The sequence below is a fragment of the Alteromonas sp. G4i13 genome, from assembly GCF_054960505.1.
Map to the genome: position 1 here is coordinate 1 of NZ_JBHNYX010000036.1, position 46,849 is coordinate 46,849.

The window sequence follows — 46,849 nt, forward strand, 5'->3', positions numbered from 1 at the left end:
TTTTTATTGGGTTAGTCTCACTTTAAAGAATTCGGCAAGAGTTTTACTGATCACAGGGTGCTGTGTATCTTGATTGAACAGGCAAATATTTACCTTGCCTAATTTGGGCAGGTGCGGGTGGTTTAGCGCTACTAGGTTTGCCGGTAAGCTAGATTTTGCTAGAGCTGTCACGCCTAAACCTTGCTGAATGGCGGCAACCAATCCACCTAAATCTGCATTGGTATAGCTGATTTTCCATGCAAAGGTTTGTTGCTTTAATTGCTCAATAACGCGGCTTCGATACATACAACCGTCGGGAGCAAGCACCAAAGGAATATTGTTGCCAACCAACGGATGAGCCGTGTCGCCAACCCAAACCACGTCATCTTCTAACACTACTTCGCCTTCTGTCTGCTCGCCCGGATTCACCAACGCCAAAATCAAATCGAAATGATCGCGCTGCGACGGGTGAAGCAAATCACGGCTTAAGGCTGATGTTACTTCAAGTGATACATCGGGATAGCGCTTTGAAAATTCGCCAATTAGACCCGGCAATAATGTAGAAGCAAATTCATTGGGAATGCCAAGACGCAAGCGACCGCTAAGCGGGGCAGGGGTCAAGCTGCGAAAGATGTTATCGTTAAGCTCTAGTAGTTCTTTCGCTTTTGGATACAGCCAATTACCGTCGGCGCTAGGTACATGCCGTTGCCCAACTTTAGTAAATAGCTTGCGGTCTAACTGCGACTCTAGCTTTTTAATTTGTAGGCTTATTGCCGGTTGAGAACGGCCCAAAAAGTCGCCCGCTTTAGCGTAGCCACCAAGCTCAATAACGCTAACGAAGGTGCGTAAGGTATCAAGGGAAAGCTGCTTCATGGTTAATTACACATTCTAATGAATTTGCCTGCTTTCATTATATTTTTAAATGTAAGCGGGTGAAAGGCGTAATTTTATATGTTCGTGCGTTCAATCGAACCTAGTTAGTGTTGCTTTGCTCGATAAGCGCCGTCTACCGATTGCTGCATGGTGCGAAGTGCAAGGGTGTTGGGGTGCGCAAGTGGCGTTGAGTTATTAGAAAAGCGCTTCATTCCCGCAAAAATGCAGTACCACGAAGGTCGCAAATAAACCAATTTGTTATCTACTTCATTAAGCGCATGTTCAAAGCTGGCGCCTTTGTCCCATGCATTCAGCAAATAAGAAAGGGTATCCGGCACCTTTAAGTCTTCGCGACAGGCAACCCAGTAGGCGGAATCGTCGCGCGTATTTAAATAGTAATGAGCAGCTATGTAGTCCCGAATACCATCGAACATTCGGTTTATCTCAGAATTATAGCGTTCCACTCTTCGCGGATTGGTACTTTGCCAGCAATCGATAAAGTGATGCAGTGCGTACTGCACTAGCATAAGTGCGGTGGCTTCCAATGGTTCAATAAAGCCCTGAGACAACCCTATGCATAAACAATTACCTTTCCAGTGTTCTTCTAGTCTGCCTACGGTCATTTTCAAATGCCGGGCTTGCTGATGGGATTGGTCTGGTTCTAATGCAAGTCTAAGTTCTTCTTCTGCTTGGGTTGCAGTGCAAAATTGTGAACTGTACACATAGCCGTTGCCGGTGCGACTAGTTAGAGGAATGTGCCACTGCCAGCCGTGACTAAGCGCAATAGAGCGAGTTTGTAATGCAGTTTCTGGTGATGCTGTCGCGTCACTGGCAATGGCTACGGCAGCATCGTTAAACAAGGTGTCGGCATAGCTTATAAACTTTCGCGACAGGGCTTGTTTGCCAAGAAGCCCACGAAACCCCGAGCAATCAATAAAAAAGTCTGCACTTAATGTATTTCCGTCATCCAGTTTTAGCGAGTTAATAGTGTGCTCATGACTTTCAACATTTGCCACAGTGCCTATTTGATGAGACACCCCTTTGTTTAGCGCGTATTCTTTTAAGAAGTCACCCAAAAGCCCTGCATCAAAATGATAGGCGTAATCAATATTTGCAGAACTACAAATGGCGTCGGGCGTAATGCTTTTTTCTACCATGTGCGCTGCAGTAAAGTAGTGCGACGGGTTAATGTCGTGCGAAGCGCCTTTTCTGTATTCATTTACCGCATTGAAGTACATATCTGCGGTGGGAATATCTAAAGAAGAGAAGAACGGGTGAAAATAGCTGTCAGATTCGGTGAACAGGGGGCGCGTTGTTTTTGATTCAGCTGTTGCTGTCCAACGCTCAAAGCTAATGCCCATCTTATACGTGGCGCTGCATTTCAGCATCCACTCACTTTCATTTATTCCGAGGAACTCAAAAAAGTGGCGCAGATAAGGCGTTGAACCTTCGCCTACGCCAACGGTGCTGATAACCGCTGACTCAAGAAGTGTTATTTTAGGGGCGCAGGCAGGTACATTACTGTTATTGGCCATCAACTCGGCGGTTCTTGCTAAGTAGCACGCCGTCATCCAGCCTGCTGTTCCGCCACCCACAATCACGATTTCTTGAGGTAATTTGTTCATTACTGTTTCTCGGTTGACGCGCGCACTACCAGTTTAGGGATGAAAGTATGGTTAAGATTGTCGTGGGCGGCTTTGGCTTTTTTAGCTCGTAAATACTGAATTAACGACGCCGCAGCATGCTGCGCTATCTCATTAGTTGGCTGAGATGCCGTAGTTAACGGCGGAAAAGTCTGTCGGGAAAAGGGGCTGTTCTCGAACCCGGCAATTGCGAGTTCTTGAGGAACATCTACCCCCTTCATTCTTGCACCAAACAACGTACCCGCTGCAATCTCATCGTTACACGCAAACACAGCGGTAGGGGGCGGCGACATGGCAAGCAGCGTTTCAGAACTTTTTACCCCAGTTTCAAATGAGTAGGTGCCTTTAATAATTAACGACTCGTCAATTGCAATACCCGCTTTTTCTAACGCCGCTTTATAGCCGTTCAAACGCTCAATGGTGGATTTGTGAATTTCTTCACCGGCAATAAAAGCAATGTTTTTGTGACCCTGGTAGATAAGGTGCTCAGTAATATCGTATGCCGCTTTGAAGTCGTTCACCAACACGTAAGGGAGGGGCGATGGAAAGAGGCCGTCCCCAGATAAAATACGCACATAACTTATTTGGTTTTGATCAAGTTCCGATAATACCTCGGGCATTTCTGATAGCGGAGGCGAAAGGATAAGGCCAGCCAATTGAGCAGTGTCTACCATGTCCACTAGTTCTTTGGCTATGTTTTTAGAGCTTGCATCGCACGGGTGAATTAACAATTCGAAATTGTTTTTGCGACACACATCCAATATGCCTTTTTGCATATCGATTATGTAGTAAGCGTTGGGGTTGTCGTATACGTAACCCAGTACCGATGCTCCTTTACTTGCTAAGTCTCGTGCTGCCTTATTCGGCGTGTATTTTAAGGCCTTTATCGCCTCTTCAACACGTTGCAAGGTGTCGGGTTTTACCGTGCCTTCCTTGTTAATTACGCGCGAAACGGTCTTTATCGAAACACCCGCCATTTCGGCAACACTTTTGATGGTAGCAGCCAAATTCGATCTCACTTTAAAAATTGGTTTAATTTTCAACAATTAAGAAGCTTGTATTACTTTTTTGTTAAAAAATTAATTGCAGCCTTACATTGTGTCATGTAAGTTAACATTCAATGACAGCGTTGTCATCAAAAAGCTGTACCCCACAACAACGCCTGTCATTTTATTATTTCAATAAATGACAGCGTTGTCATTTTTGGCTGAGAGAAGGTAAATACAATGTTCAAAAACCAACAACATAAACTAACAAGAAGTGTTCGCCTCGCCATAGCTATGGGCGCATTAACAAGTATTTCAGCACCTATTGCGGTAGCACAGGAAGCAGGTGAAACTGAAATCATCGAAGTCACAGGGATCCGCGGAAGCCAAAAGGCCAACATCAATGCCAAGCGTTTTTCTAACGCTATTGTTGACGCTATCACTGCTGAAGACATTGGTAAGTTCCCCGATAAAAACGTGGCAGAAACACTTGCCCGTGTTCCGGGTATTACCATCGACCGCGATTTTGGTGAAGGACAAGGCGTAACTATACGCGGCGTTCAGCCAGACCAAAACTTGACTCTAGTGAACGGTCAAGCCGTGGGAACCGGTCAGTGGTTTGTGTTATCAGACGCAACCCGTAACTTTAACTTCGAAATTTTAGCGTCGGAAATGATTGCGGGTTTAGAAGTGTACAAGTCGTCTCAGGCAGACATTGATGAAGGCGCATTGGGCGGAACGGTAATTCTGAAAACACGTAAACCGTTCGACCTTGACGCTAATTCTGGGCAAATCTCGGTAGAAGGCCAGTATGGTGATATCGCCGATTCACTCGACCCAACGCTATCTGGTTTGTACAGCTGGAAAAACGATGACGAAACCTTTGGTATTCTTTTCTCAGGCTCTTATCAAGAAAGAACGGTAGAGCGTGAAACTAACGAAGACTTCGGCTGGTTCGGCCCTAGCATTCCTCGTATCGACCCACTTATTGAAGCACCTGTTGGCGCTTCACAAAAAGGCGCTATTCCATGGGGAATGGGCTCAGCGTTGTTTAAGCAAGACCGTGAGCGCGTTGGTTTTGATGTAACTGCCCAATGGGCACCTACCGACGACTTCGACGTGTCTGTCCACTATCTATCGTCAACGCTTAAAGCTGACAACGTAAACTCTAACTTGATTGGTATTCCGTTTCGCGGTGTGGCGTACACAGGTACAGACACCAGCCCGGGTACGGTGAGCAGCGACAACGTAGTAGAGTCGCTTAGCATGATGGGTGTAGATAACCGCCCTGAGTGGGCGCGCTTTATGGCGTATGACAACATCTTCCGCGATGGTTCTGAAATGTCTACCGAGATTGTAGATATTGAGGGGCACTACCAAATGGGTGATGGCAAGTTGCACTTCCAGTTAGGTACAACTACCGGTGAAGGCGAAAACCGAGATTTCTTTACTGAATTTTGGGCTAGCGCAAACGACCCGCGTGCAGCCATCGATTTTTACAACCCAGGTGGCGACAACCCGTATATCGATTTTACAACGGCAAGCCCATGGCTAGCTAACCCAACGGATGAAATGTGGTTGGGAGGAATATTCGACCAGCTAAATGCAACGGAAGATAAAGAAAACTATATCCAGTTTGATTACGAGCATTCAGTAGACTGGGGTGCAGTAACCGAAATCAAAACGGGTATAAAGCGTCGCGATCGCAGCTTTGCTCAATCTCGCTACAGAACTGACTTGGCCAATTTAGCACCAGTGGGTGAAGGTAGCCTTGGCCCAGCGTCATCGTTTTGGAATGGCGACATGATTAACGTGTCTCACGACAACACCAACGGCGTAGCTGCCAGCTATTTCTTCCCTGACAAAGACAGCATGTACAACGCACTATATAGCGTAGCCGAATGTGCTGATGACACTACTATACTTTGCCGCCGTACCGATGAATTCTTAGATGAATCTTCATTTGAGATAGAAGAAGATATTACTGCACTTTACGCCATGGCGAAATTTAGTGGCGATGGTTTCAGAGGTAATGTGGGTATGCGTTACGTTGAGACCGATTCAACATCGAACGGTTACGACCTAACAACAGGCGAAGCGGTAGCGTTTGACGGTGGTTACAACGAATGGCTGCCAAGCATCAACTTGTCGTACGACTTATATGAAGATGTGTTGCTACGTGTGGCGGCAGCACGCGTGCTTACACGTCCAGCACCGTTTCAGTTAGCACCTGCGGTAAACTTAACGCCTGAAACTAGCTCTGGCTCTGCGGGTAACCCGCAGCTAAACCCGCTAACTGCTAACCAATTTGAAGTGGGTGCAGAATGGTACTTTAGCGAATCGTCGGTAGCCGCAGTAACAGTGTTCAAGAAAGATATTAACGACTTTATCTTTACCAAAACCGTATCTCGTGAAATTGATGGTCAGCAAATCAATCAGCTAAGAACGCCAGAGAATGGTGGTTCAACCTCTATCGACGGTATCGAAATGCAAATTCAGCATGTGTTCGACAACGGTTTCGGTGGCTACGCTAACTACACCTACACGGATGTGGCCGACGCACAAGTAGATGAAGCGGTTGCCGTTACAGACGATGACGGCAACATCATTGGTGCTACCATCGCAACGCGCTCAGTAAGCTTCCCGAACACGTCAAAAGACTCGTTTAACGTAGGTGTGTTCTACGAAACTGATCTTTACAGCGCGCGCTTAAACTACAACTACCGCTCTGAGTACTTTATTGCCCAAGCTGAAATTGGCGATCAGTACCGCGACGAACAGTCACAGCTTGATGCGCAGGTAAGCTGGAACGTGACAGAAACCATTACACTTAAAGCTGAAGCCCTTAACCTTACCGACGAAATCTGGGAGAACTACTATGTTCGAAGCAGTGACGGTAAGCGACTTGGTGGAACGCAAAGTGCCAATGGACGCCGTTTCTTCATTGGCGCTAGCATGAAGTTCTAGTTGCTAGTATGTGAAGATAGTTCGTGTGTTCACTATCTTCACTTAGCATAGGGTAGGGCGTTTGCTTTACCCTTGTTTTACTCTGAAATTGTGATTTAAGGATGTGCGACGTGATCCGCAATTCGACGAATTTTGTCAAAGCGTGCTTGAGCTTATCGTTATTACTAGTGGGTAGCGCTTCGGCAATGGCTGAAACGCCTTCGCTACAGCAAGCCAGCTTGAATGCGCTAGGAGAAAGCCTCGATATACATTACGAAGTATTAAGTAATGTGGACGATAGTTTGTGCCGGGTACATATTCCAAAAGGCGACTGCTTTTCGTCAGAGCTTACGATAGCAACCATGGCAACTCCCATTGAAGCCTCTACGTCGCTTTACTTTAGTCATATTGCGCCTATTCGCGGGTATGACTCAAAAAATGCAATTCGCATTGAGCATATAAACGGTGACCTGCACCGCCTGACGTTCGAAGATAAGGTGAGCGCAAGTGAGCAAGTTAAGGTAACGCTATCTGCGCCTTTTTGGCACGCCTCTCGCTCGGACGCAATGCCGAACTATTACTTAACTTACCCTGCTTTATCACCAGTGGTGGTTGCCTCCACAACTCGTGTGAAAGAGCCGGGAAGTAATTTGCTAATCAATCAACACACTGGCCTATGGAGCAAACAAGCCCAGTACAAACGTACTGAAAACGACAATACACCGCTTATGGACAGCGCGTATTTATACAATAAGGGCGATTCAGCGCTAATTTCAGGTGATGCCCAGAACCGTGTTATTCCCAACGTAAGTCAAAGAGATGATTCGGGTAAATTTGTTGCTGCCGCTGGCATTAATATAGATAAGTCTGACCAAGACATGCTTGCTCCTGCCATTGAGCAAATGGCCTATTTTGGCCTGACTAACCAGAAAACAGGCTTACCGCTTAAGGTTATTATTCGCAGCGCTCACGATGCGAGCGCCCTTGCAAATGAACCCGCAACAATAAACTCGAAAGAAGGCTATGCGCTTAGCATAACAGAGCAAAGCGCTACGATAATTGCCAACGATAACATTGGTGCTAACTACGGTCTGTTAACGCTAATGCAAATATTTGATGCGCAGCAAGGCCGCTTTCCTATCACTGAAATCGCAGACTCGCCACGATTCGAATTTCGCGGAATGCACTTAGATATTGCTCGCCACTTTCCAGGAAAGGCAGCGATTGAATCCGTTGTTCGCCAAATGTTCACCTACAAGCTCAATAAGCTACACCTTCACCTAAGTGATGACGAGGGCTGGAGATTAGCTATCGATGCTTTGCCCGAGCTTACCGAAATTGGTGCGTTTCGATGCCACGATTTGTCTGAAACACAGTGCTTGCTGCCTCAGCTAGGAAGCGGGCCTTTTAAAAGTGCTACAGGTAACGGCTTTCTCACCCAGCAAGACTACATTGATATTTTAACAATGGCGCATGCGCGCGGGATTGAAGTTATTCCGTCGCTTGATATGCCTGGTCATGCCCGCGCAGCAATTGTTGCTATGAATGCGCGCTACAAGCGGCTTATGGCAGAGGGTAACTCAGATGCTGCACATGAATTCTTATTGGTAGATAAAGAAGATAAAACCCAATATGAAAGCGTTCAATTCTATTCAGATAACACCATAAACCCCTGTTTAGATAGCAGCTATCATTTTATCGAAACCGTACTTACTTCTGTGAAATCACTGCATGAAAAGGCCAGCGTTCCGTTGACGCACTTCCATGTTGGCGCCGATGAAACCGCCGGTGCTTGGGTGAAATCCCCTGTATGCGCTGCGAAAGGTCAAAAGGCGGATGAAATACTGCCGGCTTTTGTTACCGAAGTGCAGAAAATTGCGCAAAAGCACAATATAGCAATTGGTGGCTGGAGCGATGGCATGGAAAAAGCCGTAAATACACTGGATAACAGCAGCGCGTATACCAACGTTTGGCATCTTCTTGCTGCGGGTGGAGAGAAAACAGTATCGCATTTCGCCAAGGAAAATATTCCGGTAGTACTTTCGTTTCCAGACGTGCTTTATTTTGACTTTCCTTACCAAAGCAATCCTTATGAGCCTGGCTATTACTGGGGTTCACGGGCAACCGATACCGAAAAAGTATTTTCTTTTATGCCCGAACAGCTGCCGCTTCATGCCGAGTTATGGACCGACCGAATGGGCCACAGTTACAGCAGTACTGCTGAGGCCGACACATCATCAGTAATCGGTATTCAGGGGCAGCTGTGGTCAGAAGTCACCGTAAATCAAGATGCCGTGGAATATATGGTGTTTCCCCGACTATTGGCCTTGGCTGAACGGGCCTGGCACTACGCACCGTGGCAACAAAACGCGAAAGCACTTCATGAAAAAGGCGCTTTAGTAAACCAGCAGGCAAGCGACTGGCGAGCGTTTGAGTTAGCGTTATTTAACCGCCATGCACCCGCGCTAGTGCAGCAGGGAGTGAATGTGCGTGTACCTACGCCAGCAGCGGTAATTAACAATGGTAAGTTACATATAAAGCCAGTGTCTGGTCTTACGATGGAGTACTTAACTTCAGGTAATAAGTGGGAAACCTTTACCGCTCCTGTTGAAGTGAAGGGGATGGTAACTGTTCGCGCTAGAATTGCGGGAACACAGCAAATGAGTCGACAGGTGCAGCTGTAAGCGCCTGTTTTTATTGGTTAAAATGACAGCGTTGTCATATTTTTACCAAGTGCATCTATGCATTTATCTATACTGAGATGTTTAAATGAGCTCTGATTTATTTTTTATTGGCATAGACGGTGGTGGCACCAAGTGCCGAGCACGATTAGAAGACGTTGACGGAAATGTCTTGGGTGAGGGCGTAAGTGGCCCCGCCAATATTATGCGCGATAGCGATTTAGCTAAAGCGTCGATAGTAGATGCGATTAATATCGCTATTTCGAATGCAGGGAACGCCAACACATCTGAGCAAATTTCGCTGTCGCAGTGCGTGGTAGGCGCCGGTCTAGCTGGCGCAAATATTGAGTCTGCGAAGCAACAGTTTGAACAATGGCAGCACCCGTTTCATTCGCTACACGTGTTAAGCGATTTGCACGCCGCATGCGTTGGAGCACACAACGGAAACCCAGGAGCAGCGATAATTATTGGTACAGGTTCATCGGGCACCATGTGGCAAGGTGAATCTTTTCAAGATGTTGGTGGGCACGGTTTTCCTATCGGCGACAAAGCCAGTGGGGCTTGGCTAGGCTTAAAGGCCGTTCAGCACACGCTATTGTGTTTAGATGAGTTGGAAGAAAAGGATGAACTTGCAGCAGAAGTGTGTAACGCCCTGCAATCATCATGTACCCAAGAAATTGTAGCGAAATGTGCGGAATTTAACACCCATCACTATGCCGCCTTGGTAGAACGTATGCTGCCTTTGCTATACACAAAGCAAAACAAGGTTACCGCACTTTTTGAAGAGGGTGCCGTTTACATTGAGCGTATGGCAAAGCGACTTCTTGCAGATCACAACCATTGTTTAGCCATGATAGGTGGGCTTAGCAATGTTTATTCAGCCTATTTTTCAGAATCCATCAAAGCGCGTTTAGTACCCTGCAAAGCTACGCCGCAGCAAGGTGCTATTTATCATGCAAAAGCCGCGTTTAATCACAAAGAAGGTGAGAAATGAGTTTATCTATAATGGCAAAAGAAGCCAGAGAGTTTCCGTCAGTTATTGCGCAGCAGTTAGATAAGAATGATGAAGCGATCAGTCAGTTAGCGGGTAGATTACAGCAACTAAACCCTAACTTAATTTACATTATTGGTCGCGGTTCGTCAGATCATGCCGGCGTGTTTGGAAAGTACCTATTTGAAACCGAAATGGGTATTCCAGTGTGCAGTGCCGCCCTTTCAATAGCAGGCATATTCAAACGCCAATTGAATTTGAAGGGGGCAGTAGCTTTTATCATCTCTCAATCTGGTCGCAGCCCAGACATACTAAAGCAAACCGAGTCGGCCAAAAACGGCGGGGCGTTTACGGTTGCTTTCGTGAATGATGAAACATCGCCATTAGCCGAGCTGGCTGATGCCGTTATTCCTTTATCTGCCGGGGAAGAAAAAGCGGTAGCGGCTACTAAAAGCTTTTTAGCAACGCTGTCGGCGCTTCTTCATTTGTGTGCCCGTTGGAGCGAAAATACCTCGCTATTTAATGCGCTAAAAGCCATGCCTTCGCAGCTAGAGGCAGTGATCAATGCGCCGTCACAGCTAACAAAAGCCCATTTAGAAAATACGCGAAACACCATTGTTTTAGGGCGCGGCTTTGGCTATGCGGTTGGGCGAGAAGTAGCGCTTAAATTAAAAGAAGTATTGGGTATACATGCCGAAGCGTTTAGCAGCGCAGAGTTCATCCATGGCCCAGTGACGTTAGTTGAGAAAAAGCTGAAGCTTATTTCGTTAAACATAGAAGATGAGAGCGCACCTTTTCATCAAAACATGGTGCAAGATGTGAGATCCCGTGGCGGTGAGTGCATAGATCTGCAAGGGGGAGTAACGTCTTCACACCCAAGGCTGGACGCACTTTTACTAATGCAACGCTTCTATCTGGATATAGAGAAAATTGCCGTTGAATTAGGTTTGAACCCAGACACGCCTCCCGGATTAAACAAGGTAACGAAAACCCAATGAAGACCATTATTCTGGCTGAAAAGGTACTGATGAACGGTGCCTGGCAGCATAATCAGGTGCTAAGCATTGAAAAGGGTGTGATAGCTGACATTGCACCTCTTTCTTACTTCAAAAAAGACGCGACGGCGACAATCAACGAGCGCATACGCGGTGCAGTTATTCCAGGCTACATCGACACGCAGGTAAATGGTGGTGGGGGCGCAATGTTTAATCATGCTCCCACGATTGAAAGCATAAACGCGATGGCCGAAGCACACCTGAAATACGGCACCACCACATTGTTCCCAACGCTTATTACCGACGATATAGACACCATTGAGCAAGCGGCAGATGCAGTAAGCGAGGCCATATCACAGGCGCACCCCAGTGTTGAGGGGGTTCATTTCGAAGGGCCGCACCTTTCTGTTGAGAAAAAAGGCGTGCACTTGCCACGCTATATTCGCGCACTTTCAGATCGTGAACTGGCAACCTATACCCGAAGAGATATTGGGCAAGTTCTTATCACCGTTGCGCCTGAAAACGTGCCTTGCGACATCATCCGAGATTTGGTGGGGCAAGGAGTTATTGTCGCATTAGGGCACTCAAACGCACCGTTTGAAACCGTGCAGAATGCATTGGACGCTGGGGCATCAGGCTTTACCCACCTTTATAACGCCATGTCGCCACTGACTTCCAGAGAGCCTGGAATGGTGGGGGCGGCGCTACTTAACAACAGCGTGTGCGGGATAATTGTGGACCATCATCACATTCACCCGAAAGCGGTAGAGCTGGCTTATAAGGTGAAAGGGCCGCATCAATTAATGCTAGTGACTGACGCCATGGCCCACGTGGGCGCAAGCGACGATACCATCGCGTTCTTCGATACTCATATCACGCGCCAAGGTAACAAGTTAACCACGCCCGACGGGACGTTAGCCGGTAGCTGTTTAGATATGCACGGCGCAGTAACGAACAGCATTAACGACATCAATATCGCATTAGAACATGCCAGTACCATGGCAAGCGCAACGCCAGCACGCTTCACCAAAATACATGATAGGGTAGGTGAACTAGAGGTAGGAAAGCGCGCTAACTTTTTAGTGATAAACAACGACAATACTCTGTTAGAAGTGTGGCAGAACGGAAGTAAACGCCTTTGCGCTAACTAACAACATAATAATAAATAAGAGATCTTTGCTATGACAACACAAGCTCAGTCGCAAGTACCCAACGCAACAGGAATGGGGCGCTTTGTACCTATTTTAAGTATCGGTTTACTGTTTTTCATTTTCGGCTTCATTACATGGTTAAACGGGGCATTAATTCCGTTTTTGCAAATGGTGTGCGAGCTAACTGAAATGCAAGCGTTGCTTATCGCCTTCTGTTTTTACATCGCTTACGTAGTCATGGCGCTACCCATGGCAAAGATCCTAGAAAAAACTGGCTACCAGAAGGGCATGAGCCTAGGGCTTAGCATTATCGCCGTGGGATGTTTGTTGTTTGTACCTGCCGCGCTGAGCGCCATGTTCCCCGTGTTTTTGCTGGCACAGTTTGTAGTAGGTAGCGGTTTGACCATACTTCAAACAGCATCAAACCCGTTTATTATTCGCCTGGGTAACGAAGAAAGCGCTGCCGCTCGCATTGCTTTTATGGGCCTGCTTAATAAAGCGGCTGGCGTGCTGGCTCCTATTGTTTTTACCAGCTTAGTGTTAAGTGGTTTGCCTGACGTAAACCAAGAGTCGTTAAACGCCATGCCACAAGATGTAAAAGCCACGCTAATTAACGATATGTCTGTATCACTTATTCAGCCTTACGTTGCAATGGCAATCGCATTGGGCGTACTGGCACTGGTATTTATGCGCCTTGCATTGCCAGCCATTAATGATGAGCAAGCAGAATGCGAAACTGCGGAAGCATCGCTTTCCTCAAATAAAGATAAAAAGATCCTGCATTTCCCACACTTAGTATTGGGCGCAATAAGCTTGTTCTTCTACGTTGGAGTAGAAGTTATCGCTGGCGACACCATTGGGTTGTATGGCTCTTCAATTGGCGTAGAAAACGCGACCACGCTAACGTCATTTACCATGATTGCTATGGTTATCGGGTACGCAGTAGGCCTTATTTGTATTCCTCGATTTATATCTCAGCAAACGGCGCTACTAAGCTCTGCGGTATTGGGCGTAGTTTTTACCACATGCATTCTAATGAGCTCAAACACTGATACTGGGATCTCTGAAGTGCTGTGGGGATGGACGGGTGTGCAATCGCTTCCTTTTTTACCTAACAGCGTGACGTGTATTGCGCTTCTTGGCTTGGCAAATGCCATGGTGTGGCCTGCAATTTGGCCGCTGGCGCTAAATAATTTAGGTAAATACACTGCACAAGGTTCGGCACTGCTTATCATGGGGATTGCAGGTGGTGCTATTTTGCCCATGGTTTACGGCGGAGCTAGTGAGCTAGTTGGTGGTCAAAGTGCCTACGCGATCATGCTACCTTGCTACTGCTTTATTGCTTACTACGCCGTATTGGGCTGTAAAAAACAACGCTGGTAAATGCCAGTGTTTTACCGTGTGGCTCACGGTTCAACTGTTTAAAGAAATGCGCTTTTTAGCGCATTTCTTGTTGTTGGTCTGCGCTGCTGCATTAAAACTGGTGCTGTCGCATTAAAGTCGGTGCTGCCACATTAGAAAAGGCAAGTAGCTGCAGTAGTTTGACGAGTCTTCACCAACTCTTAACTTATACTGAATATTTGTATTTCTGATGTTCAGTGTTTGATACATTTGCTTTTTAAATGTATTGATAAAAATTTCCAATTTGTTGCATAAACGTTAGCTCACTATACTCAATTTCGTTTTCTACCTTTCAAATTAAAAAGAGTAAGTGGAATGTCTAGTACCACCGCCCTACACGCAAAGCACCTAGAAGCCGGTGCGAAAATGGTCGATTTCTTCGGCTGGGATATGCCAATTAACTATGGTTCACAAATTGAAGAGCATCACGCTGTGCGTCAAGACGCCGGTATGTTTGATGTGTCTCACATGACCATTGTTGACGTAAAAGGCGCACAAGCCAAAGCGTATCTTCAGTACCTTTTAGCCAACGACGTGGCAAAACTAAAAGACAAAGGCAAAGCGCTATACAGCGGCATGCTTAACGAAGAAGGCGGTGTTGTAGACGACCTTATCGTTTATCACTTCGACGAGACTAACTATCGCCTAGTGGTTAATTCAGCAACGCGCGAAAAAGACATGAACTGGTTAATGAGCAAAGCAGAAGGCTTTGACGTAACCATCACCGAGCGCCCTGAATTTGCCATGATTGCCGTACAAGGCCCTAACGCAAAAGAAAAAGCAGCCACTTTGTTTAGCGCAGCGCAAAAAGAAGCGGTAGCGGGCATGAAGCCATTCTTCGGTGTACAAGCAGAAGACTTGTTCATCGCCACTACAGGTTACACCGGTGAAGCAGGCTACGAAATTATGGTGCCAGCTGAACAAGCGGAAAGCTTCTGGCAAGCACTACTAGACGCCGGCGTTAAGCCATGCGGCCTAGGTGCGCGTGACACCCTTCGCCTTGAAGCAGGCATGAACCTGTACGGCCAAGATATGGATGAAACCGTATCACCACTAGCCGCCAACATGGGCTGGACAATTACATGGGAACCGGCTGATCGTGACTTCGTAGGGCGTAAAGCACTAGAAGCGCAGCGCGAAGCGGGTACCGACAAGCTAGTAGGCTTGGTAATGACTGAAAAAGGCGTGCTACGTCACGGTCTTAAAGTGAAAACAGAAAGCGGCGAAGGCGTTATCACTTCAGGTACGTTCTCTCCAACTCTAGGTCACTCAATTGCGATGGCACGAGTACCAAGTGATGTTGGTGAAACAGTAGAAGTGGAAATGCGCAAAAAGTGGGTTACAGTAAAAGTGGTTAAGCCCTCCTTTGTTCGCAATGGAAAAAGTGTTTTGTAAGGCCAAAAGCTTCTAGGCCCCGAAAGTTAACAGAGAATAACAGGAACGATTATGAGCAACATCCCAACTGATTTACGCTATGCCGCTACGCACGAATGGGTTCGCCCTGAAGGTGACGGTGTTTTCACTGTAGGTATTTCTGAGCACGCACAAGGCTTACTTGGCGACATGGTTTTCGTTGATTTGCCAGATGTTGGCGACGCAGTAAGCACTGGCGACGACGTATGTGTTGCTGAATCGGTAAAAGCAGCGTCTGACGTTTACGCGCCAATTTCAGGTGAAATTGTAGCAATTAACGAAGACCTAGAAGATTCACCAGAACTAGTTAACTCTGACCCATACGGCGACGGTTGGCTATTCAGAATTAAAGCTGACGATGCGGCAGAAGTAGAAGGTCTACTAGACGCTGAAGGCTACGAAAACAGCATCGACGAAGAGTAATTCGTTACGCAGTTTTAAAAGAACCATAATTTGAAAAGGGGCATGAAGATAATTCAGCCCCTTTTTAACTTAAAGATTTAACGCGCCCTTGCGGCAACCATTACGAGTGCTTAACAACGTTATGTCGAATACTTCCCCTACATTGGCTCAACTAGAGCAAAAAGATACTTTTATCCGCCGTCACATCGGCCCGGGTAAAGGCGAAATTGAAGAAATGCTGTCTGCCATTGGTGCAAGCTCACTAGACGATTTAATCGAGCAAACTGTACCGGCAGGTATTGCGCTACCTGAGCCACTAAAATGTGGTGAAGGGGCGACAGAAGTTGAAGCATTAAGTGAACTTAAAGCCGTTGCACAAAAGAACAAAATTAACCGTTCTTTCATTGGTATGGGTTACTACGATACACACGTACCAAACGTTATTCTTCGCAACGTACTAGAAAACCCGGGCTGGTACACAGCGTACACGCCTTACCAGCCAGAAATTGCCCAAGGTCGTTTGGAAGCTATTCTTAACTTCCAACAAGTGACCATTGACCTAACTGGCCTAGAGCTAGCATCGGCGTCATTACTTGATGAAGGTACAGCGGCGGCTGAAGCCATGGGCCTTGCTAAGCGTGTGTCTAAGAACAAAAAAGCGAATGCGTTCTTTATTGCTAACGACGTTCACCCGCAAACGGTTGACGTGGTTGAAACTCGCGCTGAAATGTTCGGTTTTGAAATCATCAAAGGTGCGGCAGAAGCAGCAGCAGAACACGACGTATTCGGTGCGCTACTTCAATATCCAACCTCTACCGGTGAAGTGAAAGACATCAGCGACATCATTGCTGCAGTTCAAGCGAAAAAAGGTATTGTGGCAGTAGCCGCTGACCTTATGAGCTTGGTAATGCTTAAGTCGCCTGGCGAGCTAGGTGCAGACGTTGCACTTGGTAGTGCACAGCGCTTTGGTGTACCTATGGGCTACGGTGGCCCGCACGCGGCATTCTTTGCTACACGCGACAGCTACAAGCGTTCATTACCTGGCCGTATTATTGGTGTAAGTAAAGACACCCGTGGTCGCCCAGCACTTCGTATGGCGCTACAAACTCGTGAACAACACATTCGCCGCGAAAAAGCGAACTCGAACATTTGTACAGCGCAGGTGCTGCTAGCCAACATGGCAAGCTTCTACGCGGTATACCACGGCCCACAAGGTCTTAAAACTATCGCTGAGCGTATTCACCGCTTCGCCGACATTCTTGCTACTGGTTTAAACCAGAAAGGTGTAGCTCTACAGCACAGCACGTACTTCGACACGCTAACCGTAATGGTAGACAACAAAGAAGACGTACTAGCAAAAGCCTACGCAAAAGGCATGAACCTGCGTGCTGACCTTGAAGGTGCGGTAGGTGTGTCGCTAGACGAAACCACCACACGCGAAGACATTGTTGCGCTATTCGACGTACTGCTTGGTGAAGACCACGGCCTTACTGTTGAAGGTTTAGACGCAGAAGTAACCACGCAAGACGTAAAATCTATTCCTGAAGGTTTAGTACGTACTAGCGACTTCCTAACACACGAAGTGTTTAACAAGTATCACTCTGAAACAGAGATGCTTCGTTACATCAAGAGCCTTGAAAATAAAGACTTGGCGCTTAATCACTCAATGATTTCATTGGGCTCGTGCACCATGAAGCTAAATGCAACGGCTGAAATGATCCCAGTGACATGGGCTGAATTCGGTCAGCTTCACCCGTTTGCGCCACTAGACCAAGCAGCGGGCTATCAAGAAATGATTGCCGAGCTTAGCGAGTGGCTAATTAACGTAACAGGTTACGACGCGCTTTCAATGCAGCCTAACTCAGGTGCGCAAGGTGAATACGCGGGCCTATTGGCTATTCAGCGTTACCATGAAAGCCGTGGCGAAGGTCACAGAAACGTGTGTCTAATTCCAAGCTCTGCCCACGGTACTAACCCTGCGTCTGCGCAAATGGTTAGTCTTAAAGTGGTAGTAGTAGCCTGTGATAGCAAAGGTAACGTAGACCTTAACGACCTTCGCAAAAAAGCGGAAGAAGTGGGCGATAACCTATCGTGCGCCATGATCACGTATCCGTCTACCCACGGTGTATATGAAGAAACCGTGCGCGAGATTTGTGACATTGTTCACCAATACGGCGGTCAGGTTTATATGGACGGCGCGAACATGAACGCGCAGGTGGGCATTACGTCGCCTGGCTTCATTGGTTCAGATGTGTCGCACCTTAACCTACACAAAACCTTCTGTATTCCACACGGTGGCGGTGGCCCAGGTATGGGACCAATTGGTGTTAAGTCGCACCTTGCGCCATTCCTACCAAACCACACGGTTGTTAATGTAGAAACGGCAGGCAAAGACTGTGGTGCGGTATCGGCAGCGCCATGGGGCAGTGCATCAATTCTGCCTATTAGCTACATGTACATCAAAATGATGGGTAGCGCTGGCCTTCGCCGTGCAACCGAAGTCGCTATTCTGAACGCTAACTATGTGGCTAAGAAGCTAGAAGGGCACTTCCCAGTGCTTTACAAAGGCAACAATGGCTGCGTAGCGCACGAATGTATTATTGACCTTCGCCCGCTTAAAGAAGCAAGCGGTGTGACCGAGCTAGACATTGCGAAGCGCCTAAACGACTACGGCTTCCATGCGCCAACCATGAGCTTCCCAGTAGCGGGTACGCTTATGATTGAGCCAACCGAGTCGGAAGCCAAGTACGAATTAGACCGTTTCATCAACGCCATGGTTAGCATTCGCCAAGAAATTGCCAAAGTAGAAAGCGGCGAGTGGGATGCGACTGACAACCCGCTACACAATGCACCGCACACACTAGCTGACATCTGTGACAGCGACTGGAACCGCAGCTACGACCGCATGCTAGCGGCGTACCCAGCCCCAGAAGTGCACAGAAACAAGTTCTGGCCAACGGTTAACCGTATTGATGACGTTTACGGCGACCGAAACCTGATCTGCTCTTGCCCTAGCATTGAGAGCTATGTTGAGGAGTAGGGTGTTGATGACTATCTGCAATTAAAATTGTGAACGCAACAATTAAGTTTGTGAATAGCTAGATATGAAATAGGCGAACCTTCATGGTTCGCCTTTTTTATTTCTCACTAAATACTTCGAGCGTTCTTTAATCACATAGGTCAATTCGACCATGCTCGGCTTTCATCCGCCTCTTGAGGCTGACGAAATACCCTACAGTTGGTTAGTCACGTACTGCCAACTGTCGGGGCTACCCTCTGCAAGGGGGCTTTTAGAGCAGCTTCATATAGCCCATTATCAATTGGCCTCACAATTCCCAGGTTATGTTCCTTTCATCAGTGGACAGTCACATGTATCTGCACATGAGGTCATACATGAGCACACGATATTACCGGTATTTCAGCCTTTTCTACACCCCAAAACCTATTCCAGCGCATTAGCCAACCTTGAAACGGGGCGTGCCAGTAGTTTACATTCTCGAATGTCGCTGGTAGCCAATAGGATAAACAGTGGCACAGTATTAAGAGCTTGCTCGGCGAGTGTGGAAAACGACGCTAAAACGGTCGGGCGTGCGTGCGTGGCATGTGCAACATCAACTGCCTGCTGGGTGCTTGGTTTGCCTAAAGCACAGCGAACCGCTATTGGAGGTGGCTGTGCAGCGCAGAGACTTAATTTTGCCGAGCGAGATAAACCTTCACCACGATGTAGTGTTGGGGAGCGTGGATGTTCAACTTTCAAGCTTAGCGCATGATGTATGGCGTAGCAGCACCTCTTTACTCGCTTATCAACACATAACGAGTCGCTACCATCATCGGTTGGTAGATACTGGTTTTGCGTCACACATTGGTGCTATTCGCCAAGATAAACTGCGCCACGCATTACGTGCATATTGGGCAACGAGCGCTTCGCCTACGGTACAGCAGTTATTGCTAGACAGCAGTTATCCAGAAACCCTATTCAGGGCCAAGCGGGCCCAGTTTTACCCGTTAAAACATCTATTACTTATTGGTTTGTTGTGGCATTCATGGCGTGAGTTTTGTGAATACAAGCCAAGTAAATGTGTAACCCCCAAGCGTGCAAGTGCCAACGTGTTGAGTGAAAGCGAAACAGATGCCGTCATCCTATATTTGCTTCAACAAGGAAAATCATTACGAGCCGTATCCGAGCAATGTAAGCGAAGCGTTATTTACGTGAAAAAGCTCGCCTTACAAAACAATATCCCCGTTAAAACACGCGCTAAGCGAATATTTGGTTCAGATAGAGCCTTGATTGTTGGGATGCTAAAAGACGGTGCTAAAACGCAGCAAATCGCCAATGAGGTTGATTATTCGGTGGGCGCGGTAGAGCAGGTGCTTTCGCAACATCCAAGCCTTGTAAAAAAACGGCATCAGATGCGTTTTGACGCGCAGTGCCATAAACATCAAAATTGTATTTTACAAGTATTGGCTGAGCACCCGGAATACCATCGCGGTGACTTTCAACGTGAGTGCAGAGCAAGCTACAACTGGCTTTTCAAGCATGATAAAGAGTGGCTTTATAACGTGATGCCTGAGGCTATACCGAGAAGTAAAAGGCGGGGTGGTGTTCGAAACTAAGCCTTGGCTTAGTGATACACTCGGAAGCGCGAAGCGGTGTTGTTGGAGAACTGAAAGTTACGCAAGCGTAAACGTATTACCTCGCCTTTGAAAACACTGTTCCTGTTTTTTTGAAGTTGGGGCAGGTAATATTCCATACTAAGGTGTATTACCGTTAAAGTTCAATAGCTTTTTGATTAAGGGAATAAGCATGACCGAAAAGACAACAGAAGAAAAAGAATACGAAGATAGATTGCGTCGGCGGCTCAAAATTTTGCAGGAGCAAATGAAGCGTGGCAAGGTAAAAATTGCTGAAGGCTTAGATATTGCTGCCAGCCTTAAAGCCGTACACGTAGGGCCTGATGGCGAAGTGAATTTAGATACCGTAGATGGGATCGTTAGAACAATGGCATTGGCTGTTACAGAAATGCATGATCGAGAAGAGCTTAAAAAACTAGCTTCCCTGTCAGAAATTCAAAACTCGTATTTCAATTTCTTTGAACAGAATTTCGGCCACTTTTATAAATTAATGATTGAGCGAAAATTGACACCACATGATGCTGGGAAAGCGGCAATGCAAAGTGATGATTCAATTCGCGAGGTTGTCGAACATCTCGACAAACTTATGGAGTTTATTGGCGAGTTCTGGTCTGAACTTGGAGATATTGCACATGCGCACGTCGAGGATCAACACAACAATATTAAAGGAGTTTTTGGAGGAGATCTTTTCCCTGCACATGATGAAAATATTGCATCAAAATGTGGGATATACACTGACACTATAATATTGCCAGACCCGTTTCTTCGCTCCAAACATATTTTTCAACATTCTAAGCCAGCAGACCAAGCTTATTACATAATTAAGCATGCAATGAATATCCTCCAGTACAAGCTGCTAGCGTGTGCGGAGGTGGATGTTCCTATTGTTGTGGTTTTGCCCGACATCACTGCTATAGAAAAGGAAGAGCGAGAGTTCATTCACGAACTTGGCTTATCTGATTCTTTGAAACACTCAGGAAAACTATTTGGTCGAAAATTTGAGTCAATTGAGGAACTTCTGGATTTTGCTAAAGAGCTAGACACGATTGAAAGAGCTGTAAGTGCCATCAATGATAAATCGAGATTTCTATTTGATACAGAGTGGCAAGGCGATCCGACGAGCCAGTTGGAGCGAGCTATAAATTCACCACACTCTGAACTGATGGGAACAAAGAATCCAGGGCTAATACTTGCTAACCAATCTGTAGGGAGAATGTCTGTTAGTAATGAACTACTAATTAAGTCAAGAAGACTGAAAGGTTCACCCCTAATCGATGCTCCAACATCTTGGCAATATCTAGCATGGAAAATGGAGTATGATGCCCAAGATGTGGAATCAGCCACTAATACCAAAGATCTGCATATTACCAGAGGACTGCAAGACCTTGCTGACGGAGACATGCAGTGGTTGGGCCGAGTTCCCCCTAATGCGCTCATTGATGTTAGAAAGCAAGGTGCTATGGATGAAATAAGGAGTATATTAGGCAAAGGTGTGCATGAATTGACTTCGAGCAACCCTAACAACTTTCATCGCACTAGGGACCAGATTTTCGACAACATAAATGAAGCATTTGAAGGTCATAAGGCTAACATTAAGGCCCTTAGGTCAAAGCAATGGAAATTTGCTGGCTCAGATATAGGCTCTTGGCTTGTCACGGGCACTTTGGGAATTACTGCCGCTGCGACTGGAGCTCCTATATGGGCTTTAGCTGCGTTAGGAGCAGACCAAGTTCTTGGGGCTCCAAAGTTAAAGGAGATACCCTCTTCAATTAAAGAGCTAATTAACGAAAACAAGAACATAAATACGTCGCCAGTTGGTATGTTGTTTAACGTAAACAAACGACTTAAGTAATAAATTCAGCTGACTTCGGTAGTTGCGATGTAAAAAACGCCGTTCTTGAGTGTTATAATGACTCATTCGCTTGGTATTAATTTTTATGAATCAAAGGGTTGCCGTCGATGAATTCAGAGTATTGCAAAATACCTTCTGCTAGCTTTATTAATAATGTTATTAGCAAGGAGTTGGCTTTAAATATTAAGATAGAAAACGTCGTAAGCCAAAAAATGGTAGCGTGGAACCCTGAATTTGAAGAAAAATACAGTACATCAGCAGACCTATCATTTCGGGAGGCGCTAGGCAATTTTTATCAAGGTATAGGTGTGTATATGATTTGGGAAGTTGTGGAAAATATAGTTTATGAAAATAACTACAAATTAGAATGTGTTTATGTTGGTAAAGGTCATGTTGAAGATAGAATGCTCGTGCATAAGAAAAAAATGAGCTCAAACCAATGTGATTTTTTTATATCATTTTACGAGTGTGAAAATAGGATTGCTAAGTACCTAGAACAAGTGATTTTAGACTTTTATCCGACTCGGCTTAATAAGGCCGAAAACACAGCAAAGACCAATGTTAATAATGAAAAATTATATGCAATAATCGACTCTGATGAAGCATGGTTCGGAGTTGGTCACGAATCTGCCTGCAAATACGCATCAAAAAATAGTTAATAAATTATCTAAACGGAAAATTTACAGTGGAAGAGCGCTCCTTTAGTACAAAGAAGGCTTTGTAGTAATAACGTGAAAATATTGACCCGATAAATAGTCTTGGTTTTATTCACAAATTTGATTGTTCTTATCCAGTTGGTTGAATATGACAATTGAAGTTAACAACTCTAGTGTATAACCAGAGGCGAGCTTAGGTTCGCCTTTTTATAGCAAAGATATTACTTCTGGAATTCAGCTGTGAGCGGAGGGGCTGTTTCGAAAATGCGGGGTAGGGACTGTAGAAATAGTTGAGAAAGCCCATTTACAGCCCGAGCTGTCCACCGATAAAGAGGACAACCCGGCGCTTGTGCAGTACTTAAACAACAATTATTGTCAAATACGGCAGCTAGACGACAGGTACTACTACAAAAGATAAAGTGAAAAGTAGTATTGGTGCACACGAAGGAGATACTCGTCACCCCAACAAATGACTGGTGACACTTACCAAAAATTAACTGTGATACATGTATGCAGCGTGGCAGTTTATAGCCAAGTGAAAGCAGCGAAAAAAATTGTAATTAACCGACATAGAGGAAGATATTCTATTCAGGCGGCACGCTGATGGGGGCTAGCCTAGTTTTTACTGGTACGGCAGCAAGTGGGGAAAGGTGCGGTTGTTGGTTGACTTGTAGTACCCCACTAATTTAATGTGTTGCATATTGTATATTATTTGTGCATAATGCGCGCCCTGCTTTTAGATAGGACAAGTCCAATGGCTCTCGTTAAAGATATAGTTAAAAGCGCTAAGCTAGATAAAAATTACGGTTCCAAGAGGAGAGGAAATCCTAGGAATTCTGACAACTTCATCGGTTCTGGTGACCGTAGGTCACGTCGCGCGAACAGTTCTGATAGCCAACAAGAAGAAAAAAGAGTACAGTTTAGCTACTACGTTGGTTTGGAATAATACTAGAAGTATTTTAAATGGATTTAAAAAACGCCCAAATGGGGTATTTAAGGCTTCGCTTAAAATCTGCGGGCGACGTAGAACTCGAGCTAGATGAAAACTTCGATGAAATAATAAATAGTTGGAATTCGTCTACTCGTGTATCACCAATTTTTTGGTACACGGAAACTTCAGAGGGCGCGGAATTTCCCGTTCAACTCAAGAAATTTATTCTATTTGCTGGCCCAATTTACCCCCCAAAACTCTTCCAGCACGTACCACTATCTGAAGATACAGATTTCTATCTGACCTATGGCATATATAACTGTATCGTAACTACAAACGATGAGCTACTGCTAGAGCAGATTGAAGGTTTTTTAGCGTCTAACAATGTGGCTTATGAGAGGTGGAAGGCCAATAGCGGTTATTATCCCACATCGAACATAATACAATCGCTAGTTCACGGTGTAGAAACGTCTTCGATAAATGAATTGCTTTCTGGTCTTTATCGACGAAGTGTTGGTGATGAAGTTAGTGTTGAGTTATCGGAATTTACTGCTTTGGCTGCTTCTGCGATTAATAGAGCGAGTATTTATCGTGAGGATATTTTTGCTTCATTGACAAAACTAATAAAAATGGTTGAAGCAGAGGTACTATCAGGTTTGGCTGAAAACTCGGTCGAATCCGTGAACAACTACCTAACCAAGGCAAATGCAGCGCTTTCGCGTTTTGCTTCTCAAACATTCTCGGGAACTTTCCCAATTCCACATACTGAATGTCATTTTTGGTGCCATTCACTTTTAGGGACTGGCTTAGCAAACTATGGCCTTTTCAACTTTGTAAGTGAAATAGACTCAGTGTTAACTGAAAACAGCTTGTCATCGAAACTAATCGCTGCTGCAAAACTGACTGGTAAGAATGCGCCTGATTTAACAAGAAAAGAAAACTCAAAAATCCCATTTTGGGAAGAAACATCTAGCCAACTAACTTTAAAAACTAGCGAATCGTCACATCTGACTACATTACCATACTATTCAGGCCGCGATGGCTTTCTGAGCGAACACAACTTCATTAGTGCGCCCTTAAAAACAATTAATAAGTGTGCAAATGAAAAATGGAGTTTGCTTACACTGACCCATGAACTATGTCATATAGCAATGAAAGGGCCGCTTTCAATGCTTTTACCAATTAAAGACTTCGATATTGATGAGTTTGAATATGGATATGACGATGCATGGGAGTTAATAGAGCAGCAAGGTAAAAATAATGACCTACTGAGCCGTATTCGCGAGGTTTTCTTGAAGTCTATAGTTGGTTACCACCAAAAAACACCAAGTAAATCTATTGGGAAAGGAAAAGAGCGCTATCAATATGCTAGTGTTAACACTATCGAAGAGCTTATAGATATTATTGAATATGAAAGTAAGGACATTGAAGAAATTTTAGTGCATATACTCGATTATTTAATATTCTACGCAGGTGATGAAAAAAGGTACATTAGGGGTATATGGAGTACTTGGGCAGTCGTTCCTGATGCTTTCAATAAAATAGAAGAGTATTTGATTAGAACAGTAAGCGCTTTAATAAGCGCTAAATTAGCAAGTCATAGCAAAAATAGCTTTGAAGATATTAAAGCCATACTCAATAGGGAGTTAGCGTCATTAAAAGACGACGACTTTGGTTATATTGACGAAGCAAAAAAAATAATTGAAGCTCAATGGGAGCAAATAGTCGTAACAGTAACTTCTCTCATCCCTATAATAAAGATCTGTAGATTTATCTTATATGATAGTAAATACAGGGATTTTTATCCAAAAGATGTAATCAATAAATCGGATTATCCTAAATTAGTTCTAGGTCAGAGAAAAATACCTAACTCAATTGATTTTATTAATTTTGCAATGACAAACAACAAAACAGTTGATGTCGAGTCATATTATATATTGACCTGCTTAGCTTTTTGCTTGGAGGCTTAGCGATGTGGACTGGTAATGTCTATTGGGTTCCAAAAAAAAATCAAAAAGAATTTGAGGGCGAAGATTTTCTCAAATCAAAAAAGATAAAAAAAGAGAGTCGCGTATCTTCTTCCTGGCGAATCTACACTTACATATCTTCAGAGCCTCTTCTTTTGCGAGACAAAACTGATAAAGCAGCGCCATATGAGTACATGTTTGCAATATCTATTTCAGAAAATAATAGAATGGTAATTGTTTCACAATATGCAGTCGTGTTGGAAAAATTAAAAGAAATATCTCCATTTTCAAAGGTTTGCAGAGCTGCTAACTCAGTTCACTATAAGGTAGATGACTTTGTAAAGTTTTATAGTGAAAGATATCGTGCCTTCCTGTCTGAACCTGAAAATAAAAGTGACGTTTTAAGTGTAAAGGTGCTAAAAACTGATGCACAAATAAAAGAGATTGGCCATGATCTTGATTCTATTTCATTATCAGGGAAAGACTTAGTTACATCTAAGATTTTCAGAGAGACGATAAACGTATCCTTTTACACTTCGGTTACGTTAGACTTTACCGATAATAAAAGTGTCAATCTGACAATAAGGAATAACGGTAAAATACTTTTGTCAGACATTTCACCATCTAACTTTTATTACATAAACCAAATTCTATCGATACTTATGCAGCATGGCTTTGTAGTTGAGGACCTATTATGAGTTCATTTCTTTCAGCGGATGATTGGGAATTAGAATCTAATCAGATCGACTTTTTGGGTGAGAAGATTGCAGCAGGAAATATTACTATTTTCCTTGGAGCAGGCGCTTCATATGACTTTAAGTTGCCGAATTGGGATGGGTTGATTAATAATATGGCTAAAGAGTGCGCTATAGATTACGATAAGAAAGAGCTGTTGAAGAGTGCAAGTAAGATAAAAAAAGAAATCACTTCCCAAGGTAAAGACTTTATTGATGTACTTCATAGAGCAATATACAAAGAGTATGAAGATGACTTTGGAAAACTGAGGGGCAGTCATACGCTTAATTCTATTTACGCTACAATAGCTTCAGCGAAGAGAGCAAGTGCACAAGTCGTAGTAACTCTCAACTATGATGATGTAATAGAAACTTTCTTGAGGTTTCATGGCCTTATTGTTCAAAGTATTTATCCAGGATGTCTAGTCAAAGAAGACGCTGACGTATATGTCTATCATCCTCATGGATTTGTTCCTTACAATATAAAAAGCGCAGTGTCTAAGCCAGAAGAAATTGTTTTAACTCGCGCTGATTATATTAAAATCTTCGCAAATACAGATAGTGAGTGGGATATTTTGATATTGGAACGATTAATAACTTCAACTCCAATTTTTGTCGGGCTAGGTGAGGATGACCTTAATTTGCTAAGATTGTTTCAACGATTGACTGCACATGATAAGAGAACCAGAAGTTCACCTTACATAGGGATCTCCTTTAAGAAAAACAGAAGTGATGAAACTGAAGATGCTTGGAACGAAAACAATATTTATTGTAAGGAAGTAGAAAACTACGAGGATGCAATTGCAAAATTTCTTTATTCATGTTGCCAAAAAAGCGCTGAAATAAGAAAGATTTAATGGACTATTTTGAATTAGAATATAGAGAGTATAAACGACCTGTACTGCCCACTGTGTCAGTCCTTACTTCAATATTTTTATGTTCAAGTGATGAGTTATTTTTGCGCTTCATATGGAAAAATCGAAGTAGCGATAAATTATATAGTCGCTGCATTTAGTAACGTCCTGTATGGCTCCAAATTGCGGTACAAAAGCATCATTTTTGCACCCGGAAAAGTCTGCTTGTTAGGGTACGCCAAAATCTTATAGTTAATTGCGGGCTCAGTAATGCAGGCAATGACTTTGACATTAATTTTTCTCACGTTTCTCACTTTGGCAGTATAAAATTTACGTTCAAGCCTCAGTACCCGCCCCATGCTGCGTTAATGGTCTGCCCCGCCACTCTTTTGTAATAACGTTCTCGAGGAAGAGTATATGGAGGCAACTATTCAAGTTTAGTGCACTTCTTAAAACGCTGAAAGAACGTTACCGCCTTCGTTTTGGTTTGCTTTTGCATTTGTCGTGTATAGATATTTGTGTGAGTAACTGTGGTGCCCTTGGTAAGGATTGGTAGCCTTGAGTACAGATGCTTTTATGGTTAGTCTACTGGCTTTTAAGAATGGAAACTCATTGAGTCAAGGTCCGCTCTCGTACCCAGCAGCCGTCAGGCTTTGAAAACATTAACTGAAGTGATTGGCACAAAAAATGTTCAGGGCAATGTAACAATTCGGTTTCTATAGGTGTGTGATTCATAGAGATCGTTTCAATATACTATGAGTCTATGAACAAAGAAATTAAACAGCGTTTACAGTGGATTAAGTTTTACGAAGAGACCAATGATGCGGGCCTAGTTTGTCGTCGGTGTGGAATATCTAGGCCCACTCTTCGAGAGTGGTACAAGCGATACAAAGAAAAAGGACTGGTCGGTCTACAGGACGTTTCTAGACGCCCGCACAGCTCCCCGAACACTAAAATTAATAATCGAATTGAAGAGTGGATTCTCAAACTCAGAAAAGATAGAAAACTTGGTGCCAGAAGAATTCAAAATGCGCTTCTTCGCGAGCTTAATTTTCAGCTATCGCTTGCTTCAATTCACAAAGTGCTGACCAAACATGAAGTAAAACCAATAGTTTTTCAGCGGAAGAAAAAAGACTTCATTCGATGCCAAAGGCCGATTCCAGGTGACCGAGTTCAGATGGATACATGCAAAATCGCTCCCGGGATTTATCAATATACTGTTGTTGACGATTGCTCTAGATATCGCGTGTTAGACGTTTTTAAACGCAGAACAGCAGCGAATATTCTAACCTTCATCGATAAGGTAATAGAAGAAATGCCATTCCCGATACAGCGAGTCCAAACTGATCGCGGAACGGAGTTTTTTGCCGAGAAAGTACAGCTCAAATTGATGGAGCATGGCATTAAATTTCGCCCCAATAAGCCAGGCTCACCTCACTTAAACGGCGAAGTTGAAAGGTCACAAAGAACTGACAAAGAAGAGTTTTATTCGACCGTTAATTTGGATTTGGAAGAACTCAAAAATGAAACGTTACCTGAGTGGCAGCATTACTACAATTGGCAACGCGCTTACGGCTCATTCAAAGGTAAAGCTCCAATGGATGTAGTATGTGAACGCCTTGAAAAAACACCGCTTTGGGAGGACGTTCACGCTAACTACGAAACTGAAAATGAGCGCATTCAGCTATCGAATTATCAGCGTGATCTTCAACTGCGAAAAGTGAAATGATGTCTATGAATCACACACTATAGGTCATTCTCTCTTCATACCCCAAATACCACCATCCATCACAAGCATCTTAACCAACCCGCTTTCATCGTCATTCTCAAAACGAACACTACTCCCATTCTTAGCAAAAAATCGACCGCCGCCCTCATGAAAATACTCTTCATTTTCAACATAAGGTAAGGCATTAAGCACAAATCCATGGGCTGTTTTTTCTAGCGCCACATCAACACTCACAGGGTTAGTTACCACGTAGGTTCCAATGTATTTACTTAATTCCTTTTGGCTTATGGGTACTAACTTCCTAACCTCAGCTTCCGAGTAGCCTACGTTTAACGCTTCTTTCAAGCGTATCTCTAGTTCAGTTATTAACTGCCTACCGTTGTTGCCGTTCGTCATAATGGCGTAGCCGTTGCCGGTATCTAGTTCAAGGTATAGCTGCGACATAAACCCAGCATCTGCGCCACCGTGACCAAAGCCTAAAATTTCACCGTTATCATCCATATTGATAAAAAAGCCTATTCCTACATTAGGCGGCTCAGTACTTGGCGTATTGTTGGTTAACATTTCTTGCGCGGTGGCTTGCGATATCCAGTCTGTTTTCTGCCCTAAATACGCGTTACGAACGCCGCTTGCCAATTTCAACATGTCTGATGGCGTACTCCACATGCCTGCTGCTGCTAATGTGGCGTAGGTATGGGCGCCCCCCTTAATTGGCGCACCGTCGCCGTCATACGGCGTAGCCATATTATTTGATAAGTTGGTCGATATGGGTTGTTCGAAACCAGAACGCGTCATGCCTAAAGGTTTAAACAAAAGCCGCTGTGACATAGTTGGCAGGGGCTCGTTAGCTACGTCTTGCAAGGTAAGCTGAGCAAGCGTAGTGCCGCCACCCGAATAACGCATTTGCGTGCCAGGTTGAATATTAACAACAACGGCATCGGTATTGGCGGGAAATGCACCTTCTAGCACCTGCTTCAAGGTCGGTACGGGTTCGCCAGCTGCGTAACCAGGAAAGCCATGTACTGTGGTACCTGCCGTGTGACTCAATAATCTGCGCAATGAAACAACGTCTTGCCCAGTCCATTCGTGTTCAGGCAACTGCCAGCTGGTGAGTAAGGTACTAACATCTGCATCTAAATCTAGCGGGTTATCTTGGCGGTACTTCATCAATACTGCCGCAAATGCGGGTTTTGAAATACTGCCCGCTTGGAACACCGTGTTTTCATCAATAGCCAATTCAGTGGTTAAATCTTTTACGCCGCTTTGCATGGTCCAAGCTATTTGCCCATTTCTCATAAACGCGACAGACACACCGGGCACATCATAATTCGCTTGTCTTTGCTCTAAAGATTGGTAATCAACCTCTTGCCCTTCAATTCGAATGCGTTCAGTTAGCCCAGTTTTTAAAAGGTTGGCTTCTTTTGATTCTGCGGCAGCAGAAGGGGAGGCGGGCAAGGTTTCAGGCTCACAGCCCAATAACGTAGCTAAACAAAACGAAAGTGTTAAAGAGGAGAAGAGCTTGATTGATGTCATTATGTGTATTCCATTACGAGTGAGCGTACCAGAGTACGTTCCTACTATTATTCGGTCAATGCTGACGATTTTCTAGTTCAGGCACTTGATAGCTAGTCGCCTGTACCTTCCGCAATCTTCTTTCGCAAGTTAGCTAGCCGCGTTTTATAAGCACCATTTTCAACATTTTCTTCATAGCTCATTGCTAGCGCTTTCTCTCGCATTTCAAGTGCCATGGCTAAATCGCCGTTAGCTTCATAACCGTCTGCCAGGCTGTCGTAGGCATCAGATTTGTTAGGGAAGCGAGCTATATTTTTCTTAAAAATTGTAATGGCAGAGTCAAACTCTTGGTTGTTTAGCGCCGCATAACCCGCGTGGTTTACGGCTTTATATTCTGGCTTTGCTTCAAAAGCGTATTTTGCAGAAAGGTCTTTATAGTATTGCTCTACCGCAGGAATACCTTCTTGTATTATTGCACCTGTTGGGCGTAACGAATTTAGCTGCTTTTGAAGCGCCAAGCTCATACCTGCAAGCGCAGTCGTATTGTGGCTTTCAGATGTGTCTAGCTCCGTGTCAAAGGTAAGCCCTTTTCGTTCGCTGCTATTTAGTAGTTCAACGTAACGTTCGTATGCGTTTAGCATGTTTCCACCTTCGTTACCCATATTTATGTATAGATATTTGTTAAGGTCGCTATCTGACGCAAAGAACGCTTTTGCCTCTGGAAATATCACTTCTTCGTGCCACCACAAACTTGGGCTGAATGCGAAGTAAGCTTGAAAAAGTTCAGGCCGCTCTTGCAGTGCGTATAAGGTAAAAAGGGCGCTTAATGAATGCCCAGAAACGATCGCGTAGTTATTGGTGCGATAGTTTGCCCCTACGTAAGGCTTTAGTTCTTTTTCTAGAAAGTCTAAAAAGTTGTCGGCACCACCAGATATTCCCCACTGGTTGTAGCTTTCATCATAGGTAGGTGTGAAGTCTCGCGTGCGCTCGGTGTTGGTAATACCGATAACAATCATTTCCTGCGCCATTCCAGACTGATTTAGCAGATCAAGCGTGCCTACGGTATGGGCAAAATTACGCTGTCCATCTAGCAAATATAAAACTGGGTAGGTGGTGTCTTTGTAGCGGGAATAGTTATTAGGTAAGTGAATAAGCAGTTCTCGCGACTCATTCAAAACTTCTGACTTTATTGTTGTATCTACGGCCTCGCCACGTACTTTGGCGTTTACGTGAAAGCTAAGGCTTAGGGTAAATACGGCGCCGATAAAAACGCAGGCAAGCTTTTGATACATTTGGAATTCCCTTTCTCGCTATCAGGTGCGAGTTTCTTTTTATAATTGAATTTACCTAAGCTGTCATAGTCACTCAAACTTGTCAAAAAATCACCAAGTCATTAATTGGCAAGCATTAACTTTTCAATAGATTGCTCGATGATAGTTCGCAAGTTTTGTTTGTCCTGAGCGGGCAAATAGCGCGTATGAGCATTAATAAACTCAGGTGTTAAATAGATGCGTTTAATTGCAGCGTTTATACGCTTTATGTGCTCTGCACCCTGAGGAGTATTGGGCAGATAACGTGGCCTGATACATAGTCAGGGTTATCTGCAATAGAGTAACTGCGTACTTTAATAGGCATGTTCTCTCCAAAACTTCTGTATAAAGTTGCTGGAAAAATGAGTGCAAAATCAGACTTTCCTTTTGAAAACATTTCCATAAAGCGAGAGTAATAAATATCATTTGCTATACGAAGGATTTGCTCTCGATTAACTTGCTTTAGATCGTCGTCTATCCTTTCACCGAATGAGTATTCTTCTGGTAACACAATAAAAGAGTCTGGAAAGGTTTCTAATACGTGAGATATGCTCAGTATTCGGCCTTTTTCATCTAAAAATTCCTTTTCTATTGGTGGCAGTGAAGCCAGTTGGTAAAAACGCTGTGTCTGGAAAAAGCTAAGCGGTAGTGAGTAAAGGTGATTTTTTTCGCGTTCAGGTGCTTTTATTTTATTAAGTACGCAAATGTTTTCGCCATGCTGCATATACGCAAAAGAACGCACAAGTGGAACATGAAGCACGGGATCTGTATACCCTATTTCATCAACTAGCATTTGTACCGTATCGACAGAAGTAGAATAGGGATTGCCTTGCAGATTTACCCTTTCAGTAAGAAATGCATTGTCTGCGTGAAACGCCAAAACATTATTCTGCTCAATGCTGTCACTCGAACTTGCATGAGCAAGTTTCACTAATGTTATTAAAATGAATAGTCCAACCCTGAACAACTTTTTACTCCTTGGCAAAACCTCAACGCTCGTCACTTTGTCTCGTGTTAAACGTACTATTATTTTGTGACTCTATTAGGAAAGGTAACAGCGTTTAATTTACGTAGTTTTTAAGCGCGGCTTCTACGATTTGATCAATTTACCATCTTTTTAATGTGTTTTTATGAATATTAGAAAGGTTTTGACGCGCGACTAACGAGAAATTTAGCCCTGTGTAATTAAATTCTGTAAAGGGAGTAAAAAAGCCGCAATCAGCAACGTGATGCGGCTTTCCGAGCTGGGCTGACTAGGCAGCCTTATAGAGCAATTGCGTAAAAGGGGTTAGCTAGAACGATCCTCACTCATAGCTGCCTGTTCAAATACCTTAACTCTAGACATATGATCACCTCCTCATCTTCGTTGCTAAAACTACTTGGAAAATAACATAGGCGGTATTTTAGTAAAGTGTCGCTGCATTAAAGAAAGTTTAGGAAAAGCGAGCACAACTCAAAAACACGAATAGCGAAACCAAGTCGATAATATAAACCTGTTTAATTAAATCTACGTAACCAATGCTAACTGAAACCCTTTGCGCCGCCCGTTTACGTGCAATTAACGTCTTAACGTGCAACCAGCAGTACGCAAACCCTCGAAAAGGCTAGAACTTAATGCAAACAACAAGCACGCACAAAACCAGCAAGAGTCGGAAAGGCGCACTATTGGTTACGCTCTTTGCCACCTCTTTTTTTACCTTTGCTCAGTCGAACACATCTGAACAAATTGAAATGAAGGGCAGTATGGGCACTACTGTAAAGGGTAATGTTCAGGCGTCCTTCGATAACCCCTGGGCCATGACATTTTTGCCAGACGGGCACAGCTTGGTAACGGAAAAAGCTGGCACTCTATGGCTGCTTGATGAAAACCAACAGAAGCGTTTTGCTGTTAGTAATGTTCCAAGTGTTACTGCGCGCGGGCAAGGCGGTTTAGGTGATGTCATTATTCACCCTGACTTTGTGTCGAATAACACCATTTACATTTCGTACATTGAACGAGATGAAAAAGACGATGCGTTCAGCGGTGCGGTGATAGAGCGGGCCACGCTTACCTTATCTGATAGTGGTGCGAAGTTGACTGATAGAGAGCTAATTTGGCGTCAGTCGCCGAAGGTGACGGGGAATGGGCATTACTCTCACCGCATGGCGTTTTCACCTGATGGCCATCTGTTCATTACCTCGGGTGAGCGCCAGAAATTCACGCCAGCACAAAATATGGCGATGAACTTAGGTAAGGTGCTGCGCTTAAACGACGACGGTAGCGTGCCTGAAGATAATCCGTTTTATGGTCAAGGCAACGTAACAGAACAAATCTGGACGTTAGGTCACCGCAATCCGCTAGGCATTGATTTTGATGAGAAAGGTAATTTATGGGCTCATGAAATGGGGCCGCGCCATGGCGACGAACTTAATATTATTGAACGAGGTCGCAACTATGGTTACCCAGCGGTGTCGCAGGGCGACCATTACTCAGGCGTGAAAATACCTAACCACGAAGACTACCCCATCTTTAAGTCGCCTGAATTGGCATGGGTGCCTGCCATTAGTCCTGCCGGTTTCATCATTTACAAAGGCGATAAGTTTAGCGACTGGAAGGGAAATGGTTTTATAGGCGGTTTGTCTTCAAAAGCGCTGGTTCGAGTTGCATTTAATAAAGACGATGAAGGCAACTGGAAGGTGGAAGAAGCAGAGCGCTACGAATGGGGTAAGCGAGTACGCGAGGTTGAGCAAGACAGTAAGGGCAATATCTATGTGCTTGAAGATAAAGAAGGCGGAAGGCTGATAAAACTCAATTCACTAAACTAGACGCTATGTAAGCAGAATGAGCCTTAAACATAGGCTTTGAGGGCACATAAATGCACATCGATAAGTGACGATAATGTGTGCTCTCAAGCTGCGATAGCTTCATCAGGTATTGTTCTTGAGTGACTCTTTAAAGCCTTTTTCTTTTAAATGACGCTTTTTCTAAGTTGGGCAACATTTTTTACACCCTAAAGGATAAATATGTAGCAAGAACAAGACGGTTTCGCAAATGGTTTTAGGTGTATCTGCGAGTACCTTTACGCCATGAGCAATCAATGGAGGAGTTTAGTATCCACCCGTTGAGCGATGTGATACGTTGCTCTTTAGATGAAAGTATAAGTTAATCTATTCAAACCTCAGGATCCTCATGTCACAGCCCCCAAAAAACATTAACTTTGAACGTTGCGAAGACGAGCCAATACATATTCCCGAAAGTATACAAAGTTATGGTTTTCTTATTGCGTTTAATTACAAGGACTTGAAGATTTCAATTGTCAGTGACAACTGCGAGTCAGTGTTCACTGAGCCGCTCATTGGTAAACACTTTTTAGAAATACTCTCATCAGATACGAATGAACGAGCATTTCTTGAAGAAACGTTTGATAGGGTTACAAAAACCAAGATTAGGCTGCCCATTAAGCTTCACTTAAAAGCCTCGATGTTAGAGGAAGGAGCGGCGATAGATTATTTGGCGGTGGTTTATGATTCTGGTCACAACTATGTTGTTGAGCTAGAGCCCGCTACCGAATTCAGAGATACCTATAGCGCAGAGCAATTTATCAAACTCTATGCTATGTCTATTGCTCCGCGCTTTAAAGAAATGACGTCACTAAGAGAGATGGCTCAAGAAATGGTCTCGACCATTCGGTATCTCACAAATATGGACAGGGTAGTACTTTACAAATTCAATGATGACTACTCAGGGAAAGTTATCGCAGAAGCTAAAGCCGATGATATGGACTCATATCAAGACCTGTATTTTCCTGCGTCAGATATTCCTGCACAGGCTAGAGCGCTTTATAAAACTAACTGGGTAAGACTAACCCCTGATACTGAGTTACCTCCTGCAAGGCTAATTCCATCGACTGAAGCGTCAGGCAGAGAGCCGCTGGATCTCACTCGCTCGCTGCTGCGAACTTTTTCACCTATTCATCTTCAATACATTAGAAACCAAGGTTTGCGGGCTTCATTTTCGATCTCTTTAGTAACGGACGGCGAGCTTTACGGGCTAATTTCTTGCCACCATCGCGAGCCTAGTTATATTCCACAAGATGTTAGGCTTCAGTGCGAAAACCTGAGTCAGCTGTTTAGCTGGCATTTATTGGCGAAAGAAGAGGAAATTGCAAAGCATAAGAAGTATGCAACTGACGAAGCAGTTGATGCCATGCTAGACAGAATAGGTCCAGCAAATCCTATCAGTCGCGTAGTTAAAAGTGGTGAAAAAGCATTTTTGGAAGCGCTTAATAGTTCAGGGTTTGTTTATTATTCTCAGTACGAGACCATTACCCTCGGTTCTACTTTACCGATAGAACTCATCAAGGAAATCTTTTCCAAAGCAAGCAACCAGGGTGGATTCCCATATACCAACGACGCGCTTTATGACGATTACCCAGAAGCACGACAGTACGGTATTGCTGGCATAATGATTATTCCTCTGTTTGAAAAGAAGCAATACTTTACCGCATGGTTCAGGAAGGAAACCCATCGCGTCCAAAAGTGGATTGGCGCTGAAGATGAGAAGTCTGAAGATGCACCAAAAGCTCAGCGACTTAAACCCAGAGCTTCGTTCACTATCCATACCCGCACTATTAAAGGGCGCTCAACGAGTTTTGATAAGGCGGATGTTGATACTGCCAATCGACTGAACAGGATGTTTCTTGTTTATGCACTTGATGTGCAAGAACGCATGCATATCAGTATTCAAGAGCTTGAAAAACAAGATAATTACAGAAATGAATTTCTTGCCACGTTAGCTCACGAATTGCGAAATCCGCTGGGACCTATTATGTCTGGCGCAAGTATTTTAGAAACGGTTGACGATGATAAAACGCGTAAAAGAGTGACGGCTATTATTAATCGCCAAGCGGAATACATGTCAAAACTTATCAACGATTTGATGGATGTATCGCGTATTACGCGAGGTAAGGTCAAGCTTGAGTTTGAAAAACTGAGTATTCAAGACGTGCTGTCAGATTCCCTTGAAATTGTTGATCAGCAGGTAAAAGCGAAAAAGCATAATATAACCGTAAATTATCTTGAAAAAGATGTGACGGTTTATGGCGATAAAGCGCGTTTAAGTCAGATATTCTCAAACATTATTCACAACGCTGCTAAATATACGAGTGAGCAGGGAAGGATAACTGTAGATATCAGAGAGGAAGGTGTCATGGTTGTCGTTGCTGTTAAAGATAACGGCATGGGGATACCTGAAGACAGGCTTAAAGACGTATTTAATATGTTCACCCAAATTGAGGCGCACTCGACACACACTAAAGGCGGTTTGGGAATAGGGCTTACGTTGGTGAGTAAACTTGTAATGCTGCATCACGGTGATGTGTCGGTGATGAGTGAAGGATTAGGCCGAGGAAGTACCTTTGAAGTTAGACTTCCCATTTCTAAAATGGCTTATGAGCAGTCTGACAATCAGGAAGTTGAGCCAACTATTCAAAGCCAAACCAAAGTTATGTTCGTTGACGACAATGCCGATCTTATCGATGCATACTGTTTATTAGCAGAGTCTATGGGAGTGACTGCCTTAGGTATTACTTCTCCTAAAGAGGCTGTCGCTGAATTCAAGGCGTTTAAACCTAACTTCGTATTTCTTGATATCGGTATGCCAGATATTGACGGTTATGAGCTGGTTAAAATGCTGAAAGCCTTACCTGAATCAGAGAATGTTAAGTTTTATTCTCAAAGCGGGTGGGGCTCAGAGAAATATGTAGAGGACTCCCAAGCGGCAGGGTTCGATCAGCATTTCGTGAAGCCCTTGTCAAAAGACACAATTCAGTCGGTACTAAGTTAAAACCTCTTTTAAGAGGTTGAAGCTTACCGACTGAATGACTCAAATGCTGTGAAACGCGTTATAATGCCGGACAAACGTAATTAGGAATAAATATGAAAGTCTGTGGTGTAGATTTAAAAGGTAATGAAGCAATTGTTAGTTTGGTGTCGCTGGCTGACGGCTTGTTTCATTTGCCTGATTGCCGTACGCGCCGTTTAACGCTTGCCGATACCAGTGCGAAGGGGCTAAAGAGCTTCCAAAGCACCTTCGCTAAACTTGTAGAAGACTACAAAATTGATGCAGTGATAATTCGTCAGCGCCAAAGCAAAGGTAAATTTGCAGGTAGTGCAATTGGCTTCAAGTTAGAGGCTGCCATTGAATTGATTGAAGGGCTTCAAGTTGTAGTATTTAGCCCAACGGATATTAAAGAATCACTACGTAGAAATCTGCTTGCAGTGCCATTTTCTGACACGGGTTTAAAACAGTTTCAAGAAACCGCTTTTACAACGGCGTACGCGTGGCTTATGAAAAATGAGTATGCCTCGCAAGAGTCGGACGAGTAATAATCGGGAGCGGTTAGCTCAATGTTTATTTTCAGTTTATTTAATTGTGCCTGCATTTAGTGTGCGGGCGCTAGTTATCTTCATTGTCAATTTCCGAGATTGATTTTTAGATGGAATATGGCAGACTTTAATTAGACGCAGTTATCAAAAGAACACGGAATGTCAAAAGTCGTTTTTTCTCCAAAGCTGTCACCGCAGCTAAACTACACTACTCTGCTCTTATCTGTTTTCTCAATTTTCTTTGTTGCTAGGCTTATATTTCTTCTGGATATCGATGAAGACAAGCTATCCATCCCGGTTTTAGATTTTATAAACCTCTTCGCCAATCTAGAGTTTTTTGCTCTAGCTCGATTGCCTGAATTTTGGAATTTCAGTGATTTAACGTTTAGTAACCTATTAGCAAATTTACACACTACAGCAAACGTATACGCTGCCATTTCTTTAAGCATTTTCCTTATTGGGTTGCTGATTTTTCACCGTAACATGACGCAATTGCCATTTCGCTATTGTGGATTAATGTTGCTTGTTATGGGGTGGATGCATCTTCTAGCAGCAAAGCTCGTGTTGCTCTCATCATTACCTATATTACTTACAGGGCCTGTTTTAGCTGTGGGGTTAATCTCTGTCGTCTATTTTAGTATTCCTTGTTTTTTCATTGAAATTATTTATTTACTTAAGCGAAAAGGGCATCAGTGAAAAAGCTATCTTTCTTGGCTGTCTTGTTTTCTTCCTCTGCAGTAGAAGCAGTGTCAGATGCTGTCATTGAGTATCAAGAAGTCGCGGCTAATACCATCATGCTTTCTATTATATTGGCATTAAACCTATTGTTTTTCTTTTCACTTTTAACGATAGCCGGAATTTTAAGTAAAAAGCGAGTATCAGCTTTAAAAGCGGCTGAAACGTCTGCGAATCATGATCCGCTTACTGCATTACTTAATCGCAGAGGTTTTGAAGCTGCAATGAGTATAAAAGACGATGCCAGTGGCTTTCTTCTCATTGTAGATATCGACGACTTTAAGAAGATTAACGATACTTATGGACACTCTTATGGCGATAAAGTCCTTCAGGAAGTTTCCACACGTTTATCAAGTGTGGTTAGAAGCGGAGATGTTCTCGCTAGATTAGGAGGAGAAGAGTTCGTAATTTTTGTGTGCTCTGAAGATAAAATAGAAAAGTTAGCTGATAGGTTGGTAAAAAGCGTTTCTAGCGAATCTTTTTATTTAGATAATGGTGTGAATATCCAAGTTACAGTAAGCGTTGGAGTTGCACCAATTAACGATTTTTACGCACAGTATGAATCTGCTTATCAAAAGGCGGATAATTCTCTTTATGAAGCTAAAAAACAAGGAAAAAATCAGTTCGCGGTTTCATTATCTCATTGTGTAAGCCCACAATGATGACTAACGTTCATAGTGCGAGAATAAATGAACGTTCTTTGCGTCCTTCCTTTAAATTACCTTTTCTTAACTTTTTCTCTTAATTCTAATAAAGCGTTGTATAGCACTTCTAATTGATTACTCAATTTATCTGCTGTTTTGTGCTCGTTACGTTTTATGGTTAATTCTATTGAACTTGCCAATTCCGCAAGCGTATAAGCGCCGATGTACCGAAGAGCAGTTGTGAAAATATGCGCATTTCGCGCAATAGAAGGGAAATCACGATTATCTATGGCTTGTTTAAGCGCGTTAAGCTCATCTTCTAGCTCCAGAAAATCGTTTAGTAGGTCATTATAAAGTTCATCATCACCCATTACCGCCTGTAATGCTTTAGGCTTGTCTATGGATGTCAATGATGATGCCTCTATTCTCGCCTCGCCGGTTACTTCAGTGGTCGCCGTCGACTTTCCTTTATTTAGCACTTCAACAAGCACGTCAAAGAAGCGATTTGGGTCAACCGGTTTGTTGATGTGGCCGTCCATGCCCGCTGCCAGGCTCTTGTCGATGTCTTGCTGCATGGCGTGAGCCGTCATGGCAATAATCGGCAACGTTAACTTCAGCTCATCTCTGATTTTTTTAGCTGCTGTTAACCCGTCCATAACGGGCATTTGGATATCCATCAATACCACGTCATAGCTGTTATCTTCACGTAAGGCTTTTATGGCTTCAAAGCCGTTGCTAACCACTTCAATATTTGCGTGGGTGTCGTTTAACAGACCAAGGGTTACTTTTTGATTCAGTGTATTGTCTTCTGCGAAAAGGATCTTCGTTCCGCGCAGATTAGGCACAGGCGCAGCATCTGCTGGTAGGGTTCTAGTGTTCACATTTAAGCAAAGCTCTTGTAGCTTATCTACAAGCTCACTGGTGCTAAAAGGCTTTTTAATGAAGGTTCGAATACCTAGTTGGTTAGCCTGCTCTCGCATATGAGGCGACTCGAATGCATACAGCATTATCACCTTCGGTGGCTTAATTGAAAACTCCTGTTTCATGATGGCTGCGACTTCCAATCCATCAATGTCAGGCATATTCCAATCTAAAATAAGTACGTCGTAAGGCGCACTGTTTCCCACAGCAGCACGCATTTTGGCTACGGCTTCTTTACCGCCGGTCGCAACATCTGCTTTAATGTTAGCTACTGATAGCGACTCGATAATAGCGTCGCGCGACACGCCAATGTCATCAGCAATAAGCACCTTAAGTAACGAAAGTTGCTTAGACGGCGATACAATTTGTTGGGAAGCATCCTGTTTAACGGTTACGGTAAAATGAAAGCTTGCGCCTTTTCCAAGCTGGCTCTCAACCCAGATCTCTCCGCCCATTAATGTGACTAACTGCTTACATATTGCTAAGCCTAGGCCGGTGCCGCCGTATCGACGAGATATAGACTCATCACCTTGATTAAATGGCTGAAATAGCAATGCCTTTTGTGTGCTGTTTAGCCCAATCCCTGTGTCTTTAACTTCAAATTCAAGCTGAATGTCTTCTATATTATGCGTGCATCTAACGCTTACCGAAATCAGTCCATCCTCGGTAAACTTAAGAGCGTTGCTAACTAAATTGCTTAGAATTTGCTGTATGCGTAACGGGTCGCCGATAAGGTTTAACGGTACGTCACGTGATATATGCTGAATAAGCTCTATGTGCTTTTCCTCAGCGCGCCCTAAATGCAGTCTAATGGTTTGGTTTACTAGCGCGTCTAAATTGAATTGCGTCGATTCAATATCAAGCTTGCCCGCTTCTATTTTCGAGAAGTCGAGTATGTCGTTAATTATACTTAGTAGCGTTTGCGACGCGCCTTCGATCTGAATAAGGTTCGTTTGTTGATCTTTATCTTCTGCAGCCCGCTGCGAAAGCTTGGTCAGGCCAATAATGGCGTTAAGCGGCGTGCGAATTTCGTGACTCATGCGTGCAAGAAAGTCAGATTTTGCTTTTGTTGCTTTCTGAAGGTCTTGAGTAAGTGCATCGAGCGCCTTACGCTGTTGGCGAGTTCTAAGCCATAGGCCAACGACTAAGCCCAATGAAAGGATCACGAAACCGATGAAATACAGCTGAAACGTGTTTTGCTTTTTCTGTATAAGGTTACGCTGCTCTTTTAGTTGGTTGTCTTTCTCTAGAAGCTTGATGGTTTCTTCTTTTTCGGAAATAGAAAGTCGCACGCGGTTAAGGGCTAACAATCTTGATTGCTGTTCATTAAAACTTTCTTCATATGTTTTAGTGTATAGCTTTGAATATTCTAACGCGGCTTCAAAATTGTTGGTTGATTCAAGGAGTGAAATGAGCTTTTCCAACATGCTTAGAACCACTGACTTGTCGTTTTTTATAGCGTCTTTTTTTAATCCACCTTCAAGTTCGCTAATAGCCAAGTCTATTTGATTGCGTTTAATGTAGATGTCGACCAAGCGCAGTAGTCTAGACCCTTCGTTGTATTTAAAACCAACTTTGCGGTCTGATTCCGCAGCGCGGTTCAACATAGTCAGCGCTTCAGTTAAATTGCCTTGGGCGATATGTAGCTCAGCCATTTTGGTATGAACAATACCAATAAAGGGGTAGTGCACCTCTTTGAACAATTCTTCTGCCAGCAGAAGGCTTATTTTAGCGTCTTGATAGTCCCCCAGTTCCGTTTGCGCGTAACCTTGGAAAAAGTAAGCAATGGCTTTGTTTTCTTTATCATTTAAACGCTGGGCTGCGGCGAGGAAGTTTTGACCTAGCTGCAACATCATTTCGTAGTTTTGCAGCGACATGTACACATTGCCCATAGCGCTATATACAAGCAAGGCGTTATCGCTATTTACTTCAATGAAAGCAGCAAGGGATTTGTTGAGCGCTTCGAGTGCACGAGCATGCTCTCCTGACAAGTCCAAAATTAGCCCTTCTAAGCGAAAAGACTCTGCCAGCGCCATGGTGTTGCCGCCTTTTTTCGCAAGCTTGCGGGCTTCCAACAGAGTTTCGTACCCCGCAACAAGGTCTTGCTCAAGAATGTGCTTATAAGCTCTTAGATTGAATAAACGGGCTTGCTGAAAAGCGTTCGGGTGGGCGTCGAAGAAATAGCCTAGCTCGGTGAATGTGGTTTCTACAGACTCATCGTTGTTTTGAATTCGCTGCTTCAGTTCGTCTAGCGTAGTGACTGATGATGTGGTGTTAAGTGGTTCTTTTAAAAACGCAAAAGTAGGAAGCGCCATCGTAAAACAAACGATAGCGAAGATGCATTTCAAACGGCGCTTCACTTTCTACTTCAGCTAGCTTAAAAAGATAACGACTAGTAGCTAATTACGCGGGTAGCTTTGCTTGTATCATCAAAGCGTTTGGCTACTTCGTCCCAGTCTTGATCTTTAATTAGCTGAAGATCTTCACCAGATAAACCGTACTTTTCTGCAGTGCCCACAGGGTCCTTTTTATACGCATCCATTAGTTTGCTGTTGCTGTCTAGCTCAACCAAGAAATCTACAATTGTTTTCTTTGCCATGTCGTTTTTTCCTTTTAGTTTACTTTTGGAGATCTAAAGTCAATAACTTGCTGCTCAGTTAAACCTAGCTTTGCCAAACGATCCTGACGGTATGCTGGCATGCCAAGTGAGGGTACAACTAGGGTCGAAATTAATGTTGGCTTGGCGAACTGTAATTCGCGAAGCAACACTTTTTGTATTTTTGGCTCGCAAAGGGGCAGGGTGGCTGCCTCGTAAATAATCAGCTCGTGATCTTCTGGGTAGTGCTCGGCTAGAATGTCAGCCAGCATGGCAAGCCCAGATTCACTGTGATTAGCATCTAACACGCTTAGCGTTGCTTCTCCGGCTAAACCTATTTGCCAGATGATTTGCGTCATGTGAGGATCAATTCGGTAATCGCGAAACAAAAATTGAGTTGCTTCATAAGACTGACAGCCAAAGCGAGAGGGATCTATTCCCAAATCCGCAATTAAGCAGTCTTCTGCAGACACGCCAGGGAGCATTTGCGCATCTAGGCCAAGTTCCCGTACTCTGCGAATAGCCTCATGAGAAGGCGTAACAAATACGCCTGGGTGACCATAAAAAGCCACGCACACTTTTTTACCTTCAACAACTGACTGCACGATGCGGTCGGCCATTTGGTCATAGGTGACAGCGCGAGACTTTCCTTCCTGATAAAGGTCGTCTAAAGACACACTGTTCGGGTTAATATTGGTGACCACGTGTTCACCAATTTTGTTCATGATCCCCATGTACACAATGTCAGCATTTTCGATGTGGCTTTTGGTCGCTATCGTCATTTGACCCGCAACACTGATTCCAGTGCCAACTACAACTAGCGATCCCTTAGGAGTATGTTCTTGTCCCTGAATTAGCGTCATATTTTCCTTTACCACTTGCTAATTGTGATTCACTCAACACTATAAATTAGATTTAGGGTATTTGCTACGTTCACTGATTTATAGCATCTACCATTGCTTTCACATCAGCGTATCGGCAGTTTTCACAAGAACCAAAGCCCTTTACTTGTCTCACTTTAAATCGAGTGAACAAAGGCATGGTCATGCCAGTTAGAAAACGACAGCAAATAGATGATGTGATTGGGCCATCAAATTTTCCGCTCAAATGGGCTTTTAGTGCTGCTATGGCCTCTGATATTTGGTCTGGGTTCGGTGTGGGAATTGGGTTTGAATAGCTGAGCTTAGCCACATTTCCCTGACATACACTGCAGTGCCCGCATTCATTGGGCGCTTGGGAATCGTCAAAATACGCCGATAAGTTATAGCTTAAGCAAGTATTGAGTTCGAAGAAGCCTACCAGCGCGGCGATACGTTCTAATTCTTTGCGCTCGTTTTCAGCGAAATAGTGAGCCAGATTATTAGCTAAGTCGGCACTTTGTAGTTTTTCGTAGTCCACGCGGTATACGTCAGTTATTAAGCGTGATGCAAGCTCAATATGATTGTGTTCATGTAAATACTCTAGTGCGGCAACCACTCTTGCACGCTCTGCGCCGTAATGCTGATAAATACTGTCGAAATCTACAATGCCCCACACCTTTTTCATATTTGAATGAGTGAATACGGCGTCTAGAAAGCGAGCCCGTTCTTCTGAGAAAAGGCCGAGTATGGTGGTTTTCTCTGAAATAAAGCGAAATTTATATTCAGCAAAATAGGCATACAAAGGGCGAAGAACGTTGGCGAGTTCAAGCTGTACCAGCAGGGTTTTAAGCGGAAGCTGTCGTATGTTGCTGGCACTCGATAAGCTATTTATTTGCGTTTCCCACTGGTAAACATTGTTTTTGCCGTTAGTAGGTGAATCATTTTGCGCCGCTGAATTTATGTGAGCGGGGACCTGTGCGCTGATATCATCTATTACGCGTTGAATGGCGCTTTTGTCTGGTGTATCGCCATAAACGAAGTTCTCTATGGTGACTAGCCCGTCAAGGTTTGCTAAAACCGTGCAGTTTGCGGCTTCACCGTCTCGCCCACCACGGCCAATTTCTTGACTGTAGTTTTCAATAGACTTTGGTAAGTCGTAATGAACAACAAAGCGAATATCCGACTTATCAATGCCCATGCCAAATGCAATGGTAGCCACAACAACTTGAAGCTTATTGTGCATAAAATCTTGCTGGATACCTTGTCTTACATCACTGTCGAGACCAGCGTGGTAAGCCTTTGCAGCAAACCCTTGTTGCTGTAGGAACCGGGCTACTTCTTCTGCACTATTTTGCAGCGTGACATAAACGATACCCGCGCCTTGCTGTTTTTGAATTTCTTCAAGTAAGGCTTGGTTTTTATATGGTTCATGTACAGGGCGAACATGCAAGTTCAAGTTAGGTCGATAAAACCCTGTTTGAATAATATTAGCTGGCGCAATATCAAAGCGCGCTGCCATATCTTCTTTTACTTTTTTAGTGGCAGTAGCTGTGAGCAGAAGTACTAAAGGAATATTAAGCTCTTTCTGATACGCGGGGAGTTTTAGGTAGTCAGGGCGAAAGTTGTGGCCCCACTCAGAGATACAGTGTGCTTCATCGACAACTAGCATACTTACCGGAATAGACTCAATGAACTGCCGAAAACGTTCGTTCTTAAAACGCTCCACCGACACCATCAGAATTTTACACTGGCCTGACCGCACGTCGTTCATCACTTGCTTGTTTTGCTCGGGCGTTAGCGTGGAGTCTATACTGGCTGCTGCAATGCCTTTGCTATGAAGAAACTCCAGCTGATCTTTCATCAGTGCTAACAGTGGTGACACAACCAAGGTCAAGTGTGGCAATTGCGTAGCAACAAACTGATAGCACAATGATTTGCCCGAGCCAGTGGGAAAAATCGCTAGCGTTGAATTTCCACCAAGCAGTGATTCCACTGCCTCCTTCTGTCCCTCGCGAAACGCCGAAAAACCAAACAGCTGCTGCAAAATATTGGGGTCAGAGTACATTAATAAGCTTCCAAGTCGCGATATAAAAAATGGGGTCAGAGTACATTAACTTATTTCCAAACAATTTGTGGTTAAGTGTTCGCAGGTTTGAGCTAGTTGAGCCAACGCGACGTTTCTAAAAATAAAGGGGTCAGAGTACATTAAGCTATTTCCGAGCAATCAGCGGTTAACTGCTCACTGATTTGCGGTGGCCTACCCAACGCTTCGTGTTTTAAGCGGTGCCCAGTCAGGCTTTCAATTTGCTTTTTAAATGTATCGCTTCCCAGTACTAGTCCTCTTCGAGTACCGCTTTTAATTTTATTTATGACAGTTTCAGAAAGTTCATCATCGAACAGAGCGCGGTAAGCGGCAAGACGCTGGCTTTCTGAAGCTCCTAAATTTAGGTATACAGGATGAGGACTGTGCAGTGACGAAGGTGTGCCTAACGCATTTATTCTGTAGCTTGACCATTTATATTCAACCGGCTTTTCGACCATGTTCGCTCTTACAGGGTTTAGCTCGATATATCTATAAACCGTGAGAAGATATTCGTCGTTAGAAACCAGACTGGAATGAAACCTTCCTTCCCACAACGTCCCAGAGCGCTCATATTTGTGGTTAAAGTACCTCACATACATGCGGCCAAGCGCTTGCATCATTTTGCTTACGCCAAGGTTATCAAGCTTAGGAGTGCAAAGTAAATGAACATGATTGGTCATCAATACCCAAGCATGTATGCCTACATCAAATTTTGCAGAGAACTTTTTAAGCCAGCTAATATAGGCGATGTAGTCGTTTTCACACTTAAAGCATATTGAGCGATTGTTACCTCTTTGGATGACATGTTGAGGATAGCCTGCGGGAGCCAAACGAGGTTTCCTTGCCATAATTTCACCAAATTCCTTTCTATATTCTCTCTACTAAAATGAGTGAATTAAGAAAAGGCTACAACCCTGTACCTATCAAAACTGGTCTAACGGGCAAGCTGAAAGAATGAAATGAATGGCTTGTTTGGCTCTCTTAAATTAGAAAATGTACTCTGACC

33 protein-coding genes are annotated in these 46,849 nt (G+C 44.0%); 22 read left to right on the forward strand and 11 right to left on the reverse strand.

What is annotated here, in order from left to right; all coding sequences use genetic code 11:
- Positions 1-3 precede the first annotated feature (3 nt).
- From ACFI6J_RS16045 to ACFI6J_RS16055, 3 genes are all read right to left on the reverse strand, one after another.
- A complete protein-coding gene (locus tag ACFI6J_RS16045; protein WP_014950370.1) occupies positions 4-852 on the reverse strand; it encodes a LysR family transcriptional regulator in 849 nt (282 codons plus the stop codon).
- 104 nt (positions 853-956) lie between these two features.
- Complete coding sequence (locus tag ACFI6J_RS16050) at positions 957-2,477, reverse strand: tryptophan halogenase family protein (protein WP_462556070.1); 1,521 nt, start codon at positions 2,475-2,477, stop codon at positions 957-959.
- A complete protein-coding gene (locus ACFI6J_RS16055) occupies positions 2,477-3,502 on the reverse strand; it encodes a LacI family DNA-binding transcriptional regulator (protein WP_462556067.1) in 1,026 nt (341 codons plus the stop codon). Before ACFI6J_RS16055 ends, ACFI6J_RS16050 begins: the two co-directional genes overlap by 1 nt.
- A 219-nt stretch (positions 3,503-3,721) precedes the next feature.
- On the opposite strand from ACFI6J_RS16055, the gene ACFI6J_RS16060 reads away from it, so the two are divergent.
- The 17 genes from ACFI6J_RS16060 (at position 3,722) to ACFI6J_RS16140 (ending at position 28,816) form a co-directional block, all read left to right on the forward strand.
- Complete coding sequence (locus tag ACFI6J_RS16060) at positions 3,722-6,448, forward strand: TonB-dependent receptor (RefSeq protein ID WP_462556064.1); 2,727 nt, start codon at positions 3,722-3,724, stop codon at positions 6,446-6,448.
- Positions 6,449-6,549: 101 nt separating this feature from the next.
- On the forward strand, positions 6,550-9,111 hold the full coding sequence (locus ACFI6J_RS16065; RefSeq protein ID WP_462586268.1) for a family 20 glycosylhydrolase: 2,562 nt from the start codon (positions 6,550-6,552) through the stop codon (positions 9,109-9,111).
- 85 nt (positions 9,112-9,196) lie between these two features.
- A complete protein-coding gene (locus ACFI6J_RS16070; protein ID WP_239300648.1) occupies positions 9,197-10,102 on the forward strand; it encodes a glucosamine kinase nucleotide-binding domain-containing protein in 906 nt (301 codons plus the stop codon).
- A complete protein-coding gene (gene nagB-II, locus ACFI6J_RS16075; RefSeq protein ID WP_014950364.1) occupies positions 10,099-11,097 on the forward strand; it encodes a glucosamine-6-phosphate deaminase NagB-II in 999 nt (332 codons plus the stop codon). The genes ACFI6J_RS16070 and nagB-II overlap by 4 nt, the downstream gene beginning before the upstream one ends.
- Positions 11,094-12,245, forward strand: coding sequence for an N-acetylglucosamine-6-phosphate deacetylase (nagA, locus tag ACFI6J_RS16080; RefSeq protein WP_462556055.1), 1,152 nt, complete (start codon positions 11,094-11,096; stop codon positions 12,243-12,245). Before nagB-II ends, nagA begins: the two co-directional genes overlap by 4 nt.
- Positions 12,246-12,275: 30 nt before the next feature.
- Positions 12,276-13,628, forward strand: coding sequence for a sugar MFS transporter (locus ACFI6J_RS16085; protein WP_462556052.1), 1,353 nt, complete (start codon positions 12,276-12,278; stop codon positions 13,626-13,628).
- Between the two features lie 333 nt (positions 13,629-13,961).
- A complete protein-coding gene (gene gcvT / locus ACFI6J_RS16090; protein WP_014950361.1) occupies positions 13,962-15,041 on the forward strand; it encodes a glycine cleavage system aminomethyltransferase GcvT in 1,080 nt (359 codons plus the stop codon).
- A gap of 51 nt (positions 15,042-15,092) precedes the next feature.
- Complete coding sequence (gene gcvH, locus ACFI6J_RS16095; protein WP_462556049.1) at positions 15,093-15,482, forward strand: glycine cleavage system protein GcvH; 390 nt, start codon at positions 15,093-15,095, stop codon at positions 15,480-15,482.
- Between the two features lie 121 nt (positions 15,483-15,603).
- On the forward strand, positions 15,604-18,501 hold the full coding sequence (gene gcvP / locus ACFI6J_RS16100; protein WP_462556205.1) for an aminomethyl-transferring glycine dehydrogenase: 2,898 nt from the start codon (positions 15,604-15,606) through the stop codon (positions 18,499-18,501).
- A gap of 151 nt (positions 18,502-18,652) precedes the next feature.
- Positions 18,653-19,231 (forward strand): hypothetical protein, encoded by a 579-nt coding sequence (locus ACFI6J_RS16105; RefSeq protein WP_462556046.1) that lies wholly within the window; start codon positions 18,653-18,655, stop codon positions 19,229-19,231.
- Positions 19,134-20,075, forward strand: a complete 942-nt coding sequence (locus tag ACFI6J_RS16110) for a TnsD family Tn7-like transposition protein (RefSeq protein ID WP_462556043.1) — start codon at positions 19,134-19,136, stop codon at positions 20,073-20,075. Before ACFI6J_RS16105 ends, ACFI6J_RS16110 begins: the two co-directional genes overlap by 98 nt.
- A gap of 190 nt (positions 20,076-20,265) precedes the next feature.
- Complete coding sequence (locus tag ACFI6J_RS16115) at positions 20,266-21,945, forward strand: hypothetical protein (RefSeq protein ID WP_462556040.1); 1,680 nt, start codon at positions 20,266-20,268, stop codon at positions 21,943-21,945.
- A gap of 107 nt (positions 21,946-22,052) precedes the next feature.
- Positions 22,053-22,604: a hypothetical protein gene (locus ACFI6J_RS16120; protein ID WP_462556037.1), complete on the forward strand. Its 552-nt coding sequence runs from the start codon at positions 22,053-22,055 to the stop codon at positions 22,602-22,604.
- Between the two features lie 960 nt (positions 22,605-23,564).
- Positions 23,565-25,502 carry a hypothetical protein gene (locus ACFI6J_RS16125; RefSeq protein WP_462556034.1) on the forward strand — a complete coding sequence of 646 codons (1,938 nt, stop codon included), beginning with the start codon at positions 23,565-23,567 and terminating at the stop codon, positions 25,500-25,502.
- Between the two features lie 2 nt (positions 25,503-25,504).
- Positions 25,505-26,197, forward strand: coding sequence for a hypothetical protein (locus tag ACFI6J_RS16130; RefSeq protein ID WP_462556031.1), 693 nt, complete (start codon positions 25,505-25,507; stop codon positions 26,195-26,197).
- A complete protein-coding gene (locus ACFI6J_RS16135; protein WP_462556028.1) occupies positions 26,194-27,090 on the forward strand; it encodes an SIR2 family protein in 897 nt (298 codons plus the stop codon). Before ACFI6J_RS16130 ends, ACFI6J_RS16135 begins: the two co-directional genes overlap by 4 nt.
- Before the next feature lie 760 nt (positions 27,091-27,850).
- Positions 27,851-28,816: an IS481 family transposase gene (locus ACFI6J_RS16140; RefSeq protein ID WP_462556025.1), complete on the forward strand. Its 966-nt coding sequence runs from the start codon at positions 27,851-27,853 to the stop codon at positions 28,814-28,816.
- A gap of 24 nt (positions 28,817-28,840) precedes the next feature.
- Here the strand turns inward: ACFI6J_RS16140 and ACFI6J_RS16145 are convergent, their stop codons facing one another.
- The 3 genes from ACFI6J_RS16145 to ACFI6J_RS16155 all read right to left on the reverse strand — a co-directional run bounded on the left by ACFI6J_RS16145 (position 28,841) and on the right by ACFI6J_RS16155 (position 32,605).
- Complete coding sequence (locus ACFI6J_RS16145) at positions 28,841-30,349, reverse strand: serine hydrolase domain-containing protein (protein WP_462556022.1); 1,509 nt, start codon at positions 30,347-30,349, stop codon at positions 28,841-28,843.
- A 92-nt stretch (positions 30,350-30,441) separates the two neighbouring features.
- Positions 30,442-31,620: an alpha/beta hydrolase-fold protein gene (locus ACFI6J_RS16150; RefSeq protein WP_462556019.1), complete on the reverse strand. Its 1,179-nt coding sequence runs from the start codon at positions 31,618-31,620 to the stop codon at positions 30,442-30,444.
- A 244-nt stretch (positions 31,621-31,864) separates the two neighbouring features.
- Positions 31,865-32,605, reverse strand: a complete 741-nt coding sequence (locus tag ACFI6J_RS16155) for a hypothetical protein (protein WP_462586269.1) — start codon at positions 32,603-32,605, stop codon at positions 31,865-31,867.
- Between the two features lie 647 nt (positions 32,606-33,252).
- Here ACFI6J_RS16155 and ACFI6J_RS16160 point away from each other — a divergent pair.
- From ACFI6J_RS16160 to ACFI6J_RS16180, 5 genes are all read left to right on the forward strand, one after another.
- Complete coding sequence (locus ACFI6J_RS16160) at positions 33,253-34,443, forward strand: PQQ-dependent sugar dehydrogenase (RefSeq protein WP_462556013.1); 1,191 nt, start codon at positions 33,253-33,255, stop codon at positions 34,441-34,443.
- A 364-nt stretch (positions 34,444-34,807) separates the two neighbouring features.
- Entirely contained in the window at positions 34,808-37,462 is a 2,655-nt protein-coding gene (locus ACFI6J_RS16165; RefSeq protein WP_462556010.1) for an ATP-binding protein, read from the forward strand.
- A gap of 92 nt (positions 37,463-37,554) precedes the next feature.
- Positions 37,555-38,004, forward strand: a complete 450-nt coding sequence (locus ACFI6J_RS16170) for a DUF3010 family protein (protein ID WP_462586270.1) — start codon at positions 37,555-37,557, stop codon at positions 38,002-38,004.
- A 159-nt stretch (positions 38,005-38,163) separates the two neighbouring features.
- Positions 38,164-38,700 carry a hypothetical protein gene (locus ACFI6J_RS16175; RefSeq protein WP_462556006.1) on the forward strand — a complete coding sequence of 179 codons (537 nt, stop codon included), beginning with the start codon at positions 38,164-38,166 and terminating at the stop codon, positions 38,698-38,700.
- Positions 38,697-39,401 carry a GGDEF domain-containing protein gene (locus ACFI6J_RS16180; protein ID WP_462556003.1) on the forward strand — a complete coding sequence of 235 codons (705 nt, stop codon included), beginning with the start codon at positions 38,697-38,699 and terminating at the stop codon, positions 39,399-39,401. The genes ACFI6J_RS16175 and ACFI6J_RS16180 overlap by 4 nt, the downstream gene beginning before the upstream one ends.
- 56 nt (positions 39,402-39,457) lie before the next feature.
- Here the strand turns inward: ACFI6J_RS16180 and ACFI6J_RS16185 are convergent, their stop codons facing one another.
- The 5 genes from ACFI6J_RS16185 to ACFI6J_RS16205 form a co-directional block, all read right to left on the reverse strand.
- Positions 39,458-42,619 carry a hybrid sensor histidine kinase/response regulator gene (locus tag ACFI6J_RS16185; protein ID WP_462556000.1) on the reverse strand — a complete coding sequence of 1,054 codons (3,162 nt, stop codon included), beginning with the start codon at positions 42,617-42,619 and terminating at the stop codon, positions 39,458-39,460.
- 77 nt (positions 42,620-42,696) lie between these two features.
- Positions 42,697-42,903 (reverse strand): hypothetical protein, encoded by a 207-nt coding sequence (locus tag ACFI6J_RS16190; RefSeq protein ID WP_014977183.1) that lies wholly within the window; start codon positions 42,901-42,903, stop codon positions 42,697-42,699.
- 14 nt (positions 42,904-42,917) lie between these two features.
- Entirely contained in the window at positions 42,918-43,763 is an 846-nt protein-coding gene (locus tag ACFI6J_RS16195; RefSeq protein ID WP_049587937.1) for an SAM-dependent methyltransferase, read from the reverse strand.
- A 70-nt stretch (positions 43,764-43,833) separates the two neighbouring features.
- Positions 43,834-45,825 (reverse strand): RecQ family ATP-dependent DNA helicase, encoded by a 1,992-nt coding sequence (locus ACFI6J_RS16200; RefSeq protein ID WP_462555993.1) that lies wholly within the window; start codon positions 45,823-45,825, stop codon positions 43,834-43,836.
- Between the two features lie 140 nt (positions 45,826-45,965).
- A complete protein-coding gene (locus ACFI6J_RS16205) occupies positions 45,966-46,691 on the reverse strand; it encodes a transposase (RefSeq protein WP_278344490.1) in 726 nt (241 codons plus the stop codon).
- Between the last annotated feature and the right edge of the window lie 158 nt (positions 46,692-46,849).

Coding starts and splice junctions, on each gene's coding strand:
- ACFI6J_RS16045 (WP_014950370.1), bottom strand. CDS start 852: ATGAAGCAGCTTTCCCTTGATACCTTACGCACCTTCGTTAGCGTTATT.
- ACFI6J_RS16050 (WP_462556070.1), bottom strand. CDS start 2,477: ATGAACAAATTACCTCAAGAAATCGTGATTGTGGGTGGCGGAACAGCA.
- ACFI6J_RS16060 (WP_462556064.1), top strand. CDS start 3,722: ATGTTCAAAAACCAACAACATAAACTAACAAGAAGTGTTCGCCTCGCC.
- ACFI6J_RS16065 (WP_462586268.1), top strand. CDS start 6,550: ATGTGCGACGTGATCCGCAATTCGACGAATTTTGTCAAAGCGTGCTTG.
- ACFI6J_RS16070 (WP_239300648.1), top strand. CDS start 9,197: ATGAGCTCTGATTTATTTTTTATTGGCATAGACGGTGGTGGCACCAAG.
- nagB-II (WP_014950364.1), top strand. CDS start 10,099: ATGAGTTTATCTATAATGGCAAAAGAAGCCAGAGAGTTTCCGTCAGTT.
- nagA (WP_462556055.1), top strand. CDS start 11,094: ATGAAGACCATTATTCTGGCTGAAAAGGTACTGATGAACGGTGCCTGG.
- ACFI6J_RS16085 (WP_462556052.1), top strand. CDS start 12,276: ATGACAACACAAGCTCAGTCGCAAGTACCCAACGCAACAGGAATGGGG.
- gcvT (WP_014950361.1), top strand. CDS start 13,962: ATGTCTAGTACCACCGCCCTACACGCAAAGCACCTAGAAGCCGGTGCG.
- gcvH (WP_462556049.1), top strand. CDS start 15,093: ATGAGCAACATCCCAACTGATTTACGCTATGCCGCTACGCACGAATGG.
- gcvP (WP_462556205.1), top strand. CDS start 15,604: ATGTCGAATACTTCCCCTACATTGGCTCAACTAGAGCAAAAAGATACT.
- ACFI6J_RS16105 (WP_462556046.1), top strand. CDS start 18,653: ATGCTCGGCTTTCATCCGCCTCTTGAGGCTGACGAAATACCCTACAGT.
- ACFI6J_RS16115 (WP_462556040.1), top strand. CDS start 20,266: ATGACCGAAAAGACAACAGAAGAAAAAGAATACGAAGATAGATTGCGT.
- ACFI6J_RS16120 (WP_462556037.1), top strand. CDS start 22,053: ATGAATTCAGAGTATTGCAAAATACCTTCTGCTAGCTTTATTAATAAT.
- ACFI6J_RS16125 (WP_462556034.1), top strand. CDS start 23,565: ATGGATTTAAAAAACGCCCAAATGGGGTATTTAAGGCTTCGCTTAAAA.
- ACFI6J_RS16130 (WP_462556031.1), top strand. CDS start 25,505: ATGTGGACTGGTAATGTCTATTGGGTTCCAAAAAAAAATCAAAAAGAA.
- ACFI6J_RS16135 (WP_462556028.1), top strand. CDS start 26,194: ATGAGTTCATTTCTTTCAGCGGATGATTGGGAATTAGAATCTAATCAG.
- ACFI6J_RS16140 (WP_462556025.1), top strand. CDS start 27,851: ATGAACAAAGAAATTAAACAGCGTTTACAGTGGATTAAGTTTTACGAA.
- ACFI6J_RS16145 (WP_462556022.1), bottom strand. CDS start 30,349: ATGACATCAATCAAGCTCTTCTCCTCTTTAACACTTTCGTTTTGTTTA.
- ACFI6J_RS16150 (WP_462556019.1), bottom strand. CDS start 31,620: ATGTATCAAAAGCTTGCCTGCGTTTTTATCGGCGCCGTATTTACCCTA.
- ACFI6J_RS16160 (WP_462556013.1), top strand. CDS start 33,253: ATGCAAACAACAAGCACGCACAAAACCAGCAAGAGTCGGAAAGGCGCA.
- ACFI6J_RS16165 (WP_462556010.1), top strand. CDS start 34,808: ATGTCACAGCCCCCAAAAAACATTAACTTTGAACGTTGCGAAGACGAG.
- ACFI6J_RS16170 (WP_462586270.1), top strand. CDS start 37,555: ATGAAAGTCTGTGGTGTAGATTTAAAAGGTAATGAAGCAATTGTTAGT.
- ACFI6J_RS16175 (WP_462556006.1), top strand. CDS start 38,164: ATGTCAAAAGTCGTTTTTTCTCCAAAGCTGTCACCGCAGCTAAACTAC.
- ACFI6J_RS16185 (WP_462556000.1), bottom strand. CDS start 42,619: ATGGCGCTTCCTACTTTTGCGTTTTTAAAAGAACCACTTAACACCACA.
- ACFI6J_RS16190 (WP_014977183.1), bottom strand. CDS start 42,903: ATGGCAAAGAAAACAATTGTAGATTTCTTGGTTGAGCTAGACAGCAAC.
- ACFI6J_RS16195 (WP_049587937.1), bottom strand. CDS start 43,763: ATGACGCTAATTCAGGGACAAGAACATACTCCTAAGGGATCGCTAGTT.
- ACFI6J_RS16200 (WP_462555993.1), bottom strand. CDS start 45,825: ATGTACTCTGACCCCAATATTTTGCAGCAGCTGTTTGGTTTTTCGGCG.
- ACFI6J_RS16205 (WP_278344490.1), bottom strand. CDS start 46,691: ATGGCAAGGAAACCTCGTTTGGCTCCCGCAGGCTATCCTCAACATGTC.